The sequence below is a fragment of the Micromonospora sp. NPDC051006 genome (assembly GCF_044456245.1).
Taxonomy (GTDB): Bacteria; Actinomycetota; Actinomycetes; order Mycobacteriales; family Micromonosporaceae; genus Micromonospora.
In genome coordinates this window covers 1-55,974 of the sequence record NZ_JBITFP010000018.1, presented here as the reverse complement: position 1 = coordinate 55,974, position 55,974 = coordinate 1, and the positions used below count along the sequence as shown (strand labels likewise).

The window sequence follows — 55,974 nt, the reverse complement described above, 5'->3', positions numbered from 1 at the left end:
GCCAGACCGACCGAGACGAAGTAGTCGGCGATGTTCTCGCGCTCGCCGAGCACGGCGCCGGCGATCACCGCGACGAGCACGACCACGGACAGGATCCGCACCGGGCGGTTCAGGCGTTCGGCGACGCGGGGCGCCCTGGCCCGGACCAGCATGCCGATCGCGACCGGGATGAGCACGATGGCGAAGACCTGCAGCACCTTGTCGAACTGCAGGCCGATGCTCGTCGCGTCGGCGAGGAAGTGGGCCGCCGACAGGTTGACCACGATCGGCAGGACGAACACGGCGATCACCGAGTTGATGGCGGTCAGGGTGATGTTCAGGGCGACGTGCCCGCCGAACAGATGGCTGTAGAGGTTGGCCGTGGTGCCGCCGGGCGAGGCGGCCAGCAGCATCATCCCGACGGCCAGCTCCGGTGCCAGGTCGAAGGCGAGCACCAGGCCGAAACAGATCACCGGCAGCACCACCACCTGGCACACCAGCGCGATGACGGCGGCCCTCGGATGCTGGGCCACCCGACGGAAGTCCTCGGTGGTCAGCCCGAGACCCAGGCCGAGCATGATGATGCCGAGGGCGATGGGCAGACCGATCAGGGTCAGGGCCGAGTCCATGACACCACATCGTTACCACCGGGTAACGCCCCCACAATCCCCCATCCGGCTCGGCACGACCGCCGGCCGCCGACCCCGTGGGCGGCGACCGTGCCGGCGGCTGAGACGATCCGGCGGGCGCGCCGCTACCGGGCGGCGGGCGCCGACTGTGTCTACCCGATCCTGCTGCGCGACGAGACCGAGATCGCCGAGCTCGTCGCGTCCGCCGGCGTGCCGGTCAACATCCTCGCCGGCAAGGGGTTCACCGTCGCCCGGCTGGCCGGGCTCGGCGTGGCCCGGATCAGCTTCGGCGCCCAGCTCTACCAGAGCACCCGAGCCCACCTCGCCGGCCTGATCGGCGATCTCGCCAACCCTCGCTGAACCGCTGCCGGAGCCGTCGCGGGCGACTTCGGCAGCGGTCCACGCTCACCGCCATCGTTCTTCCAACGGAGCGAAGGTGTGGACCGCCGGCCTCGGCACTGAGAAGATACTTGCGCTCTCAGTGCAGAAACTGGGTCCACACCTGGAGGATCGATGCGTTCTCGTCGCCGAAGAGTGCTCGCCCTGATGGCCGGGGCCGCGCTCGCAGCCGGCCTCGCCGTCGCCGCCGTCCCGTCCGCCGCCGAGGCCGGCACCGCCGGGTACCGCCCGGTGATCTTCGTGCACGGCAGCGCCGGATCGGCGTCGCAGTTCCAGACCCAGGCCAAGCGCCTGGCCAGCAACGGCTACCTGATCGACATCATCGAGGCGCACGAGTACGACTCGCCGAACATCGCCACGATCCTGCCCCAGGTGTACGCGGGGCTGGACGCGCGCATCTCCCGCCTGCTGACGGCGACCGGCGCCGACAAGGTCGACCTGCTCGCGCACTCCCTCGGCACCTTCGTCCTGCAGGGCTACCTCACCAGCTCGCCGGCCCGGGCCGCCCGGGTCGCGCACTACGTGAACCTGGACGGGCGTGTCGCGGCGGCACCACCGGGTGGCGTGCCGACGCTCGCGATCTGGGGCGAGGGCGACCCGGCCCGGGCCATCGTGGGCGCGACGAACGTGCGCTTCCCGGAGCAGTCCCACACGCAGATCGTGTCGTCAGCGGAGTCGTTCGGCGAGGTCTTCCGGTTCTTCCGGGGCCGGGCACCACACACGACGCGGATCGTGCCCCAGCTCTTCGGCACCGCCCGGGTGTCCGGCCGCGCGGCGCTCTTTCCGAGCAACGCCGGCGTCACCGACGCGACGCTCGAGGTCTACCCGGTCAGCCCGCTGACGGGCGCTCGGCTCTCGAGCCGGCCCACGCACCGGGCGACACTGACCGGCGACGGCTCGTTCGGACCGTTCCCGGTACTCGCCACCGCCCGCTACGAGTTCGCGATCGTGCGTACCGGTGCGGCGACGCACCACTTCTACTTCCAACCGTTCCTGCGGTCCGACTCGTTCGTACGCCTGGCGACCAGCCGGCCGGGCGAGGGCCTCAGCGGCCTGGTCGACACCAGCGACCGGCACACCGCGCTGACGATCCAACGTCAGAAGGAGTGGTGGGGTGACCAGGGTGACGCCGGCGACGACCTCTGGATCAACGGTCGGTCCGTCCTGAACCCCGCGAACACACCACGCGTCAAGCGGACGATAGCGCTCTTCGCGTTCGACGACGGCAGCGACGGTGTCACCGACCTGTCCGCTCCCCTGCCGGAGTTCTTCAGCCAGACCTTCATCACCGGCATGGACGTGTTCATCCCGGCCACGCCGGCCCACCTCGGCCTCGTCTCGGTCGCGGTGGGCCATCGCGGCGGCGGTTACGACGTGGTCAACGTTCCCAACTGGAAGGCCAGCGGGCATCGGGTGACGGTGAACGTCGACGACTTCTGATCGGGAGCCGCGGGCCGGGCGCGCAGCTGGAGGAAGGTCGACTGGCGTCGTCCGCCGTCGGGGCGGAGCCGTTGACATCAGTCACTTGACTGCGACGGCAATCATGGCGGTGCGCCCTGGCGATGCGCGGGGAGCGCTACTCGTGATCCGGCGATCGCGCCTAGAGGGGACGGCATGCAGCAATCGGACTTGCTGAACGACGCCGAGCGTAAGCTTTGGGAGGCTTTCCCGCGGGGAGCGCGAGTCAACCTGGGCCACGGTGACCCGACGGCGGAGGGATTTGATCCCGACTGGTGGCACGAGGGTCGTCAAGTACGTGGCGAACTCATCGCACACCTGCTCCTAGGGCTACGTGAGGCGGAGCCTGGTTACGTGGCCCAGGTTGCACTGACAGGCGCGCGCATCATCGGCCGGCTGGACCTGTGCGCCGGTCAGACGGAGTATCAGCTTGTCCTCACGCGGTGCTGGCTTGACAAGCCCCCAAACTTGGCCAACGCGTCCACGGGACCTACCGCGTTCCGCAACACACGTCTGCCTGGGCTGATCGGATTCGAGTGGCAGACTCGTGGCTCGGTGTCGTTTGGTCAAAGTCAGAGCGGGGCTTCGGTCAGTCTCCGAGGTGCACACATCGGCGGACATTTATCATTCGAAGGCGCCACCCTGAGTAACGCCGACGGCGAGGCTCTCAGCGCCGACGGGCTGAGAGTCGATCAAGATCTAATTTGCACCAATGGGTTCGTCGCCACGGGCGAGGTCCAACTCATCGGAGCGCACATCGGGGGTCAGCTCAGGCTTAGCGGAGCCAACTTAGACAACCCCGGCGGCAACGCATTCAACGCTGACGGGCTCACGGTCGACCAAGACTTCTTCTGCAGCAATGGATTTGCTGCCACCGGCGAGGTGCGCTTCCTCGGAGCGCGCGTGGGTGGAGTGCTCTCCCTCATCGGCGCCACCCTGACCAACCCCGGCGGCGATGCCCTCAGCGCCGACCAGGTCACTGTCGACCAAGGAATGTTCTGCACCGGCGGATTTACTGCAGTCGGCGAGGTACGCCTTATCGGCGCGCACATCGGCGGGGAGGTCTTCTTCGACGGCGCCACCCTGACCAACCCCGGCGGCAACACGTTGTACGCCGACCGGCTCACCGTGGACCAGGGTATGTCCTGCACCAATTTGACCGCTGCCGGTGAGCTACGCCTCATCGGCGCGCACATCGCCGGGAGGCTTTCCTTCGATGGCGCAACCCTGACCAACCCCGACGGCAACGCGCTCATCGCCGACGGCTTGACAGTCACGCAAGGAATGTCCTGCACCGACCGGTTCACCACCGTCGGCGGCGTACGTCTCATCGGTGCGCACATCGCCGGACAGCTTTCCTTCGCCAGCGCCAGCCTGGCTCATCCGAATGAACTCGCGTTGGAATTAGAAAGCGTTGAGTGCCCATATCTGCGTCTGCCCTCACGAGTAGACGGTCACATCGACCTAAGCCGCGCCCGCTTGGGCACCCTGCACCTGCCGGCGGTAGCTAGTCAGCCGCCGACCCGATTGGCAGGGCTGAACTACACAGACCTGGACCCCGATCCCGAACCACCTGTACGGCAGCGCATCGCCTGGCTACGCCACGACCCTGCGGGCTTCCACCCTCAACCCTACGAACACCTGGCCGCCTACTACCGCAGCATCGGCCACGACCGCGATGCCCGCCGGGTCCTACTCGCCAAGCAACGCACACGCCGCCGTACGACACCCAATACCTGGCGGGCCGGGCGCTACCTTCGTCCCCTGCTAGCCATGGCTTGGCGTATCCCCGGTTGGCTCAGCGACGGTCTCTCCGGCTACGGATACGTTCCCTGGCGGGCCTTTTGCTGGCTGGTTATCGCCGTCGTCGCAGGAGCGGCGCTTCTGCGCGACACCGCCCCCGCCGTACCCGCCGACGACGGCAACGTCAACGCGCTACTACTCGCCTTGGACGCCACCGTGCCGACCGCACCCTTCGGCATTCGGAGAGATCTCGCCCTCACCGGCATTCACTACGCCGTAGCGTTCAGCCTGCAGATCCTCGGCTACGCCCTCGTGCTAGCGGTGCTTCCGGCTGTCAGCCGTACCCTGAGCCGCACAGATAAGTAGCCCTGGCTGGAACCCCAGCCGCTCTGCTCACCTTCAACAAACACCGCCAGCAGGCCGGGCGTCCGGCGCTGAAAATTGGTAGGCGGCTGTCGTGAACTCCGACCTCGATCCGAGCATCACACCTGACACCTGCGATATGACTGCGGTGGAGGGAGTTCTCATGCGCCTCAAGTTGCTGACGGCCGTGCTCGGCTTCTCGATGGTCGGCGGTTGCGCGTCCGGCGTGGATCGGGTCGGCGGAGACGCCGGACCGGCCGGCAGCCCGGCGACAACCTCGACCGCCGGCTCGACCCCGGCGGCGACGTCGACGTCCACGCCTGCGTCGCCTTCCAGGACTCCGGCAGGCGTCAGGACTCCGGCAAGCGCGTCGAAGAGCCCTACCCGGCCGGCTACCGGGGGACGGGGTGAGATCCGCCGAACCGACTGGTCGAACGTCTCACTCGCCGACATGAACTTCCTCGATCTCGGCGATGCGGAATTCCACAACGGCGAAGCCTCGTTCGGCTACAACAGCTGCACGATGCTGCCCGGCGGCGCACGTCCGTTCTACGCGGATTTCATCGCCGAGGAACCGGCGAACAGCCTCGCCACCGAGGACGCGCTCGTCCTCGTCGAGTGCGGGGGTGACGGCATGCACCAGGCCCTCCTCGTGGTCCAGCTCGAATACGACCGGAAGACCCGCTACGAGCATTCCTTCATCGAGGCCGACATCCCGCCGGGGCCCGGCAGGAGAATGACCTTCACCAGCTACTCCGTGGAACGGGGCGTCATCGTGACCACCGTCAAGAAGGCCGACGGCGGCACCGAGAAGCGTCGCTACCGGTACGACGGCGGATCGAGATGGGTCAGGATGTAGCTGGGCTCATACCTCCGGCGCCAACGAGTTCCCGGTCCGGAGACTGCGAATGATCTCCTCGGTGTGATCGACTCCATCGACCTGTCGGACCTGGACGTAGAGGGCGTATCCGACCGTGGTGGCCGACATGATGGCCTCGCTGAAGGAGATCGAGGTGCCACCGCAGCCGCTCCAGCGCCGCACGTGGGCCGTCCAGGAGCCGATGGTGAACCGCCGGTCAGGCTCCTGGACGCACCCGGAATGGTCGGGCAGGGCGGGAACGCCGGTGCGCAACGCCCTGCTGGCACCGACGAAGACGCCCGGAACGGCGCTGGCCGGATCGGAATAGGTGGTCAGGTTGCTGCCGACGAGCAGGCCGGGCGCGTGGCCGGCAGGAAGGCGAATCGCCTGCGGGTTCCAGCCCGAGGCTCTGAGCTGCTTGGCCCAGGTCACCGGCACCGACACCGACAGGCCACCGGTGTCGTCGGCTACCCGTACCCACCTGAGACCGGTCGGAGGCGCGGAGGCGGCGGCGGTGCCGGCTGACCCGACCGCCGCGACCAGCGCGGGCACGAGCAGGAGTCGACGAATGCGGACGCGCGGCCGGACGGGCGCCGCCGCCGCGGTGTCCAGCGCATCGGCGAAGGCGAGGGCGGACGGCCACCGTTTCCCCGGGCTGGGCTGGAGGGCCCGCAACACCACGGGGTCGACTCGGGGCGGCACGCCGGCGCGCACCTTCGACGGTCGTGCCACCGGCATGGCGGCCGCCGATGCCACGTCCCGCACGGATGCCGGCAGGGTGGGTGGCCGCCCGGTGAGCATGTGGTACGTCAGCGCGCCGAGGGCGTACACGTCGGCCCGGGCGTCGATGCCACCACCGACGCGGGCCTGCTCCGGCGCCATGTATCCGGGCGATCCGGCGACGACGGTGAACCCGGACGCATGCGCGAGCGCCTTGGCCAACCCGAGATCGCCCACCAGTACGCGCTCCGCGGGTCCGGCCCCCGCGAAGAGTACGTTCGACGGTGTGAGGTCGCGATGAACGACGCCGAGCTCGTGCAGCATCGCCACCCCCCTCGCGAGTTCGGCGGCGATCCGCATCGCCTCTGGCGGTGGCAGCGGTCCGGCGCTCAGCCGCTCCGCGAGGGTGCCGCCGGAGGCATACGTCATCACCAGGTAGGGGCGCCCGTCGGGCAGCTCGCCCACGTCGAGCACGCGGACCAGCCGATCCGACTCGGCCCGCCGCATGATGCGGGCCTCCTCGGTGAACCGGGCCCGGATGTCCGACTGGTGCGCCCAGTTGTCGGCCAGCACCTTCACCGCGACCGGCGTACGCAGGACATCGTCGTCCGCGAGCCACACGGTGGCGAAGGCACCGGATCCGAGGCGCCTCCGGACCCGATAGCGGCCGATGAGCTCAGGCATCAACACCCACCGCAGTGTAGGCCCGCGCCACATCGCCAACCGCGAGATGACGGCTCGACGACACAGTTCATGAGATGGCAGACGCATGGCGCGTAACACCGAGATCGAGGAACTGGCCCGCGAGGCCGCAGCGGGTGACACTCACGCGCTCGACACCTTGCTCACCCGGATCAGGCCGGACGTACTCCGGCAGTGCGGGCGGCTTCTGCTCTGTCGCCAGGACGCCGAGGAGGCCTGCCAGGACGCGCTGCTTCAGGTGGCGCAGGGCATCACCCGATTCGAGGGGCGGTCACGATTCTCGACCTGGCTGTACATCGTGGTCGCCAACTGCGCTCGGCAAACCTATCGATCGCTGAAGCGGCGCGCGGCCGAGCAGGCCGGTTCGGAGCTGCTGATGGACAGCCCCGACCCGCGCACCACCAGCGTCATCGCCGGCTCCCGGCTCGATCTGCTGGACGCGCTGGATCGCCTGGAGTCGCAGCGGCCCGACCTGGTCACCGCGTTCGTGCTGCGGGACCTGTGCCAGCTCGACTACGCCGAGATCGCCCAGCAACTCGACGTACCCGTCGGCACCGTGAAGTCACGGGTCCACCACGCCCGCCAACACGTACGCCGCTCGCTGGAGGGCGAGTGACCCGCGAGTGGCTGCGTCAGGCACGACCCGCGGCGTGCCCGCGCGCCAGGCGCGGCACCAGCGTCGTGCCGCCCACGAACAGCAGTCCGGCGACCGACAGCAGCGCGCCGACCCACGCCGTTGCCAGGTACCCGTGGCCGCCCGCGATCACGACGCCGCCCAGCCACGCCCCGATCGCGTTGGCCAGGTTGAGCGCGGAGTGGTTCGACGAGGCCGCCAGCGCGGGCGCGTCCGGCGAGGCTTCCATGAGCCGGATCGTGAGGCCCGCGCCGAGCACCTGACACACCAGCCCGATCGCGAAGATGAGCAGCACGGCGGCGACCGGTGACGAGGCGGTGAGCGCGTAGAGCGCGAGGACCGCGGTCATCGCGACGAGCGAGCCGATGAGCGTGCCCAGCGCCGACCGGTCCGCCAGCCGCCCGCCGAGCAGCGCGCCGACGGTCATCCCCAGGCCGAAGACGGCGAGGACCCACGGCACCGCCCGGGTCGGTAGCCCCGCGACATCGGTGAGGGTCGGCGCGACGTAGCTGTAGACCGCGAACATGCCACCGAAGCCCACGGTGCCGGTGAGCAGCGCGATCCACACGTGTACCCGGCGGAACGCACCCAACTCCCGGGCGATGCTGGCGCCGGGCACGGCGGCCACGGGCGGCACCCACCGCCGGACGGCAAGGATCGTCACGACGCCGATGGCGGCAACCAGCGCGTACGAGGCGCGCCAGCCGAACACCTGCCCGGCGAGCGTGACGAACGGTACGCCGACGATGTTGGCCACGGTCAGCCCGACCATCACGCGACCCACTCCCCGGCCCTTGCGGTCCGGCGGGACGAGCCCGGCCGCCACGACGGAGGCGATGCCGAAGTACGCGCCGTGCGGCAGACCGGTCAGGAACCGGGCGCCGACCAGCGTCCAGACGCCCGGCGCGAGAGCGGTCAGCGCGTTGCCCACCACGAAGGCGAGCATGAGCACGAGCAACAGTCCGCGCCGCGGCACCCGGGCCGCGAGGGCCGCGATGACCGGCGCGCCGACGACGACCCCCAGGGCGTACGCGGTGATGCCGTGCCCCATCACCGGGATGGAGACGTGCATCTCGTCGGCCATCTGGGGCAGCAGGCCCATGGTGGCGAACTCGGTGGTGCCGATGCCGAAGCCGCCGATCGCCAGCGCGAACAGCGCCGCCCCGGCCGGACCGCGTGCGTCGGGCGCGTCCTGCCGCGTGGGTCGGACCTGGGTGGTGCTCACGATGATGATGTCTCCGCTCGTCATGGCGTTGCCGCCCCGCGTAGGGACCGAATTTCCACGACGGTATGGAGGCGGGGCTCGGGCCATGGTGCCCCTCGGTTGTTACCGATCACTCAACGAGAGGTGGCCGGGTGACGCGAATTACCTGCGGAACCGGCAGTCGCCGGGCCCGCAATATGTAGCGCAACTTAACGGAGATGCAGAATCTGTCGCTTGTCCTACCAATGTCGGGAGCGGCACCGTTCAGGTGGACTGATCAAGGAGATTCACGGTGAACGGTGTCAGTGGCAGGACGTGGGCGTCGGCGCGGATCGGCGTGCTCGCGCTGTTGTGGGGATCGACCTTCCTCTGGATCGAGCTGGCACTGGACGCGCTGACCCCGGTGCAGGTGACCCTCAGTCGGTGCGTGCTCGGGTCGGCCGCGCTGCTGGTCGCCTGCCTCGCTTCCGGTCGGCGGCTGCCCCGGGACCGGGCGACCTGGGGTCACCTCGTCGTGGCCGCCTTCCTCTGCAACGCCCTGCCCTTCGCCATGTTCAGCATCGGCCAACAGAGCATCGACTCCGGTCTGGCCGGCGTGCTGAACGCGACCACCCCGCTGTGGGCGCTGCTGATCGGCGTCCTGATCGGCGCCGAGCGCGGGCTGCGGCCGGTCCGGTTGGTCGGGCTCCTCCTCGGATTCGCCGGGGTCGTGCTGATCTTCGCGCCGTGGCGGACGACGGGGCCGGTCGGCTGGGGCGCGCTCGCCGTCCTCACGGCCGCGGCCAGCTATGCCGCCGGCTTCGCGTTCATGGCCCGCAACTTGGTCGGCAGGGGCATCCCCACCATCTCACTGTCCGCGGCGCAGCTCGTCGCGGCGACCGGTCTGACCGCGCTGACCCTGCCGGCCGGCGGCCTGCCCGTGCCCGAGATCGGCCCGAAGACCCTGATCGCGGTGGTGATCCTGGGCGTCGTCGCCACCGGAATCACCTTCCACCTCACCTATCGGACCATCGCCGCCGAGGGCGCCACCAACACGGCGACGGTCGGCTATCTGCTGCCGGTCGTCTCGGTGGCGCTCGGAGTCGTCGTCCTCGACGAGGCATTCAGCCTGCGGACGGCGGCGGGGATGGCGGTCGTACTCGTCGGGGTCGGCCTCACCCGTTGGCGGCATCGGTCGCCGGCACCGGCGGTGAACCCCGGGTCGGGTCGCCGAGAGCGTCCCACTCCTCAGCAGTGGCCGGAAACGGCTGCCAGTACGGCAGGTAGAACGGCCGCCACGCCGGAGTGACCATCGAGAAGGACGCCAACTCCGGGTCCGCGAGCATGCGGTAGACGAACTCCGTCATCGACATGTCGAACCGGTGCCACGGATGAGGAGGGTCGTGCCGAGCCACCACCGGCCACCGCTCGGGCTGCACGGAGCGATCCGCGAGCCAGTAGTACTGACCGCCGGACGAGTCGTGACCCCACTCGATCAGCCCAGGGCGCACGCCGGGCTCGTACAGCTCGTAGGGGGCGTACCAGTCCGCCCGGGAGTCGTCATGCTCGCTCAACCAGTGCCGCATGGAATTCCACCACCGGAGCATCGACGTCGAGTCGTGATCGGTGGTCGGTCGCAGCAGGTCAAGGTGCGCCATGAAGAGGCCCGGCACGAACCGCCGGCACAACTCCTTGAAGTCCCCGGGCAGCGTGACGCCGAGTTCGGCCTCCACCCGCTCCCAGCCGGCACCACCCGCAGCCTCGTGGCGCCATCCGGTGACGTCGACGATCCGGTCGATCCACGTCAACTGATCGTTCACGCCGGCAAGGTAACAGCACGGGCGGACAGACCGCGCCCGCCGGCCGAGGACATCGTTCGGCCTGGGCCAACCAGCACCGTTGGTGAGGGCACGCCCTACCCCGGTGGCGCACGCGTTGAGCGCTCACGACGGGCAGCATGAGGAGTAACAGCCGCTTCGACCCGGGTTATCTCACCTACTGTGAGCGAGGGAGCCCGGAGCGTGAGGGAGAGCGCATGCGATCGAGGTGGGGTCGATATCTTCTGCTCTGCAGTGCCGCGGGGATGACGGTGGCGCCGTGGCTGGCCGACTGGAATCGACGCCACACCTTCGGGCCAGGTTACGGGCCGCACGCCCGCTGGCACGGCACCGCGGAGGTGGTCGGAGTGAGCGCCTCGGGCCTGGTGATGCTCTGGCTGCTCACCCGGGCGGTACGCCACGATCGGAGGCTGGCGACCGGGATGGCCGCGCTGCTGCCGCTGCTGCGTTACGGCGCCTTCAACCTGACCCTCGCTGTGCCGGGCACGTCCCCCGACGAGGAGGGCGGTCCCCCGATCCGGCTTCTCGGACTGCCCGCCTCACTGGTCACCCAGGACGCCCTGATCGCGCTCGCGCTCGGCGGATACCTACTCGAACGGCACGCCGAACGGCTCTGAGCCCCCTTTCATGGGGCGTCACAGCGGCCCTCAGCGGGCCGTGCCGGCCCGGCGCTTGTTGTAGACGTCGAAGGCCACGGCGACGAGCAGGACGAGCCCCTTCACCACCGACTGCGTCGACTGGTCGACCCCCATCAGCTGCATGCCGTTGCTCATCACCGCCATGATCAGACCGCCCACCATCGCGCCCACCACGGTGCCCACCCCGCCGGTGACCGCTGCGCCACCGATGAAGGCGGCGGCGATCGCGTCGAGCTCGAACATGTTGCCGGCTGCCGGCTGCGCCCCGTTGGACCGCGAGGAGTAGATGACGCCGGCCACCGCTGCCAGGAAGCCCATGTTGACGAACATCCAGAAGTTGACCGTGCGGACCTTCACCCCCGACAGCGCCGCGGCCGAGAGATTGCCGCCGATCGCGTAGACCTGCCGACCGAAGACGGTACGCCGGGTGAGCAGGCCGTAGACCAGCACCAGGACCGCCAGCACGATCAGCACGATCGGAAGCCCACGGGCGTGCGCCAACTGCCACGCGAAGTACATGATCACCGCGCCGACCACGGCGACCCGGGCGACGAACAGCGGGAACGACTCGACGGGCTGCTGGTACCGGATCCGCGCGACGCGGGTGCGGAAGCCGCTCACCGCGTACCCGGCCACGGCCACGGCGCCGATGAGCAGCGTGAACGCGTCGTAGCCCTGCCCGCCGAGCAGGCCGTTGAGGAATCCCGCCGCGACGCGCTGGTACTCGGCCGGGAACGGCGACAGCGAGATGTTGTCGAGCACGCGCAGGGTGAGACCGCGGAACAGCAGCATCCCGGCGAGGGTCACGATGAAGGCCGGGATGCCGACGTACGCCACCCAGAAGCCGTGCCACGCGCCGACCGCGACGCCGACGACCAGCGCGGCCAGGATGCCGACCCACCACGGGTAGCCCTGCTGGATCACCAGGACGGCGGAGACCGCGCCGGTCAGCGCCACCACCGACCCCACCGACAGGTCGATGTGCCCGCCGATGATCAGGATGACCATGCCGATCGCGAGCACCAGGATGTACGAGTACTGCAGGACGACGTTGGTGATGTTCCCGGGGCTCAGCGACACCCCGTCGGTCAGGATCGCGAAGAGGGCGACGATGACGACCAGGGCGACGTAGATCCCGCTCTGCCGCAGGTTGTTCAGCACCAGCGCCCGCAGGTCGCTCGTCCCGGTGTGCAGGGCGGCGGCCGACGTGCCGTCGGGGGGCGTCGGGCGCTCCGTCGAGGGAGTCGTGGTGCTGGTCATCCGATGAGCTCCTTGTCCTTGGTCATCAGCTCCATGAGGCTCTCCTGGGTCGCCTCGCTCGCCGGCAGCTCACCGGTGATCCGGCCGGCCGCCAGGGTGTAGATGCGGTCGCACATCCCGAGCAGCTCCGGCAGTTCGGAGGAGATGATGATCACCGCCTTACCGTCGGCCACCAGCCGATTGATGATCGTGTAGATCTCGTACTTCGCCCCGACGTCGATCCCGCGTGTCGGTTCATCCAGGATCAACACGTCCGGGTCGGTGAACAGCCACTTCGACAGCACGACCTTCTGCTGGTTGCCCCCGGAGAGCTTGCCGACCACCGCCATGACGCTGGGCGCCTTGATGTTCATCTCCCGCCGGCTCTGCTCGGCGACCTTGATCTCCTCATTGCCGTTGACCCAGCCCAGCCGAGCCAGCCTGGCCAACGCGGCGGCGGAGACGTTGCGGCGGACGTCGTCGATGAGGTTCAGGCCGAACCGCTTGCGGTCCTCGGTCACGTAGGCGATGCCGTGGTCGATCGCCTCGCTGACGGTACGGGCGTGGACCTCCCGCCCGTGCATGAGCAGCCGCCCGCTGACGTCGCGGCCGTACGACCGGCCGAACACGCTCATCGCCAGCTCGGTCCGGCCAGCCCCCATCAGCCCCGCGATGCCGACGACCTCACCGGCCCGCACGGACAGGCCGACGCCCTCGACGACCATCCGGTCCTGGACCGGATGTCGCACCGTCCAGTCCTCGATCCGTAGCACTTCCGCGCCCGGCGACGACTCCCGGTCGGGGTAGAAGCTGTCCAGGTCACGCCCGACCATGCCTCGGATGATCCGTCCCTGGGTCACCTCGTCGGCGCGCATGTCGAGGGTCTCGACGGTACGTCCGTCGCGGATGACGGTGGTCGAGTCGGCGATGGCGGTGATCTCGTTGAGCTTGTGGGAGATCATGATGCAGGTGATCCCCTGGTCCCTGAGCTGCCGCAACAGGTCGAGCAGGTGAGCCGAGTCGACCTCGTTGAGGGCGGCGGTCGGCTCGTCCAGGATGAGCAGGCGCACCTTCTTCGACAGCGCCTTGGCGATCTCCACCAGTTGCTGCTTGCCCACCCCGAGCTGGATGACCGGGGTGACCGGATTCTCGTGCAACCCGACGGACGCCAGCAGCTCCGCCGCATCGGCGTTGGCCCGGTTCCAGTCGATGAGCCCGCCGCGGCCGCGCCGCTCGTTGCCGAGGAAGAGGTTCTCGGCGATCGACAGGTACGGCACCAGGGCGAGTTCCTGGTGGATGATGACGATGCCGTTGGCCTCGCTGTCCCGGATACCCCGGAACTGCATGGGCTTGCCGTCGAAGAGGATCTCGCCGTCGTACGTGCCGGTCGGGTGGACGCCCGACAGCACCTTCATCAGGGTGGACTTGCCGGCACCGTTCTCGCCGCAGATGGCGTGGATCTCCCCCCGGCGCACCGCGAGGTTCACGTCCTCGAGCGCGGTCACCCCGGGGAAGGTCTTCGTGATGCGACGCATCTCGAGAATGGTGTCGTCCATGGTCACTGTCCTCATCGTCAGATCCGGACGCGGTACGTCGTGACACCGGGCCCGGCGGTGACCGCCGGGCCCGGTGGACGGCTCAGCCCTTGGCCTGGCCGGCGGCGACCTCTTCCGCCGTCCAGTAGCCGGAGTCGATCAACGTAGCCTTGATGTCGTCCTTGTAGACGGTCGCGATCGGCAGCAGGTAGGCCGGGACGACCTTGACGCCGTTGTTGTACGTCTGCGAGTCGTTGGCCTGCGGCTGCTTGTCCTGCAGGAACGCCTCGGCGGCATTCACGGCCTGGTCGGCCAGCAGTCGGGTGTCCTTGAAGACCGTCGAGCTCTGCACGCCGTCGTTGATCAGCTTGATCGAGGCGATCTCCGCGTCCTGGCCGGTGACCACGGGCATCTTCTTGCCCGCGGCGCCGTAGCCGGCGTTCTGCAGCGCCGTGATGATGCCGCGGGAGATGCCGTCGTACGGCGACAGGACCCCGTTGACCAGAGCGCCGTCGTTGTAGCTGGAGGTGAGCAGGTCCTCCATCCGCTTCTGCGCGGTCTCCTGCTGCCACCGCAGGATGGCCACCTGCTCGATGGCGGTCTGGCGCGACTTCACCCGCAGCGTGCCGGCGTCGACGAACGGCTTCAACGTCTCCATCGCCCCGCCGAAGAAGTACTGGGTGTTGTTGTCGTCGAGCGACCCGGCGAACAGCTCGACGTTGAACGGACCCGTCGCCGTGCCCTTCGAGCCGTCCTTGTTCTGCAGGCCGAGACCGACGAGCAGTGCGGTGGCCTGAGCGACGCCGACCTTGAAGTTGTCGAAGCTGACATAGAAGTCGACGTTCTTGCTGCCGCGGATCAACCGGTCGTACGCGATGACCGGGATCTTCGCGTCGGCGGCGGCCTGTAGCTGACCGCTGAGCGCTGTACCGTCGATCGCCGCGATGACCAGGACGTCCGCGCCCTGGGTGATCATCTGGTCGACCTGCTGCGACTGGGTGGGGATGTCGTCACCCGCGTACTGGAGGTCGACCTTGTAGCCCTTCGCCTCGAGCTTCTGCTTCACCGCGTTGCCGTCGGCGATCCACCGCTCGGAGGTCTGGGTCGGCATCGAGACGCCGATGGTCAGGTCGCCGGGCTTCTCACCGCCGGTGTCACCGCCGCCGCCGGCACCCTCACCGCTGCACGCCGCCAGACTGAGCGCCAACACCGCACCGCCGAGAGCAACCAGGAATTTCCTGCCCACGGGCGTCTCCTCTCTGGACTCCCCGCCGATCACCGGGGCTACCTGTCACCTTTCCGGGTAGTGTTAGCGCTCACATGCCGCACGTCAACACTTACTCCGAAATACCGGCGTCACGGTCTCGTAACGGAAGGGCCCGCCGGCGAAGCCCCACCCACGCCCGTCCACAACGGACATAGGTGGCAGCGGCCGACCGGCGTCGCCGGCAATCAGGGCGAGGTTACTGCCCAACCCGTACGCCAGCTAGCCCCGGTTGCGGCGATGGCCGGCGTACCCGTGCGCCGTCAGTGGCGCGGTGGGGCGACGCTACCGCGGGCGACCAGGGTCGGGGCGATGGTCTGCCGTGGCGCCCCGCCGGTGCCCGATTCGATCTGGGCCAGCAGCAGCTGAAGACTCGCCCGCGCCACCGCGTCGAAGTCCGGCCGGACGGTGGTCAGCGGCGGAATGAAGTACGCGGCCTCCGGCACGTCGTCGAAGCCGACCACGCTGATCTCGTCCGGCACCCGCCGACCGGACTCGTGCAGTGCCCGCAGCACGCCGAGCGCGAGATGATCGTTGGCGGTGAAGATCGCGGTGACCTCGGGCATCCGTGCCAACAACCGCCCACACCGGTAACCCGAGGCGGCGGACCAGTCCCCCGGCATCAACGGTGGCGGTTCCACCCCCGCGGCCAGCAGCGCCGCCCGCCAGCCTTCGATCCGACCGGCACCGTCGAACCAGTCGGCCGGCCCCGACACGTGCCAGACGGTGCGGTGCCCGGCGTCGAGCAGATGCTGGGTCGCCGCCCGGGCGCCCGCCACCTGATCCACCGTCACCAGCGGCACCGGCCGGCGCGGGTCACCGTCGACGGTGACCAGCGGGACGTCCTTGGGCAGGCGCTCCAGCGCCTCACCGGCCGACTCCACCGGCGCGATGACCACGATGCCGGCGACCCGGTGCGACAGGTGCCGCTCGACCGCCGCCGAGATGGAATGGTGGTCCAGGTTCCGCACGCTGCCCACACTGACCGCGAAACCCTCTTCCGCAGCGGTCTGGTCCAGAGCGGCCAACAGCGACGCCGGACCATAGAGGGTGGTGTTCTGTGCCACCACGCCGATGACCTGCGATCGGCCGGTCACCAACGCGCGCGCGGCGCCGTTCGGGCGGTAGCCGAGCTCGGCGATCGCCGCCCGTACCCGTAACCGGGTCTGCTCGCGGACGTTGGGGTGCCCGTTGAGCACCCGCGACACCGTCTGGTGGGAGACACCGGCCAGCCGAGCAACGTCGGTCATCGCCGGACTGCGCACGGCCATTGCATTCCTCCGCCCACGTCCGATCCGCGACCCGTCGACGTCGACTGGAGCGGCCCGGCCCGATCCCCTCGCTCAGCCCACCACACCGGTGCCGAGTGCAAGGTGATCATCGCTGAACCGCCTGCAGTCTACGTCAGCCACGGGCGGGGGCCGGGCTAGAGCGACGCGACCGTGGGGAGGGCGGCGGGGACGGCGCCCGCAGCACCGGACAGGGCCCCGATCAGGGCGGGCTCAGCATGTGATCGCTAACATCATTTCCGTCGGGGAACGGCGGTCCGATGACTGCCGACCCTGCGGGCGGCCGATCCGGCCAGGCCTGACCGCTGACATGACCGGCGGCGAGGCGCCGTACGGATCGTCGCGTCAGCGTCGGTCGTCGGCGAAGGCCGTACGTGGGTCGAGGAGCTGCCCTCGCGCGTACTCCTCGCCGAAGGCATCCGGGCCGAGCGCCTCGATCGCGGCGGCGCGCGCCTTGGCGAGGTCGGCCGCGTCGTCCGGGTCCGGGACCTGACCGAGCGACGCGAACGCGGCATCCGCGACGCCGATCATCCGCGCCGCCCGGGTGTGATCGCCCTCGGCCGAGCCGAGCGCGGCACCCGCCACGCAGACGTACGGCACGAAGTCGGCCCAGCCGTTGCGGAACACCCGCTCGCGGCCTTCGGCGAACAGCTTCCTCGCCGCGTCGAGATTGCCCAGGCCCAGCTCGCAGAACGCGAGGTTGTGATATTCCGAGTTGACCATCTTGGACTGGCCGAGCGACTCGTTGAGCGCGATGCTGTCCAGATACAGACCCCGAGCGCGGAGCAGGTCGCCGGACATCCGCGCCACGGCGGCCAGCACGTGCCGCGGCCGTTCCTCGAGGCTGCGGTCGCCGGAGCGCAGCGCGACCTCGAGAGCCTCCCGGGCCCGGGCCTCCCCGCCCGGCAGGTCCCCGCCGCGGATGGCGACCCGGGCCAGGCTGTAGCGAGCCTCCACCTCGCCCGCCGGGTCGCCGGCCGACCGGGCCCGCTCGATCTCGGCCTCGCTCATGCGCACCACGGCGTCGGTCTCACCACGGCGAAATGCCGAGCGCACGTCGTCACTGAAGTTCACGGGTCCTCTTTCACAGGGGTGCCGGTCAGGCCAGGTGCTCGACGAACGTCTAGCCGTCACCGCGCGTGGAACACGGTCCAATTCTCCACGAGACGGAAGCCCATCGACTCGTAGAGCGGGCGGCCCATCGTGCTGGCCTGCAGGTAGGCCGCGTCCGCGCCGGCGGCGAGGGCGTCGCGCAGCACGGTCTCGGTGATCGCCCGGCCCAGGCCATTGCCCCGCACGGACGGCACGACGGCGATGTTGAACACGCCGATGACGCCGGCGGTCCGCATCCCGAGCCCGGTGCCGGCGGGCAGGTCGCACTCCTCGGCCAGATAGCCGGTGATCCGGTCGGCGTCGAGCACTCCCCCGCCCATCAGCGAGCCGAAGACGCCCTCGGGAGCTTCGAAGCCCCGCGTGAGAGCCTCGGTGTAGAGGTCGCTCTCGACCCCGCCGACCTGTCGCACCAGACTCCGCTGCGCCTCGGTGGCCCGGAACACGATCTCCTCCGCGGCGCAGGCCAGCAACGGCAGGTCGCTGCGTTCGACCAGCCCGTGCCGGGCCGCGAGAGCCGCGACCTCGTCGCCCGCCTCGCCACGCACCATGATCGACCAGTGGGCGGCCTGCCGGCCGACCTCGATCGCCATCGCGTCGAGCGACCCGAGATCCGGTTCCGGCGTCGTGTCGTACGCCACGTTGAGCGTCGCGACGCCGGCCTGGGTCACCGCCGCGCGGGCGGTGCCCTGCTCGGCGTACCAGCCCTTCGGGGTCACCCCGCAGAGGAACTCGATGGCGTCGAAGTACGCCGCCGCCATCCGATCAGCGGTGGTGTTCATGGCTGTCTCCCTCGGGTTGCCGCGGCCCGCAGCAACCTAGCGGGGGCGACCCGGCACGCTCCAGGCGCGAACCCGTTCGGTGGGTGATCTCACGGCCGCCTGCGCCCGGTCGTACGTCAGGTGCTCGGCGGCTGGTCAAGGCCGACGGGCGCCTGCCGCGCGGCGATGTCGACGAACTCGTGCACCAGGGGTGACCGGTTGCTCTCGGCCCAGGCCAGGCAGACCTGGTTGGGCCGGAGGTCCTCGACGAGCAGGTGGACGACGTCGGGCCGGGTGTAGAACGTCGCCGTCGACAGGGGCAGGATCACCACCCCGCCGTACGCGGCGACGTGCTCCAGCTTCTCCTCGACCGAGTTGAGCACGGGCCGGGGGCGGGGATCGGGGTCGGCCGGCCGGTTCGGCAGGTCCCGCCACTCCGGCACCGCGTCCGGGTCCTGGAGCAGACGTTCCTCCACCAGTTCGGCGAGGCCGATCGCCCCCTTGCCGGCCAGGCGGTGATCGCTGGGCAGCACCACGACGCGGGGCTCGGTGAACAACGGGCGCAGGCGCAGGCCGCGCTGGTCGACCGGGAGCCGTACGTAGCTGACGTCGGCCCGCCCCTCGTGCACCACCTCGACCTGGTCGTTCCAGGAGGTGCGCACGACGCCGACGGACAGGTCGGGGTGCCGCTGGGCGATGGCGCGGGCCTCGGCGGTGACGATGATGCCGGGCATGAAGGCGATGGTGAACGTCGGCCTGCCGTGCGCGGCCCGGTGCACCCGCCGATGCAGTGCCTCGGCCGAGGCGAGCAGCGGGTAGGCGTCGGCCAGCAGTTGGCGGCCGGCCTCGGTCAGCACCGTGGAGCGGCGGTCCCGGACGAAGAGCTCGGCCCCCAGTTCGTGCTCGAAGGCCCGGATCTGACGCGACAGGACCGGCTGGGCGATGTGCAGCCGCGTCGCGGCCCGGCCGAAGTGCAACTCCTCGGCGACCGCCACGAAGTAGCGGAGCTTACGCAGATCGACGTCCATCCGCTCCCCCGTCCCGGTCTGCCCGTGTTCGCTCCCGAGGTTTCCCCGATACCCGCCGGGTATGACCGGGACGATACCCAACGAGCATCACAGGAGGTGAAAGAGGTCTTGGACGCGGGTGTGGTGGCCGGCGCAGGGTGGAAACCGTCTCCACCACCATCGGACAGGATCAGGAAGGACAGGACCATGGCCCTCACCGACCAGCGCGTCGTCGTACTCGGCGGAACCTCCGGGATCGGGCTCGCCACCGCCACCCTGGCCGCCCGCGAGGGCGCCCAGGTCGTGGTCGCCTCCAGCAACCAGAGCAGCGTGGATCGCGCCCTGTCGGCCCTGCCGAGGGGCAACGCGGGGTACGTCGCCAACCTCACCGACCCGGGCGACGTGTCCCGGCTCTTCGAGGGCCTCGGCCCGTTCGACCATCTGATCTACACCGCCGGCGAGCCGCTCGCGCTGATGTCCGTGGACGCCCTCGACCTGACCGCCGCCCGCGCCGCGTTCGAACTGCGCTACTTCGGCTCCCTGTCGGCCGTCAACGCGGCAGTCCCGTACCTGCGACCCGGTGGGTCGGTCACCCTCATGACCGGCACCGCCAACTACCGGCCGAGCGCGGGCTGGTCGGTGGCGGCCAGCATCACCGGGGCGATCGACGCGCTGGTCCGCGCACTCGCCGTCGAGCTCGCCCCGATCCGGGTCAACGCCGTCTCCGCCGGCGTGATCCGCTCGCCGCTCTGGGACTCGCTGCCCGACGACACCCGCGAGCAGATGTACGCCCAGCTCAGCGAAACGCTTCCGCTCGGTCGGGTGGGCGAGCCCGAGGAGGTCGCCGAGGCGTTCGTCTACCTGCTGCGGGCGACCTACGCCACCGGCACGGTGGTGACCGTCGACGGCGGCACCCTGATCGCCTGAGTCCGCAGCCGGGGCGCGGACGTCGCTGGCACGTTGCTGTGGCGCCCTCCCCGGCTCAGCCGGATCCTCCGACCAAGGCTGCGATGATCGCGGCTGGCTCGATGGTGATTGGCCGGTCGCTGACCTGCCCGTCGCCCACTTCGACGAGCCGCCACACCCCGTCGGCCCGCAGCGCAAGATCCGCCGTCACGAACGGCAGGTCGAGTTCGCCGATCAACGGTCTGAGCCAGCCCAGGTCGAGCTCGCCCGGTGGTTGGTCGTGCGGAGTGTCCGGGTGCGGGCCGATCAGGACGCAACGGCCATCCACCCACCAGGTCCGCACCTCCGCGGAGGTGAATGACTCGAATTCGCGCAGCACGAACCCGCCGACGAAGTCGTCGTCCCGCAGCTGCCGCAACCGGCTGGCAACCTTCCACGCGGCGTCCCTGTCCCCGAGGTCTGCGATGAACGCAGCCTCGTCCCAGTAGTGCTTCATCGACTTCACGTGGTCACGCACGACGGCCGGACCCGCACCGAGGGTCAGCCGGGCCTGGTCGAAGTCGGCCCGATCCGCGCTCGTGGTCCACGCCGAGCGTGGCGTCACCCCCGCCAGCGCCGGATACCACTCGGGCAACTCGTGTGCCCGTCGATACTGCTCGGCTGTCGTGCGGACCGTGACGCCTCGCTGGGCGAGCACGTGCGTGAGACGGGCATACCGTCCGCTGCCTAACATCCAGCCTCGATAAATGGCTGTGCCACCGCTGGGCACGGACGCCACCGCCCGCTCTGCGCCATCGCCGCGTTCCAGGGCGTCGTGGTCGACCACAGCAACAACCCAACCGGCTTCCCGCGCCGCCTGCGCCTCGGGCGCAAAATGCTCATCCGGACGGCGCGGCCGCAGCGGGTCGCCGGGAACGAGAAGCATCACCCGCCCGATGCTGCCCGAACCAACGCCGTGACCTCCAACGGTTATCGGCCCTGGCGCCGTCGGCGGCACGGCGACATCCGCGTCCATTCGGGCGGTCACCTGTGGTTGGCAGATCAGGCGAATTGCGGCGCGTGAGGCTCGTGGTGCGGTTCGAGCGTGAGGTACGCGGACAGCGCGCGGAGGAAGTCGGGCGCGTCGAAGATCTCGCCGGCGGAGGCGACGCCGCTCGTCCTCGTCCGACCGTCGAGAAGGCGATGGACCGCCTCGACCGCCAGCGGTGCGCTGATGGCGTAGATGTCCTGGCCACTGGCGACGACGCGTCGTTGCCTGTCGCCGGAGCGCACGATGACGTCGACGGTGAACGTCTGCGCGGACCGGCCGCGCTCGTCGACCGCGGTCGGCGCGGGTGCGTCGGGGGCGGCCAGGTCCCGGGCCGCGTCGGTGGTCATGTACGTACGCACCTCGGGGATGGACAGGTGGCTGGGGACGGTGACGATGTCGGCCATCGAGAACTCGCCGAGGACGCTCCGCCGACCCAGCGGGGCGGGAAAGTCCCAGTCCAGGGTCGGCAGGCCACGCTCGTCGACGTGGTACTCCAGCTGGCCACCGGTGTAGCGGACACGTTGGCCGCCGCGCCGCTCCCGGGAGACGGTGCCGGAGACGAGGGTCCCGGGCGTGGGGTGCCAGCTGCTCAGTCCGTACGCCACGTGCGCCTCGTCGGCCGCGGTCCAATCGCCCATCGCCGTCGTGACCAGCAGGTCGCCGAGTCCGCCGAAGAAGGCCATCGCCGGGACCACCGCGACGCCGGCGGTCCGGGCGCGCTCGGCGAAGTGCGTGAACGTGTCGAGGTTGGCCTCGATCTCGGCCGCCACATCCACGTACGGGATCCGGGCCCGCAGGGCGGCCTCGATCACGGGGGCCGCGGTCGAGGCGAACGGTCCGGCGCAGTTGATGGCGGCAGCCGCGCCCTTCAGTGCCTGGTCGAGCGAGGCCGGGTCGTCGACCGACGCGACCCGGTGATCGAGCCCTGGATGGTCCGCCGCCAGTGCCTGGAGCTTGACCGCGTCGCGCCCGAGGAGGAGGGGGACGAACCCGCAACCGCGCAACTCCGTCACCACGAACCGCCCGGTGTGCCCGTACGCACCGAACACCGCCACGGTCTGATTCGAACCCATCGCAGTTCCTCCCCTTGAAAGATCGACCAAGAAGATCCTCTCCGCACGACCGGTCCTGGACTAGTGTCTGGAACGCCATTGCCCGTACAGTTTCGGACATGGCCACGATCGCGCTCGCCGCCACCGACGGGATGCTGCACTTCGAGCTCGCCATGGCCTGTGAGGTCTTCGTCCGCGACCCCTCGGGCCTGGCGGACCCGTGGTACGACCTCGTGGTCTGCGGTCCGGGCCCGGTCCAGATCGGCAGGTTCCGGATGGAACCTGACGCCGGGCTTGACCGACTCGCCCGCGCCGACACCGTGATCGTCCCTTCCGTCGAGGACATCGACGCGGAGGTGCCAGCCGACCTGCTCGACGCCGTCCGGGCGGCCCACCAGGCGGGCGCTCGGATGGTCTCGCTGTGCACCGGCGCGTTCGTGCTGGCCGCCGCCGGGGTGCTGGACGGGCTGCACGCGACCACGCACTGGGCCCACACCGAGGCGCTGGCCGCGCGCTATCCCCGGGTGAAGGTCGACCCGGACGTGCTCTACGTCGACAACGGCAACGTGCTCGCCTCCGCCGGCAAGGCCGCCGCGATCGACCTGTGCCTGCACCTGATCCGCCGCGACCACGGCTCGACGGTCGCCAACGCCGTCGCCCGCCGCCTGGTCGTACCTCCGCATCGCGCCGGCGGCCAGGCCCAGTTCGTCACCACCCCGGTGCCCTCCCGCGAGGACCATCCCCTCGCCCACCTGCTTCCCTGGGCGATGGAACGGCTGGACCGTCCGCTGACCGTGGAGGACCTGGCTCGCCAGGCGAACATGAGCTCGCGCAACCTGGCCCGCCACTTCAAGTCGGTGACGGGCACCAGCCCACTGCACTGGCTGTCGACGCAGCGGATCCGCCGGGCGCAGGAGCTGCTGGAGAACACCGACAACAGCATCGACGCCATCGCGCAGGCGGCCGGCATGGGGACCGCCACGACGCTGCGCCGACACTTCCATCGCACCGTCGGCGTACCTCCGGACGCCTACCGTCGCACCTTCCGCAGCGCCGGGCCCTCGTCAGGGTCGTGATCGCCGTACGGTCGACGGCCTGACAGCTCCGCGGCCCACCAGCTCGCCCGACTCCATCGCGCACACCCTGCCAGGCGGTTTCAGCCGCCCAGGCCAAGCTGGGGATACAGGGCGTCGGGAGCGGCCACCGCTCCTTCCGGTCGAATGACCTCGACGGCGGCACCGAATTCGCTGTAGCGCACGGACGCGTTCGGGAAGCCGTTGGCCCCTGGGATCAGGAAACTCACCAGCCGACCCTGGTCGTCCAGAGTTGCCCGAAAGGGCTGGTCGTGTGCGCTGTCGGGAAACGTGCCAGTTCGACCGGGGCGGAAGCTGATCCCGTTGCCGGCGCCGACCCGGGTCGCATCGAGCGTCCCGGTGACGTGCAAGCCCTCTGCCTGTGCGGTGACGACCGCGTTGATGAGGCGAGCCGAGCCGCCGGGGTCGTTCTTGCCCGCCGCGAAGCTCAGGGCGAAATCTGACGGCACGCGGGCCGGGTCGAGGCTCATCCATTCGTGACCGACGCCGGGAAGGTCCAGGTCGGTCTTCATGTAGACCACATCGTCGATCATCCGGATCTCGATGCCCCGACCGGACACCGAAACCGTGGCGACGGCCCGCTTGTTCACGTTGTCCGTGTACGACACCGTCGTGGCCTGGCTGGCGATGTCGACGTCGACGCGGAAGCTGGTCTGATCGACGAACCTCGTACCCGACCGCAGCAGGTCTGCCGGGTTGGCCGTGGCAGCGTCCGCGCTGACGGTCGCCACGGGGGCCGGCTCGTCCCCACTCCGCGCGCCAGCCGCGAACCCAAGTAGCAGAATCGTTCCTGCGGCAATGCCCGCCAGCGCGGCTCGTCTCATGGCCGCACACTAGGCCGCTTCGGCAAGGGTCAAGCGACGCTCGGTGCTGGTGGGGGCGAGGACGGCGGGACCCGAGCGGGTCTCAGCAGCACCCGAACAACGCGACGGCGGGCGACACCCCCGGCGCCCGAGACACCCACGCCCGCGTCCCTCGATGCCGGCAGGGCGAAGTCGTAGGCTGCATCGCACGTGACGGACAGGAGGCCGAGGTGGCCGAAACGACACTCACCGAGTCGACGGTGGCCGAGGTGATGGCCGAGCTGGCAGCGCTCGAGGACCCCAGGGCACGCGAGGTGAACGAGAAACACGGTGACGATCACGGCGTGAACCTCGGCAAGCTGCGCGCGCTCGCGAAACGGCTGAAGACACAGCAGGAACTCGCGCGCCGGCTCTGGGCGACGGAGGACACCGCGGCGAGACTGCTGGCGATCCTGATCTGCCGCCCGAAGGCGTTCGAGCGTGACGAGTTGGACGCCATGTTGCGCGAGGCGCGCAAACCCAAGGTGCACGACTGGCTCGTGAACTACGTGGTGAAGAAGAACCCGCACTCCGAAGAGCTGCGCCTGACCTGGTCCGCCGATCCAGATCCGGTGGTCGCGAGTGCCGGCTGGGCGCTGACCACCGAACGCGTGGCGAAGAAGCCCGAGGGCCTCGACCTCGCCGGGCTGCTCGACGTCATCGAGGCGAAGATGAAGGACGCCCCCGATCGCCTGCAGTGGGCGATGAACCACTGCCTGGCTCAGATCGGGATCGAGCACGCCGAGCACCGCGTCCGCGCGATCGACATCGGCGAGCGCCTGCAGGTGCTCAAGGACTACCCGACGTCCCCGGGCTGCACGTCTCCGTTCGCGCCCACCTGGATCAACGAGATGGTGCGCCGGCAGCACGATATGTAGGGCGTCGCCGCATCACTGGGTCAACCACAGCGGTGCCGGGGACGCGACCCATGCGGAGTTTGTCCGAGCCAGGAGCTTCCGGCTCAATCATCCTTCTCGACTGGTGACGGCACGCACAGACTGCACGCCCCACCATGCCGGAACGATCCCGTGGGACAAAATCGATCCATGGTCCATGATCCAGTCTCGGTGGTCCGGGAGTTTCTGCAGGTCGTCCGCTCGGGAGTCGATCCCACACAAGCCGACCGGCTGATGGCGACCGCGGTGGTCGCTCACCAGGTGCAGGCTGAGGACCCGGCGACCATCACGCGCACTCCGCAGGAGTACGCCGAGCATGTCGAGGAGATGCTCGCGGCCTACGGGCCGTTCCGCCTGGAGATCGACGAGTTGTTCGGCTCTGGCGACAAGGTGTACGCGCGTTGGACCCAGAACGGAGTGCACGTCGGGAACGTCGACGGACTGGAGCCCACAGGCCGGCCGACCATTCAGGTGACCAGCTGTGTGTACCGGGTCGCCGACGGCAAGATCGCGGAGTACTGGATCCAGATCGACCGGTGGGGACTGCGAGCGCAACTCGCTGCCTGACGCTGACGACTAACCGGCGCTGGAGACGATGCCTCCCGGCCGATGAGCCGCGGTGTCCTCCTTGCTGCCGACCGGTCAGGAATCGTGCGACAAGAAGTCGAGACGCCCGCGATCGTCGATGACAATTCCCTGTCCGGTCAGCCGGACAGCGCCCGCAGCGGTGAGCCGAGCCAGAGCCCGGTTGATGGTGACCCGGCTCAGCCCGAGCATGCGCGCCAACTGCTCCTGCGATCCCCGCCAGGCGACCCGATCCGCCGGATCCTGCGCGTTCAGCCAGGCAGCCACTTGAGCGACCGCCGGTAGCGTGACGGCCTGCGCGAGCCGCCGTCGACTGGCCATGGCGTCCCGCGCGAGCTGTCCGAGCACATGCCTACGCACCGACTGTTCGTCGTCGAGCAGGCGCAGGAACCGGATGCGAGGCAGCAGGCGCGCGATGACCCCGGTGATCGCCACCAACCCGGTTGACGGTGTGCCGCCATCCAGAACGGCGGACTTGTCCACGATCGCGGGGCCCGTCCACTGCTCGGGCCACACCTCACCGCCGGTGGGTGCGGTGTGCGTGGCGACCACGGTGCCGGACAGCAGCAGGACCACGGCGTTCGCCTGCTCACCGGCCGGCCGGATCATCGCCCCGGCGCCGAACCGTACCGCGCGACTGTCCCGGGCAACCGCCTCCAGCTCGACCGTCGACAGGCCTCGTAGCGCGGGGATGAGATCCAACGAAGTCATGTATCAAGTGATACAGCGCCGCAGGGCGCCGACGTCCTAGCGTGCCCGTGTGTGGATCGTAGAGCTGACCTTCACCAGTGACCCCGAACGCCTGGCCGCACGGGCCGCCCATCGCAGCCGGCTCGCCGCCCTCCATGGCAGTGGAACCGTCCGGATGGCCGGGCCCTTCGCCGACGACAGCGGAGCGGTGATCGTCATTGACGCGCCCGACCGGCAGTCCGTCGACGCGCTGATCGCCGCCGACCCCTATTTCACCACCCCGGGCGTCGCGATCGCACAGATCCGGAACTGGCATCCGTTCCTGCAATAGCAGTTCTCCGGCCCCCGGCGCCGGGGTGCGGATCGGATGGCAGGTTGCGCGGACTCCGACTCCGCCAGCGATGGCTGGAGCACTAAACTCCCGATGACGGTGGGTGACGGACCGAGCACTTGACGCGACCACCGCAGATCCTTGAGTGCAGACGTCCTCACAGCAGGCGCGGAGGGAAAGAACGACGTGGCCCACAACGTTCACGCGGGAGAAGTCGACGGACTGAAGTTCATCAACCCAAAGGGTCTCTACGATCCTCGGCCGAACGCCTACTCACACCTTGCGGTATTCCCGGCCGGCTGGCGGATGATCCTCCCGGCAGGGCAGGGCGGCGAGACCGAGGACGGCGTTCTGGCGGAGGACTTCGGGACGCAGCTCAGGCAAGCGCTGGCGAACACGGCGACTGTGCTTGCGGCCGCCGGCGCCACGATGTCGGACGTAGCGAAGTTCAATCTCCTCGTCGTCGACCACGACGAGGAGAAGTTCGGGGTGGTGAGACAGGAGTTCGATCGTGTGTGGGGGGACCGGAAGCCGGCCTGGACTCTGATCCCGGTGCCCGCGCTGGCGCTGGCCGGGATGCTGATCGAGATTGACGTCATCGCTGTGGTGCCGCAGTGAGGCCGTGGACGGGACCGCCATAGAGCGCCCCCGCGGCTATGATCCACCGACATCGCGGCCCTGACGGAGGAACGCAGTGATCGAGGCGGTCTTCTTCGATGTCGGCGGGACGGTTCTCGACGAGTCCCGCGAGTTCGAGGCCTGGGCGGACTGGCTCGGCGTTCCACGGCACACGTTTTCGGCGGTCTTCGGTGCGGTCATCGCCCGAGGTCTGGACTATCAGGAGACGTTCCGGGCCTTCCGGCCCGATTTCGATCTCGCGGCCGAACTCGAGCGGCGAGCAGCTGCCGACAAGCCGGAGACGTTCGGCGAAGAGGATCTCTACCCCGACGCGCGACCGTGCCTGACCTCCCTGAAGGAACAGGGCCTGTTCGTGGGCCTGGCCGGCAACCAGCCAGCTCACGCTGAGCGGATCCTCCGCGCCCTCGACCTCCCCGTGGACGTGATCGGCACGTCGCACGGTTGGGGCGTGGAGAAGCCGTCACCGGCCTTCTTCGAGCGGGTCGTCCGCGAAGGCGGCGGCGATGCGTCGTCGATCCTGTACGTCGGCGATCGGCCCGACAACGACGCGCGTCCAGCCAACGAGGCCGGTATGAAGACGTGCCTGATCCGGCGTTCCCCGTGGGGCCACATCCTCGACATGCCCGCCGTGTCCGAGCAGTGCCTGTTCCGCATCGACTCGCTGGACGAACTCCCGAGCCTGGTCGCGAAGCACAACGCGGCAGGCGGCTAGTACTCCAGCCGGGGATCGTGATCACGGCTGGGCGAGGGCGTGCCGCGGCGTATCGGCTGTCATGGGCGAGGCTTGGTGACAGCGTCGACCGCGTATTCAGAAAAGATCTCGCCGAGGACGCGCTGCGCGCTCGCGAACTCCTCCGCGTCCTCGGGATCTTCGAACGTGTAGGAGCAGGTAGCGAGCGTTTTCCAGAGGGCCCAGCCACGTCCGCGCGCCCACGTCGAATCATCCACCGACAGCCGCTTGCGGAATGCCTGCCGGCCGTCAGCGGTCAGCAACGTCCAGGCAATCGCCAGATCGCAGGCTGGGTCACCGACGCCGCATGTCCCGAAGTCAATGACGGCCACCAACTGCCCGTCAGCAAGCAGGAGGTTTCCCTCGGCGATGTCCCCATGGAACCAGCGGTCTACACCGTCCCAGCAGGCGTCGAGCGCCCTCGCCCAGATCTCGCGCACCAGCTCGGCATCGACGTGGCCGTCCAACTCCGCGAGCGCACGCTCAACCTTCTTGTCGTAGGTGCGCAGGGTGCCGCCCCGGAACCAGTTGTGGACACCCGGCTGCGGGCCCTCAGCAGCGTCGACACTCTGCAAGGCCGCCAGGAACTCGGCCAGGTCGATCGCGAATCGCACCGGGTCGGCGACGCGGTCCACGCTTGCAGGTTCGCCGTCGAGCCACCGGTAGATCGACCACGGATAGGGGTAGGCCGCTTCTGGCCTGCCTTTCGCCACCGGGGCGGGGATGGGCAGCGGCAGCCGAGCGGCGAGGGCCGGAAGCCACCGATGCTCCTTGTCGACCGCCAAGGCGTACTCTGCCGCGCTGGGCAGACGCACCAACCTTTCGGGGCCGAGGTGGAAGGTCCAGTTGTCCCAGCCGCCGTTGGCTACCGGCTCGATCGGGAGGTCGGCCAGATGCGGGAACTGATCGGCGATGAGCCGACGCACCTGCTCCGCGTCGACGGTGATGCGCTGCGGCAGGGGACCGAGATCCGGAATATCACTCACTGAACCGTCCTCGATTGACCATCGAAGTTGAGCGCGATGTGATGCGCGAGCGAAGGCAGCCACCGTCAATTGTGGACGGCGCGGCCGCAACCTGGTCGGCCCGGGAGGTGTGTACCTGGATATCGCAACCCGCGCTTGATCGGAGGAACGATGTTCTCGACAGCTCTACGCGCCCTCGTGCCCGTCACCGTACTGGCGGGGCTGACGGCCTGCACCACTACCTCGCCCTCTTCCGTAGCAGGGTCCGGCACACCGTCGCCCTCACCCAGCGCCATTCCCGCCTCCAGCGGGACACCATCCGTCCCCAGCAACGCACTGCCTACCCGCACCGCGACGTCCGCCACGCCGACCACCACCGAGGCCGCCTGTCCGGTCAGCGCCGCGACCTTGCAGCGGGCATCGGGGCTGGGAGACACCCACCGGATCGACTCGGCTCACATCAAATGCGCGCGCCGATGGGCCACGGCCGGTGTGATCGCCATCGACCCAGGGATGCAGGGCGACGGCGTGCTGCTGTTCGAGTATTCGGCCGGCAGGTGGAAGAAGCTGGGCGAGGGCAGCGCGCTCGAATGCAGCCCATTCGGCATCCCGCAGGAGATCGGCGAGCAGGTCGGCTGCCACGACAACCGCTGATCAGTCACGGGCAGGGCGTCCGCGCGCAGACGTCGATGACCTTGCCGGTGAGCAGGAACACCGCCTTCTGTCTCTGGGCGCCGGCCTGGGCGCGCGGGAACTCGTGCGAATCGTCGCCGTACTCCGGCCCGGCCGGGGCGAGGTTGGTCGGCGGTGGCGCGTACGCCGCACGGCTGTTCCAGATCACGATCGCCGACCCGGTGTACGGATAGCGGCGGATCGGCGCGATGCCCCAGTACGGCTGCACGTCCAGCGACCAGCCGTCGGCGAGCGCGGGGGTGTGCAGGCGGGCGCCGATGGTCCGCGCCTGCACCTCCGCTGCGGCCGGCGAGACCTGATGGTCGCCGAAGGCCACGTGCATCAGCACCTGGTGCGCCGGGGTGCCCGGCAACGGCCGGTCGGTCATGTGCTGGGCGTACCCGTTGGCCTCGGACCGGTCCCACAACATCTGCAGCAGCGCGAGAATCAGCTGCTGGTCGACCTTGTCCGGGTAGTAGCCGTCCATGACCGTCTGGAACGGGGCGAAGTCCACGCTGCGTTGCAGCAGGGTGGAGTAATTCATCGCCGGCACGCCGAGCACCGACCGGGTCCAGTCCTGGGCGATGGCGGTGAGGGCGCCGCCGTTGATGCCACCCTGGCTGTTGCCGTCGTAGTGCAGCCCGCCCGCCACGTCGATCAGCGGTTGCCCGTCGGCGCCCTGGAACGCCGGGTCGGCGGCGAACCCGCCCGGATGGATCATCGCCCGGCCCAGGAACAGGAAGTTCAGGAAGCTCTGCTGCAACCGGTCCACCACCGCGGGGAAGGCACTGAGGTCGGTGAAGGCGCCGGCAACGTACGGGACGTCGGCGGCGGCCATGCCGATCCAACTGGTCGCGCAGAAGGTGAAGTCGTACGTGTTCGACATCGTCTTGACGTTGCCGGCGTTGATCTCGGTCGGCCTGCCGAGCAGGCCGTGGCCGTAGAGCGAGAGGTGCGCCGGCTTGGCGGCGGAGGCGCTGCGCGGGATGTTGCAGACGAAGTCCGCCCGCAGCGTCGCGCCGGACGGCGTGGGCAGAGCGTTCGGCGTCGGTGCTGTCCCGTCGCCGCCGGCCGGCCCGTAGTGCAGCCGGGAGCCGGGTCCGCCGTCGCCGGTCAGATAGGACGGTACGCCGATGGTGCCGGTCACCTGCCGGGCGATCAGTGGCTCCTGCTCCGGTGGATAGTCGGTCACCTGAGTGACGGTGAACGACGGTGCGGCCCGGCGCAGGGTGGCGAACGCACCGTCCCGGACCGCCAGCATCCGCCCGGTCAGACCGTGGCGGCTGGCCACGGTGAAGTCCCAGGCCAGGTAGAGGCTGTGCCGTTTGACGCCGGCCCTGGTCAGGTCGGCGAGGATCCGCTTCATCTGCGGCACGCGACGATCGCGATGGCCGAGACCGGCACCGGTCACGTACGCCGTGAACGCCTTCGGCGCCGGGATCAACGCCCCGTTGCCGTCGCGCAGGCCGCGCAGGCCGACGACGTACCGGGTGCCTTCGGTCAGCGCCACCGCGGGCCGGATGATCAGCAGTTGCCGGTCGGGCTGGCCGGCGGCGTGCGCGTCCAGCTCGGCCCAGTACGGCGTGCGCTTGCCGGTGCGAGCGTTGAGCAGCACGATCGGCGCGTCCGGCGCCATTGAGCGGCCGATATCGGTGACCGGCGCGATCCCGGTCGCGGCGGCGTCGAGGTCGGGCACCCGCACCAGGATCGGCGAGCCGGGACTGAACCCGTCCTGCCGGTTCCATTCCGTCGGGTCGATCGGGGTCCCCTGCGCGTTGGCGGGCATCGCGGAGGTCGCGAACCGCACCCGCTTGCCGGTGGGGCTGGTCCGATCCGGCACGGTGAAGTAGTCGTTGGGGAACGGCAGCAGGCAGGCCGTCGGGTCGATCGGGTCGCAGGCCCGGTCCCCAACCGGTCCGGGAGTCGCAGGCGGTGCCGCGGTGGCGGCCGCGCCGAGCAGGACGACGCCTGCGGTCACCAGCACGGACACGGCGAGACGGAGCCGTTTGGGTGTGGCCACGCGCATCTCCTTCGACGCGGGAAGGTGGATCGCTGCAGGGTCGACCGTGGTGGATGGACCGTGGTGTTCTTCCTACGCTCGTGAAGGGATCTCAGCAAGGGGCCGGCACGTCCCCTCTCACCCGGCCGGGACCCCTCGGAGCGGGCCAAAGGGCCGGCTTCCCACAACGGGAAACCGGCCCTTCAACCTGCCGGGCGGCCTCCGCCCCGAAGGCGGCCCGACAGCAGCGGGGCTTGTCAGGCGTTGAGCTTGCTGGCGATCTTGACGACCCGCTGAGCCATGTGGTCGAGGGCGTTGAGCTGGGCGTCGCCCAGCGGAGCGTCGTTGCTTCCGCCGGTGACGTGCGAGACGCCGTACGGGTTGCCGTCGCCGAACTTCACCGGGTCGGTGTAGCCGGGAGCGACGACCAGTCCGCCGAAGTGGTGGATCGTGTTGTAGAGCGCCAGGAGCGTCGACTCCTGGCCGCCGTGGGCGGTCATGGATGCGGTGAAGCCGGCGTACACCTTGTCGGCCAGCAGCCCCTGCCCCCACTGCGGGCCGAGAGTGTCGATGAACTGCTTCAGCTGGCTGGAGACGTTGCCGTAGCGGGTGGGGGTGCCGAACAGCACCGCGTCGGCCCAGACGATGTCGTCGGCGGTCGCCTTCGCCTCGCTCTTCGTGGCGTCGAAGTGCTGGCTCCAGGCGGCGTTGGAGGCGATGGCCTCCGCGGGGGCAAGCTCCGGAACCTGACGCAGGCGCACCTCGGCGCCGGCCTTCTCGCCAGCCTCGGCGAGCCGCTTGGCCATGGCGTGGACCGTACCGGTCGAGGAGTAGTAGATGACGGAGAGCTTGGTCATCGGGGGCACCCTTTCGAAGTAGTTGCCGTTGATAATTTTGCTTCAGCAACAACATGACCCTAGCAACGGCAGCGCGGCGGTCGCCACCGGGCCTGACCTGGCGCCGGCACCCGACCTCCCGGCGCCGGCCGCGTGGCAGGTGAGGCTCGGGCGCAGCAGGGAAAGCGGCCGGATGGCCGACGATGCGCTGACCCTCTTCCTCGCGGGCGACGTGATGACCGGCCGTGGGGTGGATCGGATCCTGCCCCGGCCCGGCCCGTCCGACTTGCGCGAAGGCGTGGTCCGCGACGCGGGGACCTACGTCGGGCTGGCCGAGTCGGTCAACGGGCCGGTCCCCCGGCCGGCGCCGCCGCAATGGCCTTGGGGCGTCGCCCTGTCACTGCTGGACCAGCTGCGGCCGGACGCGCGGATCGTGAACCTGGAAACCGCGGTGACCGGCCGGGGCGAGCACGCGCCGGCCAAGTCGGTGCACTACCGGATGCACCCGGACAACGTGTCCTGCCTGGCCGCCGCCCGGCTCGACGTCTGCGCGTTGGCCAACAACCACGTGCTCGACTTCGGCCCGGTGGGCCTCACCGACACCCTCGACACGCTGGGCGGGGCCGGGATCGCCACCGCCGGTGCCGGCCGGGACGCCGCGGCGGCGTGGGAGCCGGCCCGGGTGGACCTCGGCCGAGGTCGCCGGGTGCTGGTCTTCTCGGTGGCCGCGCCGTCCAGCGGGGTGCCCCCGTACTGGGCGGCCACCGCCGACGGGCCGGGAGTGGCGTACCTGCCGGAGACCTCCGGCGCCACCGCCGAGCAGCTGGCGCGCCGGATCGCCGCCGAGGCCGAGCCCGCCGACCGGGTGCTGGTCTCCGTGCACTGGGGCACCAACTGGGGGTACGAGGTGCCGGCCGAGCACATCGAGTTCGCACACCGCCTGCTCGACGCCGGCGTGGACGTGGTGCACGGGCACTCGTCGCACCACCTCCGACCGGTCGAGGTCTACCGGGACCGGCTGATCCTCTACGGCTGCGGGGACCTGGTCGACGACTACGAGGGCATCAGCGGGCAGGAGGTGTACCGGCCTGAGCTGCGGCTGCTCTGGCTGCCCACCCTCGACTGGGACACCGGCCGGCTGCGCGGACTGCGGGCCGCCCCGCTGCGGATCCGCCGGATGCGTCTGGAGACCGCCGGCCCCGAGGAGGCGCGCTGGCTCGCCGATCTGCTCGGCCGCCTCGGCACCCGTTTCGACGTCGCCGCCGACGGGCTGCTCACTCTGGCCGGCGACTGACCCGGCTGGTCCGCGCCACCTACCGGACGCTTGCGGACCGGGTCACCGTGGCGGGATCTGCCCGAGCGCTACGGGCCGTGGCAGACGCCGACCGGCCGGTAGGGTCGTCCGCGTGGATCTGGACGACATCGCCACCCGACTCGGGGTACCCGTCGAAGAGGTCGACCGCGTGCACCGGCTCGCCGGCGACCGGCCGTCGGCTCCGCTGCCCGCCAAGGCCGACGCGCCGGCGATCCTCGACCGGCTCGCGGTGCGGCCGGACGACGTTGCCGAGATCATGGCGGGCTGGCCCGACCCCGATTCTCCGCTGTGGACTCCGGAGCTGCGCTGGCTGCTCGACCGCTCGATCGCCCTGGTCCGCGCCGATCTCGGGGGCCACGGCTGGCTGTCGCCCGGTCCGGAGCTGCCGCGCGAACGGGGCCCCGCCTGGCGGCACCTCTACGTGTACGCGTACCTGGCCCTGGTCGACGTCGTCAGGGGGTACCACCGCGACCACGGCATCGCCGACGCCGTGTCGTGGGTGACCCTCGCGGACCTGGGCCGCAACCTCGCGATCGACCGGCGGATGCATCGCGAGGGCTGGCCGGTCATGCAGAGCTGGCTGACGCTGCACGCGCGCGGCGGCCTCTACGAGCTGGGCCGGCTGCAGTACCAGCGCGGCGCCAGCGCCATCGACCTGCACATCCCCGAGTCGGGGCCGATGACCCCGGAAGCGGTCGCGGCGTCGCTCGACCAGGCCCGCGCGTTCTTCCCGCGCCACTTTCCCGACGAGCGCTACACGGCGTTCTCCTGCGGCTCGTGGCTGCTCGACCCGCAGCTGCTGGAGTACCTGCCCGAGAACTCCAACATCGTCCGGTTCCAGCGGAGGTTCGAGCTGGAGCCGTACAAGGAGCCGGAGGGGCTGGACGCCGACGTCGAGGTGCTGCGGTTCGTGTTCCGCACCCTGACCACGCCGCTCGACCAGCTGCCGCGCCGCACCGTGCTCCAGCGCGCGATCGTCGACCACCTGAAGGCCGGCCGCCACTGGCAGGTCCGCCGCGGGCGCTTCCCGATCTAACCCCACCCGAGGGGTTCCGTCTCGCGCTGGGCGGTCGGGGACAGCGGGCGGCCGGTCGCCTCGGCAGGTCCCTCCGGCGAGGGAGTGACTTCCCCTGTCGGTGGGGGTCGCCCGCGCCGGGGCGCCGCAAGGATCGGATGCATGACGGCATCGGCATCGATCGCCAGCAAGACCGGCCACGGCCTGACGTACGCGGTGCTCGGCTGGGCCGTGACGTACGGGGGCGTGCGTCTGGCGTGGACCGTCGGCGAGGCTCCGGAGTTCCGGCAGTTCGGGTCGGACCTGCTCGGCTTCACCGGCTGGCGGTCGGTGGCGTTGTGCGTCGCCGCGGGTGTTCTGGCGGTTGCTCTGGACCGGGCGGCGACCTGGCGGCCGGCGCTGGCAGGAGCCGCCTGGACGCTCACCGGGGCCCTGATCGCGGCGGCTGCGATCCTGCTGCCGGAATTGGTGGGCTTCCTGCTGTTCACGGTCGGCCCGTACTTCGACCCGGTCGCGTTCGCCAGTCGGCTCGGTTGTGTCACCGGCGCCGTCCTGCTCGGTCTGGCCACCGCCCGCTATCAGCGGCGCACCCGGGGCGACTGTCCGGGCTGTTGCCGGACGGTCCGACCGGGTGCGCGGCGCTCAGCACCCGCGCGGTGGGCGCGCTGGGCCGCGTACGCCGCGGTAGCCGGCCTCGTCACCCGCTTCGCCGCCCAGGTCGTGGTGGGATTCGACGGCCTGACGCACGACGCCTCCGTGATCGGGCTGGAGATCGGCCTGTTGCTGGCTGGAGTGCTGTTGCCGCTGGCGCTCGTACACCGGTGGGGCGAGATCTGGCCGGGTTGGGTGCCGCTGCTCGCCGGCCGCAGGATCCCTCGGCTGCTGTTGCTGGTGCCCGGCTTCGGGCTCGGGGCGGGCATCGTCGGCTACTTCGGCATGGGGCTGGTGCAGTTGATGTCGGGATCGGTCAGCCAGTTCTCCGACACGTTCCTCTGGGTGGCGATGTCGGCGTACTGCATCCTGGGGCTCGGCCTCCTCACGGCGTCAAGCGACTACCACCTGCGCACCCGCCACGCGTGTAGGGCCTGCGGCCGGTGACGGGCTCTACTCGGGCATCACCAGGGGACGCCTCCGGGCGAGCCTGCCGAGACGGACCACGATCAGATGCGGCGCAGTACCAGCGTGACGAAGCCCAGAACGTCGCGGTACCCGCGCAACCACTGGTCGCGGTGCTCACGGGCGGCGGTGAGCGCCTCGGTAGCGTCCGGGTGGCCGGGGTTGTCCAGCGCCCACTCGGTGAGCGAGCCGATCCACGACCATTCGTAGTCGTCCCACTCTGCGGCGTCGCTGACGTGGGCGTAGATCGGCGTCCAGCCGGCCTGCTCGGCAGCGTCGACGAGGGCGGCGAGGTCGGTGAACTCCTCGGGCTTCGCATCGAGTGCGGCGAGCGCCTCCGGAGTCGGCGGGACCTGCCAGAATCCCTCACCGACCATGAGGATGCCGTCGGCATTCACATGCTTGCCGGCCAGCTTGAGCGTCTCGCCGAATCCGCCGAACGCGTGCGTCGACCCGACGCACAGCACCAGGTCGTAATCGCCGTCCGGCACGTACGTGCGGGCGTCGCGCTCGTGCAGTGTGAGCCGGTCGGCGAGGCCGCGTTCGGCGGCGGCGCTGGCGGCGCGTTCGAGGGCGTACGGGCTGACGTCCACGCCGTCCGCGTGCCCGTCGGGATAGTGGGCGAGGGCCTGCAGCGCCCAGGATCCCGCTCCGCAGCCGAGGTCGAGGATACGAGCCGCCGGTTGGCGGCCCGCTCGGCGCAGGAGCCGGTTGAGGTTGACACCGAAGATCGGGGCCGCGATCGGGTGGTGCGAGTGCGCGATGCTGCTGAGTCGTTGACGATCCACCGCCAGAGTCAACACGAGTCCGGTCGATGCCGCACTCGGGTTGTTCCGCCACGCGCGGTCCACGGCAGCTCCGGATGCCGGGCGTTGATGGAGGATGGATAGGTGATCGGTGACCGGTGGGGCGTGACCGACAGCGAGAAATCCCGCTGCTATCCGTGCGACGACTTTGTCGTCTCACCCGCGCTACAGGCGTGGCGGGGTGTGCGCGTCGAGGCATCTGCCGAAATGGTGTGGCCGTGGATCGCACAAGTGCGGCTGGCACCCTATTCCTATGACTGGATCGACAACCGTGGCCGCCGTTCACCTCAACAACTGGTAGGCCTTCCCGAACCGCAGGTCGGAGAGCGATTCACTACCGCCGGCGGGCGGGAATTGGGCAGGATCGTCTCGGTCGATCCAGGGAAACAGCTGACGGGCACCATCATGGGCGCCTTCATGTCCTACGTTCTCGTGCCCCAGGGGCACGACACGCGCCTGCTGCTCAAGGTCGTCATGCAGACCGCCCGCTGGGCCGCCCCCGGACTGTCCGTCGGCGATCTGATCATGGCTCGACGTCAGCTACTGAACCTGAAGCAACTCGCCGAGCACCAGGCCAAGGTCGGGCCTGAGCGGTGAGATCGCCAACGCGTCCCCGTACCTCGTTCGACGCCGGAGGGGGGCACGCTGCCTCACCTTCCCTGGGGCCAGCGCTGGGTGGCTCCTTCGGGGCTGCTGACGGACCGGACGGCATCGCCGGCATGACCGGCCTGGCCGACGTCACCGGTCGCCCCGGCTCCGCTGGGTTTGTTGCGCTTGGCGCCTTTGAGGCGCCGTAGCACCTCGGCTCCGGCCGCTCCCGCCGCACCTCCCGCCGCGAGCAGTCCCGCCATGAGTGGCCATGGAGTATGACGACGAGCCGCGGCTTGTTGCCTCTTCGGAGCACGACGACGAGTCACGATCGGTTGCCTCTTCAGATACCTCTGCGCTGTCATTTCCTCATTGTCGGCACCCGCGCCGCCTCAGGTGCCGAAATGGATGCTTGAGAATGGTCCGCCTGACCCTGCCTGCGGAACCGGCGGAAAACGGACTCTACGGCCGAATATCCCTAAAGATCGTGCCGCACGCCTTTCTCATGGGCGCGTTCGGCAAACGCCGGGAGATCCTGTGATGCCAAAGCTCGATCCTTGACCAGTACGCCCACAGCCAGGTCATCGCGTCCCTGCCGGCCGCCGGAAGGCCGAGCAGGTGCGGCCGGCGTACGCCCGCGTCGCCACCCGACCGCGTCCCGGGCCAGCAGGCGGCGCCGCACCCCGGCCACAGCGACCAGCGGACGGGCGGGTTCTTCCATGGTCGTCCCGGCCGTTGACCGTGTCGCGGGGGCGGGCGCCGACCGGGGTCGGGGGGCGACCAGCAGGATCGCGCCGAGCAGGGCGAGGGCCGCCGCGGCGTCGAGCCAGTAGTGGTTTCCGGTGATCACCACGACGGCGAGGGTCAGCAGCGGGTGCAGCAACCAGAGCCAGCGCCACCGGGTACGGCCGGCCGCGATCAGAACGACGGCGACCACCGTCGCCCAGCCGACGTGGAGCGAGGGCATGGCCGCGTACTGGTTGGAGAGGGTGTCGGTGGCGGGGTCGCCGTAGGCGCTCGGCCCCACCACGCGTCCCGTGTCCAGCACGCCGGTCGCGGACAGCAGCCGCGGTGGGGCCAGGGGGATGAGGGCCTGGATGGCGAATCCCACGCCGGACAGCGCCGCCAGAAGCGTGCGGGCCCACCGGTACAGGGCCGGACGACTCAGGTACGTGAACAGCAGCAGTGCCCCGGTGGCCGGGAAGTGCACCGAGGCGTAGTACCTGTTCGCGGCCCGGACCAGGCCGTCGTGCGACAGGACGCTGCGCTGCAACGTCGCCTCGTCGGGCAGTCCCCACGCGCGCTCCAGCGCCCAGACGTGCGTGGCATGGGCGTACGCCGTGGGCAGGTCCCCGACCACGAGCAGCCGCCCGATCTTGTACGCCAGGAAGAGGGCGGCCACGATCAGCAGTTCGCGGACGGGGTGCGGGCGCTTCCCGCGGTCGTCGGCAGCCACGGCGTTCCTTTCGCGGCGGCGAGGGATGAGCAGGCGCAGGGCCGCTGACGTCGTCTGCGAACGGCGGCGGCTCCGTGCAAGGGGAGGCTGGTCAGACGGGTACGTGCTCCTCCTCATGGACGGGAGGCTTCTCCGGCTCGCGGCCGGGCAGTTGGCGGGGCGGGCGAGGCCTCGCGTGGCGGGTGACCGAGGGGAAGGCCCTCGCGCAGCTGGGCGACGCTGGTCCGGACCAGGTCGGGAAGGGTGGCGTCGGTGGCGCCGTCGGCCCAGAACGTGACCACCGCCCGCATCGTGGCTCCGGGGACGGCAGCCAGCAGGTGGGGAGCAAGGTCACGCTCGACGTCGGCCCCGGTCCGCTCCGCGATGACATCGGCGATGAGCCGCTCGACGCGAGCGAACGCCGTCAGTTGCTGCGCCAGCATCGCCGGGTTCTCGGCGGAGACGCGTACCAGGGCGACGATGTCGTCCTCGCGCTCGCCGAGCACTTTCATGATCGCGTCGGGCAGAACCTGGGCGAAGGAGTCCCACACGGGCTCGCCGGCGGGGCGAGCGCGCAGCGCCTCCACGAGCCAGCTCGAGCGCTGCACGATCCCGTCGAGGATCGCCTCTTCCCGGCTCGCGAAGTAGTTGCGAAAGGTCCGGGGCGAGACGTCCACCGTCGCGGCGACCGACTCGGCGGTCACCGCGTCGATCCCGTGCTCGACCATCAGCGACCATGCCGCGCGGCTCAACGCCGCGCGGGTCGCCCGCTTCTTCCGCTCGCGAAGGCCAACGTCCGAGGTCACGGCACAACTATCCGCGCGACCTTCCCGACCGGCAAAGTTTCCATATCGGAAAAATCGTGGAGTGGGTCACACGAGGCTGCCGAACTGTCAGTGCAGGGTGAGCGGGGTCTCGGACTCGATGCGGGAGAGTTTCTCCGGGTTACGGACGTAGTAGATGCCGGTGACACGGGCGTCCTCGATCCGCAGCGCGGCGACGCCGTCGATCTCCCCGTCGAGGCGAAACAGCAGTGCCGGGCTGCCGTTGATCACGGTCGGTTCGGTGGTGAGCGTGCCTCCGACCTTCTGCATGCTGCCGATGAACATGCGGATCGCCTTCTCCGCGCCGACGATCGGCCGCAGCGCGGCCAGTTTGAGGCCGCCGCCGTCGCTGACCACGACCACCTCGGGCGCGAGCACGTCGAGCAGGGCCCGCAGATCGTTGGTCTGGACCGCGCGCTGGAACGCCTCCAGCGCCGCCCGCCTCTCGCTCGCGGAGACCACCTTGCGGGGGCGGCGGGCGTCGACGTGCCGCCGGGCGCGGTGCGCGATCTGGCGTACGGCCGCCGGGCTCTTGTCGACGGCCGCCGCGATCTCGTCGTAGCTGACCTCGAACGCCTCGCGCAGCACGAAGACGGCGCGCTCCGTCGGCGAGAGCGTCTCGAGGACGAGCATCATCGCCATCGACACGCTCTCGGCCAGCTCGACATTCTCGGCCGTGTCCGGCGCGGTGAGCAGCGGCTCGGGCAGCCAGGGGCCGACGTATGCCTCCTTGCGCCGCTGCATGGTGCGCAGGCGGTTGAGCGACTGCCGGGTCGTGATCCGGATCAGGTAGGCGCGCTGGTCGCGTACCTGATCCAGATCGACCTTGATCCACCGCAGCCAGGTCTCCTGCAGCACGTCCTCCGCGTCGGCCGCCGATCCGAGGATCTCGTAGGCGACGGTGAAGAGCAGGTTCCGGTGGGCAACGAAGGTCTCGGTCGCCGGGTCACCGGCGTGGTCGCTCATCTCGGCGCCTCCGTTCAGGCCGGCCTACCGGCGACCGCGGCTGCCTCGCCGGTCCTGGCGCGCAGCAACTTCTGGCGTTGACGATCCTTGAACCAGAGATTGAGCGAGCCGGGTTTACGCGCCTCGTGCGCCAACTGCCAGACGGTGCTCTTGCACACGGCCTCCTTGAGCGACGCCATGGGCCGGCCGCCGAGGTGGAACATCCCCGTCGCGGTGTCGTTCTTCCGCGCGAACTGGACGACTCCGGCGCGGCGGCCCAGGCTGATGCACTGGCCGCCGGACCCGAAGTTGAAGTTGACGGGCTGCTTGCCGGCGATTCGGCTCAGCACCGTCTCGGCGGCCTGCGGGCCGAGCTGCACCGCGGACTGACAGCTCATCCGCACCGGCAGGTCCGATGGTGCCGCCGAATCTCCGGCCGCGACGACGCGTGCGTCGTCCACGCTCGTGAGCGTCTCGTCGGTGAGCAGGCGCCCCAGGGCATCGGTGCTCAGCCCACTGCGGGCGGCCAGATCGGGTACGCCGAATCCGGCGGTCCAGATGGTCACGGCGCTGGCCAACTCGCGGCCGTCGGCGAGCTGGATTGCCTCACCTGTCACGCTGGTCACCGTCGCACCGGGGCCTTCGAGCACGGTCACACCGAGCTTGGCGAGGTGCCCGGCCACCGAGCGCCGGGCACGCGGATGCAGGTAGGGCCCGAGCACCCTTCCGCACACGAGGGTCACCTTCCGGCCCAGCTCAGCCAGCTCGGAGGCGGTCTCGATGCCGGTCGACCCGGCTCCCACCACCGTCAGCGCGGCCGATGCCGGCGCGGCGTCGACGACCGGCTGCAGCCGCCGCGCCTCCTCCAGGGTGGAGATCGGGTAGGCGTGCTCCGCCGCGCCGGGCACGCTCGGGTCGGCGCTGCCGCTGCCCACGGCGTAGATCAGGTAGTCGTAGTCGAGGGTGCCGCCGCTCGCCAGGGTCACGCGACGCCCGGCCGCGTCGATCCGGGTCACGGTGTCGACCACCAGCGCAACGCGGCCGGCCAGAATCTCCTGGTAGTCCACAACCGCGTCGTCCGACCCGCCGACGAGCTGGTGCAGGCGGATCCGCTCGACGAACGCCGGACGTGGGTTGATCAGGGTCACTGTCACGCCCTCGCGCCGTGTCAGGCGGTTGGCCGCCATCACGCCGGCGTATCCGCCGCCGACCACGATGACACCGGTGTTCTCAGCCATGGCCTCTCCTTCGTCTCCAAGGTCGGCCTCAAGACACCGCGCGTCCGGCGGTTTGTGACATCAGTGAGTCGGATCACTCCGACCCTCCCGTGAACTCCCGGCGAGCGGGTCTGAACAAGCGTTGTGTAAGCCATCCGGCCCCGCCGTGGGTCCGATCTGGTTGATCGAGACTCGGGCGGGGCCGGATGTCCTGGTTGCTGATGGTGACTGCCGTCAGCTCTGTCATCTGGGGTGGCTGAGGTCAGCCGAAGCAGTTGGGCGGCCAGGTAGAGAGCCGGCGACACCGGGGCCCTGTCGTACTCCGCTCGCAGCTCCCGGCGGCGGGCCTGCGACCTTGGGCGACTGTCCACACGCTTCTGCCCGCGGGCCTCTTTCCGCCGACCCGGCAGCACACGGGCTCAGTACGGCTGGCCGCACACCTTCCAGGCGCCATCCTCCTTCACCAGCGTGAACATGTGCTGGTCGGTAAAGCCGCTGTCCAGCGTCAGGGCCATGTTCACCGTCGCGGACGTGCGGCCGTTCACGCTCGACACGTTGACGCCGTTGACCTTGTGGCCGCGGATCTTCGGCTGCTTGGCGAAGCCCTGGACGAACGCGTCCCTCGTGTATGTGCCGCGTGTGCCGCTGCACAACAGCCCGTACGCCGCGTCCGCATCGCCCCCCTCCAGGTCGCTCACGAACGACTCGGCGGCCTGCCGCGCCGGATCTGTCGCGCCCTTGACCCCCTTGTACAGGAAGAAGCCACCGATACCGGCGCCACCGCAGCACAGCACGACGACCACGCCGACGACGATCAACACGGTTCGCAGCGTCCGCCGCTTCGGCGGTTGGGGCACCTGGTACGGGTGGGTCATGGGTAGTGACGGTAGGGGATGCGAGAGATCCTCGATGTCCCTTCGAAGTGGTCTCCATCTGCGCCCTGGCACCGTGCGCCGGCCGACGTCACGGACGACCAAGCTGCACCTGGCCTGAAACAGGCCCTGGACGCGCCTCCGACACGGGTCACGTGGGGGATACCGAACCCGGCCGGGTGCCGATAGTGTCCACGGATCGCACCGCCCGTTCATCCGGAGGGCTCCGTCATGAGGTTCGGACTTCCGTGGCTGCCCCGAACGGTGGCCACCATACTGCTTGTTCTCGGAGGGGTCGGCGTGCCCGCCGCGTCCGCCTCGGCGGCGCCGGCGGGTCCGGACCTCACCGTCGACCTGGCTGGCGGGACGATTCCGCTGGGGGTCACGAAGAAGACGCTTCACCTGAAGCTCAGCAACCGGGGCGACGCGACCCCGACCCGGGTCGTCGTCCGGGTCGACGCGTCGGATCTGGACCGGTTCGATTTCAGGATTTCGCTCTGGCCGACCGGCGGGCTGGCTGAGTGCGACGGCGATTTCTCCGGCTGGTACTGCGACCTGCTGCCGGATCAGCTTCCGGGGCCAGGCGAGACGGTGGAGCTTCCCGTCATCGCCACCATCCAGACCGATGAGCCTCTCGCGGGCCGGATCAAGGCGACGGTCGAAGTCAAACCGGTCGACACGAATCCGGCCGACAACACGAAGTGGTTCCCGATCGAAGTAGTGGATCACCCCGAGGCCGACCTTTCGGTGGTCGCGCCGGACGTGACGCAGTCGGTGCGCGTCGCTGCCAACGGCAGCCTCGAATCCACCGGCACGCTGAATCCGGGCGAGACGGGCGCGGTGCGCTACACGATCGCCAACCAGGGGCGGAAGCCGGTCGATGGCGTCAAGGTCGAATTGCGCGCGCCCGCGGGCGCGACGTTCACCAGGCCGCCGGGTGAATGCGTCCTCGGTGACGCCGGGCGTGCGGCGGTCTGCACCTACGACCGGCTGGCCCTCGTTCCTGTCGACCAGGACACCGACCCGAACGACCAGCTCCACTCCGCCGTCGAGCTGTACCACCTGGTGACGGTGTCGGCCGACACGAAGGCGCCGGTCACGTTGCGGAACGGGACCATCCGGGTCGAGGGCCTGAACCACCCGCAGTCGGACCGTTCCGGCCCGGCGCGGAGCGACCTTCCCACGAACGCGGTCGCCGTACGGGCGGTCGACGTGGACGACAGCGACAACCAGGACGGGTTCGCGGTCGTGGTGGCCGCGAACAGCAGCGGTGGAGGTAGTGGCGGCGACCCCGGTGACGGTGGTGGCGCTGGTGGTGGCGGCAGCTTGCCGATCACCGGGTCCCAGGTCGGGCTGACCGCCGGGACCGGCCTCGCCATGCTGGTGGGTGGCGGCGTGCTGCTGCTCCTGACCCGACGGCGCCGGGCCATCCGGTGACCCTCGACGGGTGACCGTTGTTGGCGGTGCGCAATCGGCCCTTCAGGACCGCGACCGCCGGGCCAACAAACCGCAGGAACCGGAAGGCACCACCGAGCAGTCCACAGGGCACAGCCGTCAGTGGCCTCTGGCCATTGCGGACATCCCATCGCGCCAACGAAGACGATCGCGGCGGGGATCACGACCAGGTCCCGACCGGCGAGGCCGAACCCTCGTACGTAGGGCCATAGCCGCGCATTCCCGTCGAGAAGCCGCAGGCGCGTAAGACGATGATCGAGAGACCACGTCCCGCGCCGACCGACCGCCGACAGCAGTTGGGTCCGGTCGAAATCGGCTGCGCCCGGGCGCCTTTCGCTGTGCGTCGTCGCGGACGTTGAGTGCCTGAGCTATCTGACGACAAGGTGCGGCCCCTCCCGGTCGGGGAGAGGCCGCACCGCTCTGCCGGGTTGGTCAGGGCGTTGGCAGGCTGGTGAACACCAGCGGCCCGGACGGTGCCGGAGTGCCGTTGGGGTAGCCCCACCCCGCGCTGTTCCCCGCCGAGGTGCTGAGCATGAAGCCCACCGTGTACGTCCCCGGTGGCAAATCGCGGAAGTGCACCGACAGCGAGACGTCTTCGGGTTCACCGCCGCGACGGCCGGTGCCGTCGCCGCCACCAGAAGTGCCGTAGCCGCAGTGGCGGTCACCAGGATGCGTGAGACTGCGCGAAGGCGCGCAGCAGCCATCTGTTTTCCCCGTTGAGGTGCGACCGGACCGAGATGGTCCGGTCGGCGCAGCCTGCCGTACAGCGGACTGCGCGCGCAGCGTATTAGATGCGCACCCGGACGGGGAACGCGAATTCAGCCAGACAGGCCACGATCGAGCGGTAAGGCAGCAGGCAGTCGCCTCCCGTCCGAGAGGGCAGGGTGGCCTTCATGCCGTCGTGGGGCATCGCGGAGTGGCCGACACACCGACCCTGCGTCGCCTGAGGCGCCGGGTACCGACCCGTGAATGGCATACCAGCATGCCTTGTTCGTTATGGTGGCGATATGGCCCACCAGCCGCCCAATGGACTGCCTCGCTACCGCGTCCTGACCGGACCCGACGACGAAGCGTTCTGCCGTCGCGTCAGCGAAGCCCTCGACCTCGGCTTCAGTCTCCACGGCGGTCCGGCAATCACTTTCAACGGTGAGCGAGTGATCGTCGCGCAGGCCCTTACTTGGCCAGACAGCGAAGAATGACCTGCCCGCCTCACCACATCTTGTAGGCATCGCGGAACCCGGCCCGGCCACCTTCCCAATACCCGCTGGGGCCCAGTGCGGGGATGTGAAGCCTGAAAATCTCGTCAGCATGGGCCCGGCTGAGACGCCGGCATTTCGGCGTGCGGAAGGCGGCAGATCCGCGCACCTGATGTGTCGCCCAATCGAGCAGGTGGTTTCGTTGCGGACGCCGTCGCGAGGGGCAGGCCATCGCCTAGGCGGTGGCCTGCCGCGCCGTGAACGGGTGTGGTCAGGGTCGGCGCAGTGGTGCGAGCGCGTCGACGTACTGGCGCGGGTCGGCGACAAGTGGACGCTGCTGACCATCACGGTCCTGCGGTCTCCTCGTACCTCTCGGCGCGTCGCCGTTGCGGTTACCAGGGCTGGGCGCCGGCGTCGCTGAAGCAGCCACCGCTCGGGCCGTCGGCGGCCAGCGTCGCCAGGCTCACGATGATCCGGGCGCCCTCGGCGGGGGTCCGCGAACTGCCGTGGTGGGTGAGGTCGGTGGCGACGTGACCGGGTGACGCCGAGTTGATTTTGATCTGCTCGTAGCCGACGGTGCGCTGAAACGCCTGCGCATAGCGCACGGTGATCATGTTCAGTGCCGCCTTGGACGAGGAGTACGGCAGGATGTGCTCCGCTGCGGCATAGGGCGAGTCGATCTCGCCGGTCAACGCGAACGATGCGGTGGTGCTGGCCACGTTGACGACGCGGCCCGCCGTCGAGGCGCGCAGCAGCGGCAGCATCGCGTGGGTCACCTCGACGACGGCGAAGACGTTGGTGTCGTACGTGCGGCGCATCTGCTCCGCCGTGACGTCCAGGATCGTTGTCTCGTCGATGCTGCCCGCGTTGTTGACCAGGACGTCGAGTCGTCCGTACTCGGCGCGCAGCCGATCGGCCAGCGCGTGAACCGCGGCCGCGTCGGTGACGTCGAGGGCGACCCCGGTCACGTCGAGCCCCTCCTGGCGAAGGAGCGAGGCGGCTGCCTCGCCCCGGCCGGGATCGCGGCTGCCGAGCAGCACGGTCGCCCCACGCCGGCCGAGTTGCCGTGCCGTCTCGAAGCCGAGTCCCTTGTTCGCGCCGGTCACCAGCGCGATGGTGGTGCTGGTCACGAGTCCGCCCTCTCGTCGGTTGGCGTGCGCACGACGGCGAAGCCGGTCGTGGTGCGTACGGTGAAGCCCAGGGCGAGATACAGCCGGAGCGCGTCGGCGTTGCTCGCCGAAACGTGCAGGAACGCCGCTTCGCGGCGGCGACGGATCTCCGCCACGTGGGCCCTGACCAGGCGGCTGGCCAATCCTTGGCCGCGATACGCCGGATCGGTACAGACGGTGCTGATCTCGGTCCAGCCGGGCACCCGCATCCGCTGTCCGGCCATCGCGACGAGGGAGCCGTTCCGGCGGATCCCCAGATGCCTCCCAAGTTCGGTCGCTCGCGGCGTGAACGGCCCCGGTTCGGTACGGGCGACCAGTTCGAGCATCTCCGGCACGTCGTCGGTGGTGAGGGTCACGGCTTCGGCGTCGTCGGCGGCGGCGACGCCCACGTCGACCAGTTGCAGCCCGTCGCCCCGCCCTAGGGTCTCCCAGCCGTCCGGTACCGCCAGGCCCCCTCCCGCGACGGTCACCGGGGTTTTCGCTCCGACCAGTTCCCGCAGGTCATGCCAGGCTCGATCATCGGCCCAGTCGGCTACGGCGGCCAGCGGCGCGAACCCCGTCCGGTAGCGGGCCGCCCGACCGAGGGTCTCGGCGACGTTCGCCTGGGGGCCGGTCAGGGCAGACCAGGCCAGGTTGTCCGGTATATCCGTTGCGGCGATTCCTGCGGCCATCGCTGCTATCCTTCCTGCTCAGCCTGTTGTCCACTGGACAACCTTGTCCGGCGGACAACAGTACCCCGGGGTCCGCGACGCCCGGTGGCGCGGGGCCGGGGCGGCATCAAAGCCCGTACAGTTCATCGCCGGGCGGGGACAGCTGAGCCGAGGGGGTGGCAGTGAGCACCACACGGGGCGAGGTCGTTTCGGCCGCCTTGCAGATCCTCGACGAGCGTGGGCTGGACGGGCTCACCATGCGCGCCGTCGCCGAGCGGCTCGGGGTGCAGCACAACACCGTACGGTGGCACGCCGCCAGCAAGGGCCGCCTGCTTGAGTTGGCCTCCGACGAGATGCTCGCGCACTGCGCTGACGGGCCGCTGCCGCAGGCGTGGGACGAGCGGATCTGGACGCTGAGCCAGCGGCTGCGCAACGCGCTGCTCGGGCACCGCGACGGCGCCAGAATGATCACCATCGCCTGCGGTCCGGACCCGCACTCGCTACGCTACGCCGAGGCAGTGGTGTCGACCTTGACCGAGGCTGGCTTCGACGGCCGTACCGCCTCCTGGGCGCACTGGACGATCTTCTATCTCATCCTCGGCATCGCCCAGGAGCAGCAAGTGGCGAGAGACTCCGCCGCCATCACCGCCGAACAGGTGCCGGCCGATCGGTATCCGGCGCTGGCGGCCACACTGTCCCACGTCGGCCCCGGAGATTTCGACCAGCGCTTCGCGTTCGGCCTCGGTCTGATCCTCGACTCCCTCCGGACGCGACTGGCCACGCAAGCCGAAGGGCTCTGAAAGGATCGCGGCCGCGAGCGACTCACGCTGCCGCCGGCCGCCACGATATCGATGTCTCGCCAGCCCCCCGGTCGGGCGGATGACGAAGCCGGTCAGGGGTGAACCAGCTGACGATGACGGCGAAGGCGGTTCGTAGAGCACCATCGCGCCGGTGATGCCGATGCCGATCAAGACGGCGTACAGCTGCCAGGTGGTGTGAACCTGGGACCAGTCGATGACAAGTGCGGTGGCGGTGATCAAGCCGGTGGTCATGAGGGCTCGTCCGCCGTGGCGGTCGAGCCACCGTCCGCCGGGGATGGCCATGAGGGCACCGGCGAGGACGGCGGCCGTGAGCGCACCGGTGACCACTGTGGTGGAGGCGCAGATGGTGGGCGAAACCGGGATCGAGCCAGTGACCTTTTCGGTGTGAACTATCGGCGAGCGGGTCGGATCGGGCTTGACGCGAGGTCAAACGGGCTGCTGAGGCGCATCTCGGCTCGGTTCGGCTGGCGCGGTTGCTGTACTTCACTGCTGTACTGCTGGCATCGGCCGCTCAGCCGCCCTGACCCATCCAAGGAAGCGGCGGTGCAGCACACCGGCCGGCGTCCAGGGCATGTCCTCGGCGGCCTGGACGAGGTAGGAGCCGAGGTAAATGGCCAGCGACACCGGAGCGTCCGCGTACTCTGCCCGCAGCTCCCGCTTCCGCGTCGGGCAGGGCCATGGCAGGCCGCAGCCTCCGCAGCTCCAGACCGGCATGACCGGGCCGTGGGTGCTCACCGCACACCGCCCAGGAACCGGGCCGTGCTCGTCCGGGCCTGCCGACTGGTCGCCCAATCCACCTGCCAGCACGGGTACGGAGCCAGCCGCGACCACGACGCGCGGCAGCCGGTGCACATGCCATCGAGCCCTCGGACATGCACCGCGAAAATCGCCTGCTCCCGCCCGTCGTTCACTGCTCACCCTCCCGTGGCCAGTGGCCACGCCTGATCGGAATGCGGTGCCGCGCGCGGCAGGGCAAGTCGGCTCCGCAGCGGCAGACCTGCCGCCACCTCCGCCAGGACCAGACCGGCTGGTGCCGCCGGGCGAGAGTCAGTGCGGTAGCCGAGAGGTATTCGTCGTACAAGACGCGCCGCACGTACCCTCCCTCGTCGATCACGAGGGCGGCCTCTTCGCCCCCGAAGCTGAGAGGGACGCGGCGGCCAGGCGATACTCGCACCGCCCACCGCATCCCGTGAGGGAGACGCTACGTACGGTCGCGGGGTGGAAGGGGTAAGGTTCGTACCCCTAGATCAAGAGACGAGGCCGACTTTCACCGCGAGGTCGCGGGCGTCGTCGCGGGTGGACCGCGGACCGTGGAGCAGGTCCAGAGTGATCTGTCGGGCGTAGCCGTTGAAGCGGATCGTCTCCGGAGCCGACTCGTACGCCCGCCGGAGCGTGGCCATGGCGGCCTCCTTGTCGTCCTTGCCGTAGTGCGCCCGAGCGACCTCGATGAGGTGGCGTGCCCGGCGCGGCCTCGACGGGATCGCCGCCGCGTCGTGGCGACGTGCCTGCCGCGCCGCTTCGCCGGACTTCTGCAACTCCACGGCCACGGTAACCGCGTGGGCGCCCATGATGACCTGGGAGAACGACGTCTGCGGCTGATAGAAGCCGTGCGGCAGGCGCTGCGCCACCCGGTCCGCACGATCCCAATACCGCCAGGCACGGCCCTCCTCACCCGCACGAGCGGCGGTGTAGGCAGCCTCGAAGTTCAGCGCACCCCAGAGCGCGAGCAGGTTTGTGCTCCCATCGGCCGTACGCGATTCCAGCGTCGACAGGACGTCGAGCGTCACGGCCATCGCGGTGTCCCAGTCGCCGGCGTCCCGATGCACCTGGCACAGGAACCACCCCGCGCATGCCAACGCCTCTGGGTCTCCGGACTCCTGCGCCGCCACCATCGCACGGTCGGCGACCCGCCACAGCAGTTCGGCGGCGGGCTGGTAGGCAACGAACATTTGCGCGAGCCCGAGCGTCTCGGCCAACAGGGCCTGCGCGTGCCGACGCTCGTCACCCTCGTACGCCAACGCGGCACGCTGCACGTCCCGCAGTAGATCCGGCAACAGACTGCCCAGCACTGTACGGTGGTCCGACGCCTGATGACGTGCCCGCCACGCCGCCGCAAGTCGCCCCCTGAGGCTGTACAACGACTCGGCGGGGACGTCGCCAGCGAGCGTGAAGCGGTTCACGGCCTCCCGGACCGAGGCCAGCGCCGGATGCTCCGGCCCGTTGACTGCGGCAGACCGGTCGCTCAACTCCCCGACCAGGGCAGACACGTCGATCTTGAGGGCACGCGCGATCCGATCCAGCATGTGCACACGCGGCGGCAGAATCCGATCGGTCTCCACCGCCTTGACCCACTCGGCGCTCCGACCCACCAGCCCACCGAGCACCGCACGGGTCTTCCCGGACCGCTCGCGGTAGACCTTCAAACGCTGCCCGAAAGTCAACTCCGGCATGGAATCCATCCCGAACCTCCTCGTAGCGCGGGATGCACCACCGGCCCATCGGCCGCCGTCACGCCCAACGCTACCGACCAGCCCGCCGCCTGATAACCCTCATACGCCACCCACCCAGTCCCGTGGTGGCCTCGACGTCATTTGCCTTGGCTCCCAGCGTCTGCCTGTCTCTATCGGACGAGCACTCGAACCAGCACCCGGGGTAGGAGCGGCAGGAGGGCTTTCGACCTCTCGCTTGTAAGTTCTGGGCGCATCGTCCGGCCCCGTCCGCGCACGTCTCTGACGTCGGGCGTTGATCCGCCGCCGGCTGGCTTCGGCTCTCGCTGGTCGGCCCTGTTGCTGTCACCGTTGCTGTCGACAGCAGTAGGGCTGACTGCTTCGGTGTGAACGCGGGCACCAAGCACCAATGGTTGTCGTCGGATGCTGTCCTACGAGGCAGAGCGAAGCTCCGGTGCCGACCCGTATCGTCTCCAACTGCCGGATGCTGGCCTTTTCGCTGCCTCCTGGCTGCCTTCCTGCACTGCCGCGCGCTAGCTCCCCGAGCCCGGGCGCCCAGGCACCGACTCAGCTCCGGTTTCCGTCGTGGCGTCGTCAATCCACCGCGCCAACACGCTCATAGTGGCCAGGTATTCAAGAGCGGTCTGTGAGGGAAGCTCCAGAGCCTCGTGTGCTAGGACGTTTCGAATCCCTGCGGCACAGGCTTGGGCAAGTGCGTGCATCCCGCGCTGCTTGCTCGTCCATGACGGCGACGACTGGTCGCCCCGGGCTCGCAGCTTAGTCTTTCCTCCAGCCGGCGCGGAGAGGCTCATGGTCTCGTTGACCAACGCGTCATCCGAGACGTCGAGCCGCTGCGTCTTCTGCTGGAGGTGGGCGTTGATCGACTTCCACGCCTGCTCGACAGCCTGGGCAAAGTGCTTGGAGTCCCAAAAGGTTTGCGCGGCTTGCCATACCCACGGGTGAAGAGATCCAGCATTCAGGGAGGGACCAGCCGGGCCAAGCTGCTCCACAGCTCCAAGAAGGTCGAGGACACCAAGTCCTTCTAGAGTCCGATCCCGCTGGAGCCAATAGTCCATCTCACCGAGGCGCTTCCCCGGGTCCACTCCGGGCAACCGCTCCAGGATGGCATGAGTCAAGGGAGCAGCCTGCTTGATGAGCGTCAAGACCGCGTCCGCGGCCTCTTCCTCCCTCATCTCCTGGGCGCGCCAGTAGTCGTCCACCAAGCTTACGTACGCTACGAGCTTTCCGCGTGCCCACTCATAGTCCACGAGAAGACACTACGGCCTCTCTAGCATTGCGACTGAGCCGGTTCCAGTCGGGGGGCAAGCCTAATCTCCAACGACTCCGGCGTACAGGTCGACTCGTCCGTCGCCCACCAGGTCAACTCCCGTCACATGGCGGCTGACCTGCTGTTTCTTCGGGTGCTGCTGGTCGTTACTGGTCGACGTTCGACGGGTGATCCGTGTAGCGCTGGCGTTCTGCTACTACGGTCCTGGCCATGGAACTTGCTGCGGTGGTCATCTCGGCGGTCGCGCTCGTCGTGTCGATTTGGGGTGTGTGGCACTCCAAACGGTCGGCCGATGCTTCGGAACGGTCCGCGAGTGCGGCAGAGCGCCAGGCCAAGGCGGCAGAGGCTGCGGTTCCTCCTCCTCCCCCTTCCATTGCCTGGAGGGTCGAGCAGCGAGGTAAGAGCTACTACTTGCTACGCAACGTCGGCACCGAGCCGGCAGAGCGCGTGTATGTGCATAAGCAGGGCGGCTTCGTCAGGGTCGACGACAACGGGCGCAGCCTGCGGCCGGGGGAGTCTATGTCCTTTTTAGTCATCCGGGCGGCAGAGATGATCGATCTCCAGGAAATTCGAGTCACCTGGGATGGACAGCTTGAGCCCGTCCTGGTGCCGCTTCCCTGATTGCTACGTGCCGACGGACTCCTTGACCCCCAGGCAACAATCAGCACCCACTGACCTCCGGCAACTAGCGGGCTACGCCGGTTCTCCTGTCCGCCACAGTCCACCAACGTCCAGCCACGTGCGCGTCGGTCGTCACCCAGATAGTCACCCAGCGAGCTTCCCACCAGTTGCTACCGTCCAGCCATGCGACTGGGCAGGCGTTGGTTAGTGGGTGGGCTGGCGGTCGGGCTTGGCTTGCTCTCAGGCTGGGCTACGGCTAGCGCAGGCGGCTTGATCGAACGGGCTCCGGTGGCTCTCCTCATCATGGCTGCCGGCCTCGCTGGTGCGGGACTCGCAGTCGGCTCGCTGAGCATCCGCAAACAGGCGACCTGGTGCGCAGCACTTGTACTACTCGGTAGCTTCTACGCCGGCACCTGGCTGAACACGGCCGATCACAGTCCCGTCGGGGACGCCATCATCCTGGTCCTGGCTGGCGTTCTTAGTGCCGTCGGCACCGCACTCGGCTTCGCAGCCGGCCAGCACCTCGCGACCCCACGGCCTTCGATCGAAAAGTCGCAGCAATCGGAGGATGGGCCTCCGCGTTGGCCATGGTTGCTGTCGGACATCGGCATACTCTCGGCCGCCTTGGTTGTGGCAATTGTTGGAATCGCAGCGCTCATTGCAATGTTGCACATCGCTGGCGCAGCACCCGCCCCGGAGCGCTCGAAACTGCAGATTGACGCATTGAAGTACGGTCTAGGCATCTTCGCTGCAGCAGGAGCGCTTGCGGCCCTACTTCTGGCGCTCCGACGGCAACGGCTATCTGAACATTCACATACTCTCGAACTCCGCCGCCAGCAGCACGTCGAGTCGAGTGCCGAGCAAACTCGACAGCTAGAATTACACAGACAGCAGCATAGCGAAAACGACGCCACAGAGCGGCGAATCACGGAGTTGTACACAAAGGCGGTTGAGCAGCTTGGTCACGCGGAGGCCGCTGTGCGCCTCGGTGGCTTGTACGCCCTCGAACGTCTAGCCCAAAACACTCTCAGTCAGAGGCAGACCATTGTCAACGTACTTTGCGCCTATCTTCGCATGCCGTATGCGCCGCCAGAATTACTGGACTCAACCAACTTCACAGACTCGTTGGAGCCCGCCGCCGCTTCTGACTTAACAGGGGTCACCGGGAACGTCCGGCAACCCCATCAGGAGCTCCAGGTGAGGCTGACCGCGCAACGGATACTTCAGGCACACCTGACACGCCCCTTCGACAACGATCCCGACGGAGAGGCGCTTGAGCCGGACCCATCGACGACATTCTGGCCGAAGATCGATCTCGACCTTGCGGGAGCAACTCTGGTCGACTGGAACCTCTGGTATGGCGAGGTCGGCGCATGCTCCTTCAGTCGTGCCACCTTTGTCGGTAGCACCGAGTTCATGGGTACAACCTTTTCAGATACAGCATGGTTCGACGGAGCATCATTTCTTGGTGATGCATCGTTTGACGACGCCACCTTCTTGGGTATTGCACGCTTCGATAAGGCGCTGTTCAGCAAAAAGGCCCGCTTCGGCCGAGCCCTCTTCGCAGGTGCGGCGGGATTCGACGGTAACGCCGTCTTCACAGAAGTAAGATTCCTCGATGAAGTCGATTTCGAAGGTGCCGACTTCCAGAAGGTCGGTCGATTTGACCACGCATTGTTCACAGGCCAAGCGAACTTCCGTCACACAAAACATCATTACCCTCCCTCATTCAAGCAGTCCTCTGTATCGCTAGGCACTCCACGACATGATGCGTGGCCCATACCCCTGCGGGTGGAACCGGACGGAGTGGTTGGATGCCTCGTGCAGGAGTGACCGCCGTATCGGGCACGGAACGGGCACGGGCTCAGGTCGACGGTTTCCCACCATGCCAGTCGACTATGAATCCTGCTGTCTCGTACAACGGGAATCGGAACATGTGCAAAGGGCTAGCCTTGTCGACCGCCGGTCCGTAGAAAAAGCTCCGGGTCTCTTGGCCCTGCAACTCGACAGCAATCGTCGCCAAGTCGAGATCGTAGCAGGTGCTGATATGAACATGCTTGGGATCGGGGTAGTTGTTTCGGAATTTCTCGTTGTACTGTGGCTGAAAGTATCGGATCAGTCCAGCCTCGCCGATTGCAACCGCCTCCCGTTCGGCAAATCCGACAGAGTGGATGCGACGCAACACTCGGTTCCTATGCTGCTCGTCTTCTTCGTCAGTGGTCCGACTCGGAACCTGTGGATTAAATTCCATGAATAGAGTGATGTCGCTAACTCTGCACAGATGAAGCCATATCTCTTTGTCAGGAGGGCACTCTGCATATATTCGCTGCAACGTGGAGTGGCTTTTCAGGCGATCGAAGGCAGTCCGTTCACCCGCCTTGCCAAACGCCTGCCCTACATACAGGACTTCATGAGGGACACGTCGAGCCAGGATCATGCCGAACTCGACAGCCGCAAGCGCAACGATCCCTCCGCTAACCTCACCATCTGCGTCATATACACGATACTCTTCGTGAGGCCACTCGGACTCGTACCGGAATGGGCCGCGCCCCAGGTCCTTGGTAGAGACCGAAAAGGGAACTTCGTCGAACTGGGACTGTCGCTGGATACGAAGAATCCCGGTCATTCTGCCGGCATGGAACCCGACGCTGCCAGGATCTATGCTCATTCGCGGCCTGCGCGTCACCATATACAGGTTGCACGTGACGGGGAATGACTTCTCATTCTGCAATTCACGCTGGCGCCCCATGTACTGATCTAGCACCGTAACGTTGATGCCAAGCTCAGTAAAGAATTTGCGAGTCGTCACGATTCCCCAAGTCGAAGCCGGCCTATTAGGCTTAAGGAGTAGGAGTTTAGCTGCTACATCTGCCATGCCGTATGCCGCCGACCCCCCTTCGCTGGGAGCCGACCGCCGTTCGGTCCGCCATGTCAGGCGGACCTTCGCGCACGGACGCTGCCGGAACGGCCTGAGTCGGTGTCGGCTTTTGTGTCACGGACCGCGCACCCGGCGGGCACCGCCACAGTGGCGCAGTTGACCCAACCTCGCCCGGCACGGACCCGGCTCCCGGGGTCGGAGCTCGCCCCCGGCGGCCACCCCTCCCCCTCCCAGGTGAGCGGTTGACCTGACCTTGAGCGGCTGTGGAGCCGGCTCCTGGACGACCGGCCTGCCTCCGCGCGGACACCGCCCCCATGCTTGGGGCTTGCCGCGCGGACCCGGGGCGCGCCCCCTACGCCGCGCGGGCTCGTGGCCGCGCGGCCCGGCCGGCTGCCGGCCTCACCACTCACCGTTCAACCGCCTGTCGTTCTGCGGCGGCCCCCCGGGCTCTCCGCCTTCCGCGCCAGCCGCCGGGCATCAGGCGTGACGGCCGCAGAGCGACAGCGGCAGCGGCCGGCGCGCGCCCAGGCGGCGGCGCGTGCGGCCCGTCAAGGGCCGCCTTGATAGATGTACAGAAAGTTCTCCCACATCGGCTGGCAGCCGGTCTAAAACTGACGGACATCGTTGACACCTGGGTCTCCGGCGACTACGGAGACCATCTATGTCTACCCCTCACCCTCCGCTCGATCGGGAGGCCAA

53 protein-coding genes and 1 pseudogene (1 of these 54 only partly in view) are annotated in these 55,974 nt (G+C 69.1%); 24 read left to right on the top strand and 30 right to left on the bottom strand.

Annotation, left to right across the window (positions count from 1 at the left end; translation table 11 throughout):
* On the bottom strand, window positions 1–608 hold the 5' portion of the coding sequence (locus ACIBBA_RS23890) for a bile acid:sodium symporter family protein (RefSeq protein WP_396700185.1). 322 nt of this gene lie to the left of the window's left edge; only the first 608 of its 930 coding nucleotides appear in the window; its start codon is at window positions 606–608; its stop codon lies beyond the left edge, outside the window.
* Window positions 609–698: 90 nt separating this feature from the next.
* On the opposite strand from ACIBBA_RS23890, the gene ACIBBA_RS23885 reads away from it, so the two are divergent.
* From ACIBBA_RS23885 to ACIBBA_RS23870, 4 genes are all read left to right on the top strand, one after another.
* Complete coding sequence (locus ACIBBA_RS23885; RefSeq protein ID WP_396700184.1) at window positions 699–968, top strand: isocitrate lyase/phosphoenolpyruvate mutase family protein; 270 nt, start codon at window positions 699–701, stop codon at window positions 966–968.
* Between the two features lie 174 nt (window positions 969–1,142).
* The gene (locus ACIBBA_RS23880; RefSeq protein ID WP_396700183.1) at window positions 1,143–2,447 is read left to right on the top strand and encodes an alpha/beta hydrolase; all 1,305 of its coding nucleotides are present in this window, start codon (window positions 1,143–1,145) and stop codon (window positions 2,445–2,447) included.
* A 174-nt stretch (window positions 2,448–2,621) separates the two neighbouring features.
* Window positions 2,622–4,574 carry a hypothetical protein gene (locus ACIBBA_RS23875; RefSeq protein ID WP_396700182.1) on the top strand — a complete coding sequence of 651 codons (1,953 nt, stop codon included), beginning with the start codon at window positions 2,622–2,624 and terminating at the stop codon, window positions 4,572–4,574.
* A gap of 91 nt (window positions 4,575–4,665) precedes the next feature.
* A complete protein-coding gene (locus ACIBBA_RS23870; protein ID WP_396700180.1) occupies window positions 4,666–5,430 on the top strand; it encodes a hypothetical protein in 765 nt (254 codons plus the stop codon).
* A 6-nt stretch (window positions 5,431–5,436) separates the two neighbouring features.
* Here the strand turns inward: ACIBBA_RS23870 and ACIBBA_RS23865 are convergent, their stop codons facing one another.
* Complete coding sequence (locus tag ACIBBA_RS23865; RefSeq protein ID WP_396700267.1) at window positions 5,437–6,834, bottom strand: serine/threonine-protein kinase; 1,398 nt, start codon at window positions 6,832–6,834, stop codon at window positions 5,437–5,439.
* Between the two features lie 85 nt (window positions 6,835–6,919).
* Between ACIBBA_RS23865 and ACIBBA_RS23860 the strand changes: the two genes are divergently transcribed.
* Window positions 6,920–7,468: an RNA polymerase sigma factor gene (locus tag ACIBBA_RS23860; protein ID WP_396700179.1), complete on the top strand. Its 549-nt coding sequence runs from the start codon at window positions 6,920–6,922 to the stop codon at window positions 7,466–7,468.
* A gap of 16 nt (window positions 7,469–7,484) precedes the next feature.
* Here ACIBBA_RS23860 and ACIBBA_RS23855 read toward each other — a convergent pair whose 3' ends face one another.
* Entirely contained in the window at window positions 7,485–8,735 is a 1,251-nt protein-coding gene (locus ACIBBA_RS23855; protein WP_396700178.1) for an MFS transporter, read from the bottom strand.
* A 247-nt stretch (window positions 8,736–8,982) separates the two neighbouring features.
* Between ACIBBA_RS23855 and ACIBBA_RS23850 the strand changes: the two genes are divergently transcribed.
* Window positions 8,983–9,978: a DMT family transporter gene (locus ACIBBA_RS23850; RefSeq protein ID WP_396700177.1), complete on the top strand. Its 996-nt coding sequence runs from the start codon at window positions 8,983–8,985 to the stop codon at window positions 9,976–9,978.
* A 726-nt stretch (window positions 9,979–10,704) separates the two neighbouring features.
* Complete coding sequence (locus ACIBBA_RS23845; protein WP_396700176.1) at window positions 10,705–11,124, top strand: hypothetical protein; 420 nt, start codon at window positions 10,705–10,707, stop codon at window positions 11,122–11,124.
* A 30-nt stretch (window positions 11,125–11,154) separates the two neighbouring features.
* Here the strand turns inward: ACIBBA_RS23845 and mmsB are convergent, their stop codons facing one another.
* From mmsB to ACIBBA_RS23810, 7 genes are all read right to left on the bottom strand, one after another.
* Complete coding sequence (gene mmsB / locus ACIBBA_RS23840; RefSeq protein ID WP_396700175.1) at window positions 11,155–12,405, bottom strand: multiple monosaccharide ABC transporter permease; 1,251 nt, start codon at window positions 12,403–12,405, stop codon at window positions 11,155–11,157.
* Window positions 12,402–13,940, bottom strand: a complete 1,539-nt coding sequence (gene mmsA, locus ACIBBA_RS23835) for a multiple monosaccharide ABC transporter ATP-binding protein (RefSeq protein WP_396700174.1) — start codon at window positions 13,938–13,940, stop codon at window positions 12,402–12,404. The genes mmsB and mmsA overlap by 4 nt, the downstream gene beginning before the upstream one ends.
* 82 nt (window positions 13,941–14,022) lie before the next feature.
* A complete protein-coding gene (chvE, locus tag ACIBBA_RS23830; protein WP_396700173.1) occupies window positions 14,023–15,165 on the bottom strand; it encodes a multiple monosaccharide ABC transporter substrate-binding protein in 1,143 nt (380 codons plus the stop codon).
* Between the two features lie 281 nt (window positions 15,166–15,446).
* The gene (locus ACIBBA_RS23825) at window positions 15,447–16,454 is read right to left on the bottom strand and encodes a LacI family DNA-binding transcriptional regulator (protein ID WP_396700172.1); all 1,008 of its coding nucleotides are present in this window, start codon (window positions 16,452–16,454) and stop codon (window positions 15,447–15,449) included.
* Between the two features lie 363 nt (window positions 16,455–16,817).
* Window positions 16,818–17,546: a tetratricopeptide repeat protein gene (locus tag ACIBBA_RS23820; RefSeq protein ID WP_396700171.1), complete on the bottom strand. Its 729-nt coding sequence runs from the start codon at window positions 17,544–17,546 to the stop codon at window positions 16,818–16,820.
* A 56-nt stretch (window positions 17,547–17,602) separates the two neighbouring features.
* The gene (locus ACIBBA_RS23815) at window positions 17,603–18,364 is read right to left on the bottom strand and encodes a GNAT family N-acetyltransferase (protein ID WP_396700170.1); all 762 of its coding nucleotides are present in this window, start codon (window positions 18,362–18,364) and stop codon (window positions 17,603–17,605) included.
* 116 nt (window positions 18,365–18,480) lie between these two features.
* Window positions 18,481–19,371 carry a LysR family transcriptional regulator gene (locus tag ACIBBA_RS23810; protein ID WP_396700169.1) on the bottom strand — a complete coding sequence of 297 codons (891 nt, stop codon included), beginning with the start codon at window positions 19,369–19,371 and terminating at the stop codon, window positions 18,481–18,483.
* 186 nt (window positions 19,372–19,557) lie between these two features.
* Here ACIBBA_RS23810 and ACIBBA_RS23805 point away from each other — a divergent pair, with 186 nt between their 5' ends.
* Window positions 19,558–20,277: an SDR family oxidoreductase gene (locus ACIBBA_RS23805; RefSeq protein WP_396700168.1), complete on the top strand. Its 720-nt coding sequence runs from the start codon at window positions 19,558–19,560 to the stop codon at window positions 20,275–20,277.
* Between the two features lie 55 nt (window positions 20,278–20,332).
* Here the strand turns inward: ACIBBA_RS23805 and ACIBBA_RS23800 are convergent, their stop codons facing one another.
* Both ACIBBA_RS23800 and ACIBBA_RS23795 read right to left on the bottom strand, forming a co-directional pair.
* The gene (locus ACIBBA_RS23800; RefSeq protein ID WP_396700265.1) at window positions 20,333–21,181 is read right to left on the bottom strand and encodes an ATP-grasp domain-containing protein; all 849 of its coding nucleotides are present in this window, start codon (window positions 21,179–21,181) and stop codon (window positions 20,333–20,335) included.
* A 116-nt stretch (window positions 21,182–21,297) separates the two neighbouring features.
* Complete coding sequence (locus ACIBBA_RS23795; RefSeq protein ID WP_396700167.1) at window positions 21,298–22,359, bottom strand: saccharopine dehydrogenase family protein; 1,062 nt, start codon at window positions 22,357–22,359, stop codon at window positions 21,298–21,300.
* A gap of 98 nt (window positions 22,360–22,457) precedes the next feature.
* On the opposite strand from ACIBBA_RS23795, the gene ACIBBA_RS23790 reads away from it, so the two are divergent.
* Window positions 22,458–23,414, top strand: a complete 957-nt coding sequence (locus ACIBBA_RS23790; protein ID WP_396700166.1) for a helix-turn-helix domain-containing protein — start codon at window positions 22,458–22,460, stop codon at window positions 23,412–23,414.
* 80 nt (window positions 23,415–23,494) lie between these two features.
* On the opposite strand, the gene ACIBBA_RS23785 is transcribed toward ACIBBA_RS23790, so the two are convergent.
* Window positions 23,495–24,256: a hypothetical protein gene (locus tag ACIBBA_RS23785; RefSeq protein ID WP_396700165.1), complete on the bottom strand. Its 762-nt coding sequence runs from the start codon at window positions 24,254–24,256 to the stop codon at window positions 23,495–23,497.
* A gap of 209 nt (window positions 24,257–24,465) precedes the next feature.
* On the opposite strand from ACIBBA_RS23785, the gene ACIBBA_RS23780 reads away from it, so the two are divergent.
* Window positions 24,466–25,152: a DNA alkylation repair protein gene (locus ACIBBA_RS23780; protein ID WP_396700164.1), complete on the top strand. Its 687-nt coding sequence runs from the start codon at window positions 24,466–24,468 to the stop codon at window positions 25,150–25,152.
* 168 nt (window positions 25,153–25,320) lie between these two features.
* Window positions 25,321–25,737 (top strand): ester cyclase, encoded by a 417-nt coding sequence (locus tag ACIBBA_RS23775; protein ID WP_396700163.1) that lies wholly within the window; start codon window positions 25,321–25,323, stop codon window positions 25,735–25,737.
* Window positions 25,738–25,812: 75 nt separating this feature from the next.
* Here ACIBBA_RS23775 and ACIBBA_RS23770 read toward each other — a convergent pair whose 3' ends face one another.
* A complete protein-coding gene (locus tag ACIBBA_RS23770) occupies window positions 25,813–26,457 on the bottom strand; it encodes a Crp/Fnr family transcriptional regulator (protein WP_396700162.1) in 645 nt (214 codons plus the stop codon).
* Window positions 26,458–26,515: 58 nt separating this feature from the next.
* Here ACIBBA_RS23770 and ACIBBA_RS23765 point away from each other — a divergent pair, with 58 nt between their 5' ends.
* The 3 genes from ACIBBA_RS23765 (at window position 26,516) to ACIBBA_RS23755 (ending at window position 28,127) form a co-directional block, all read left to right on the top strand.
* Window positions 26,516–26,776 (top strand): YciI family protein, encoded by a 261-nt coding sequence (locus ACIBBA_RS23765; RefSeq protein WP_396700161.1) that lies wholly within the window; start codon window positions 26,516–26,518, stop codon window positions 26,774–26,776.
* 141 nt (window positions 26,777–26,917) lie between these two features.
* Window positions 26,918–27,394: a RidA family protein gene (locus tag ACIBBA_RS23760; protein ID WP_396700160.1), complete on the top strand. Its 477-nt coding sequence runs from the start codon at window positions 26,918–26,920 to the stop codon at window positions 27,392–27,394.
* A gap of 76 nt (window positions 27,395–27,470) precedes the next feature.
* A complete protein-coding gene (locus ACIBBA_RS23755) occupies window positions 27,471–28,127 on the top strand; it encodes an HAD family hydrolase (RefSeq protein ID WP_396700159.1) in 657 nt (218 codons plus the stop codon).
* A gap of 59 nt (window positions 28,128–28,186) precedes the next feature.
* On the opposite strand, the gene ACIBBA_RS23750 is transcribed toward ACIBBA_RS23755, so the two are convergent.
* Window positions 28,187–29,131, bottom strand: a complete 945-nt coding sequence (locus ACIBBA_RS23750) for an aminoglycoside phosphotransferase family protein (protein ID WP_396700158.1) — start codon at window positions 29,129–29,131, stop codon at window positions 28,187–28,189.
* Window positions 29,132–29,281: 150 nt separating this feature from the next.
* On the opposite strand from ACIBBA_RS23750, the gene ACIBBA_RS23745 reads away from it, so the two are divergent.
* Complete coding sequence (locus ACIBBA_RS23745) at window positions 29,282–29,764, top strand: hypothetical protein (RefSeq protein WP_396700157.1); 483 nt, start codon at window positions 29,282–29,284, stop codon at window positions 29,762–29,764.
* 4 nt (window positions 29,765–29,768) lie between these two features.
* Here the strand turns inward: ACIBBA_RS23745 and ACIBBA_RS23740 are convergent, their stop codons facing one another.
* Both ACIBBA_RS23740 and wrbA read right to left on the bottom strand, forming a co-directional pair.
* The gene (locus tag ACIBBA_RS23740) at window positions 29,769–31,808 is read right to left on the bottom strand and encodes a hypothetical protein (protein ID WP_396700156.1); all 2,040 of its coding nucleotides are present in this window, start codon (window positions 31,806–31,808) and stop codon (window positions 29,769–29,771) included.
* 230 nt (window positions 31,809–32,038) lie between these two features.
* Complete coding sequence (gene wrbA, locus ACIBBA_RS23735; protein WP_396700155.1) at window positions 32,039–32,638, bottom strand: NAD(P)H:quinone oxidoreductase; 600 nt, start codon at window positions 32,636–32,638, stop codon at window positions 32,039–32,041.
* A gap of 172 nt (window positions 32,639–32,810) precedes the next feature.
* Here wrbA and ACIBBA_RS23730 point away from each other — a divergent pair, with 172 nt between their 5' ends.
* The 3 genes from ACIBBA_RS23730 (at window position 32,811) to ACIBBA_RS23720 (ending at window position 36,045) form a co-directional block, all read left to right on the top strand.
* The gene (locus ACIBBA_RS23730) at window positions 32,811–33,911 is read left to right on the top strand and encodes a CapA family protein (RefSeq protein ID WP_396700154.1); all 1,101 of its coding nucleotides are present in this window, start codon (window positions 32,811–32,813) and stop codon (window positions 33,909–33,911) included.
* Between the two features lie 112 nt (window positions 33,912–34,023).
* On the top strand, window positions 34,024–34,968 hold the full coding sequence (locus ACIBBA_RS23725; RefSeq protein ID WP_396700153.1) for an acyltransferase domain-containing protein: 945 nt from the start codon (window positions 34,024–34,026) through the stop codon (window positions 34,966–34,968).
* Between the two features lie 141 nt (window positions 34,969–35,109).
* Window positions 35,110–36,045, top strand: a complete 936-nt coding sequence (locus ACIBBA_RS23720) for a hypothetical protein (RefSeq protein ID WP_396700152.1) — start codon at window positions 35,110–35,112, stop codon at window positions 36,043–36,045.
* Between the two features lie 62 nt (window positions 36,046–36,107).
* On the opposite strand, the gene ACIBBA_RS23715 is transcribed toward ACIBBA_RS23720, so the two are convergent.
* Window positions 36,108–36,851, bottom strand: a complete 744-nt coding sequence (locus tag ACIBBA_RS23715; protein ID WP_396700151.1) for an SAM-dependent methyltransferase — start codon at window positions 36,849–36,851, stop codon at window positions 36,108–36,110.
* A gap of 102 nt (window positions 36,852–36,953) precedes the next feature.
* On the opposite strand from ACIBBA_RS23715, the gene ACIBBA_RS23710 reads away from it, so the two are divergent.
* Window positions 36,954–37,466, top strand: coding sequence for a polyketide cyclase (locus ACIBBA_RS23710; RefSeq protein ID WP_396700150.1), 513 nt, complete (start codon window positions 36,954–36,956; stop codon window positions 37,464–37,466).
* Window positions 37,467–37,935: 469 nt separating this feature from the next.
* Here the strand turns inward: ACIBBA_RS23710 and ACIBBA_RS23705 are convergent, their stop codons facing one another.
* The 5 genes from ACIBBA_RS23705 to ACIBBA_RS23685 all read right to left on the bottom strand — a co-directional run bounded on the left by ACIBBA_RS23705 (window position 37,936) and on the right by ACIBBA_RS23685 (window position 42,753).
* A complete protein-coding gene (locus tag ACIBBA_RS23705) occupies window positions 37,936–38,913 on the bottom strand; it encodes a phosphatase PAP2 family protein (RefSeq protein ID WP_396700149.1) in 978 nt (325 codons plus the stop codon).
* 113 nt (window positions 38,914–39,026) lie between these two features.
* Window positions 39,027–39,698: a TetR/AcrR family transcriptional regulator gene (locus tag ACIBBA_RS23700; protein WP_396700148.1), complete on the bottom strand. Its 672-nt coding sequence runs from the start codon at window positions 39,696–39,698 to the stop codon at window positions 39,027–39,029.
* Window positions 39,699–39,785: 87 nt separating this feature from the next.
* Window positions 39,786–40,682, bottom strand: a complete 897-nt coding sequence (locus tag ACIBBA_RS23695) for an RNA polymerase sigma-70 factor (RefSeq protein ID WP_396700147.1) — start codon at window positions 40,680–40,682, stop codon at window positions 39,786–39,788.
* A gap of 14 nt (window positions 40,683–40,696) precedes the next feature.
* Window positions 40,697–41,899 carry an NAD(P)/FAD-dependent oxidoreductase gene (locus ACIBBA_RS23690; protein ID WP_396700146.1) on the bottom strand — a complete coding sequence of 401 codons (1,203 nt, stop codon included), beginning with the start codon at window positions 41,897–41,899 and terminating at the stop codon, window positions 40,697–40,699.
* Between the two features lie 398 nt (window positions 41,900–42,297).
* A complete protein-coding gene (locus ACIBBA_RS23685) occupies window positions 42,298–42,753 on the bottom strand; it encodes a hypothetical protein (protein WP_396700145.1) in 456 nt (151 codons plus the stop codon).
* Between the two features lie 297 nt (window positions 42,754–43,050).
* Here ACIBBA_RS23685 and ACIBBA_RS23680 point away from each other — a divergent pair, with 297 nt between their 5' ends.
* Both ACIBBA_RS23680 and ACIBBA_RS23675 read left to right on the top strand, forming a co-directional pair.
* Window positions 43,051–44,187 (top strand): hypothetical protein, encoded by a 1,137-nt coding sequence (locus ACIBBA_RS23680; RefSeq protein WP_396700144.1) that lies wholly within the window; start codon window positions 43,051–43,053, stop codon window positions 44,185–44,187.
* Window positions 44,188–45,212: 1,025 nt separating this feature from the next.
* On the top strand, window positions 45,213–45,404 hold the full coding sequence (locus ACIBBA_RS23675; protein WP_396700143.1) for a DUF1737 domain-containing protein: 192 nt from the start codon (window positions 45,213–45,215) through the stop codon (window positions 45,402–45,404).
* A 389-nt stretch (window positions 45,405–45,793) separates the two neighbouring features.
* Here ACIBBA_RS23675 and ACIBBA_RS23670 read toward each other — a convergent pair whose 3' ends face one another.
* Entirely contained in the window at window positions 45,794–46,531 is a 738-nt protein-coding gene (locus ACIBBA_RS23670) for an SDR family oxidoreductase (protein WP_396700142.1), read from the bottom strand.
* Window positions 46,528–47,241, bottom strand: a complete 714-nt coding sequence (locus ACIBBA_RS23665) for a GNAT family N-acetyltransferase (RefSeq protein ID WP_396700141.1) — start codon at window positions 47,239–47,241, stop codon at window positions 46,528–46,530. The genes ACIBBA_RS23670 and ACIBBA_RS23665 overlap by 4 nt, the downstream gene beginning before the upstream one ends.
* A gap of 161 nt (window positions 47,242–47,402) precedes the next feature.
* Here ACIBBA_RS23665 and ACIBBA_RS23660 point away from each other — a divergent pair, with 161 nt between their 5' ends.
* On the top strand, window positions 47,403–48,020 hold the full coding sequence (locus tag ACIBBA_RS23660; RefSeq protein ID WP_396700140.1) for a TetR/AcrR family transcriptional regulator C-terminal domain-containing protein: 618 nt from the start codon (window positions 47,403–47,405) through the stop codon (window positions 48,018–48,020).
* A 504-nt stretch (window positions 48,021–48,524) separates the two neighbouring features.
* Here ACIBBA_RS23660 and ACIBBA_RS23655 read toward each other — a convergent pair.
* The 4 genes and pseudogenes from ACIBBA_RS23655 to ACIBBA_RS23640 all read right to left on the bottom strand — a co-directional run bounded on the left by ACIBBA_RS23655 (window position 48,525) and on the right by ACIBBA_RS23640 (window position 51,756).
* Complete coding sequence (locus tag ACIBBA_RS23655; RefSeq protein WP_396700139.1) at window positions 48,525–48,776, bottom strand: hypothetical protein; 252 nt, start codon at window positions 48,774–48,776, stop codon at window positions 48,525–48,527.
* A pseudogene (locus ACIBBA_RS23650) lies at window positions 48,773–49,111 on the bottom strand (hypothetical protein). The gene ACIBBA_RS23655 and the pseudogene ACIBBA_RS23650 overlap by 4 nt, the downstream one beginning before the upstream one ends.
* 177 nt (window positions 49,112–49,288) lie before the next feature.
* Complete coding sequence (locus tag ACIBBA_RS23645; RefSeq protein WP_396700138.1) at window positions 49,289–50,500, bottom strand: helix-turn-helix domain-containing protein; 1,212 nt, start codon at window positions 50,498–50,500, stop codon at window positions 49,289–49,291.
* 521 nt (window positions 50,501–51,021) lie between these two features.
* Window positions 51,022–51,756 carry a TIGR02391 family protein gene (locus ACIBBA_RS23640; RefSeq protein WP_396700137.1) on the bottom strand — a complete coding sequence of 245 codons (735 nt, stop codon included), beginning with the start codon at window positions 51,754–51,756 and terminating at the stop codon, window positions 51,022–51,024.
* Window positions 51,757–51,986: 230 nt separating this feature from the next.
* On the opposite strand from ACIBBA_RS23640, the gene ACIBBA_RS23635 reads away from it, so the two are divergent.
* Window positions 51,987–52,397 carry a hypothetical protein gene (locus tag ACIBBA_RS23635; protein WP_396700136.1) on the top strand — a complete coding sequence of 137 codons (411 nt, stop codon included), beginning with the start codon at window positions 51,987–51,989 and terminating at the stop codon, window positions 52,395–52,397.
* Window positions 52,398–52,685: 288 nt separating this feature from the next.
* On the top strand, window positions 52,686–54,230 hold the full coding sequence (locus ACIBBA_RS23630) for a pentapeptide repeat-containing protein (RefSeq protein ID WP_396700135.1): 1,545 nt from the start codon (window positions 52,686–52,688) through the stop codon (window positions 54,228–54,230).
* Between the two features lie 31 nt (window positions 54,231–54,261).
* On the opposite strand, the gene ACIBBA_RS23625 is transcribed toward ACIBBA_RS23630, so the two are convergent.
* Entirely contained in the window at window positions 54,262–55,206 is a 945-nt protein-coding gene (locus ACIBBA_RS23625) for a hypothetical protein (RefSeq protein ID WP_396700134.1), read from the bottom strand.
* Window positions 55,207–55,974: the final 768 nt, after the last annotated feature.

What these genes read in the sequence shown, in the direction of transcription:
- ACIBBA_RS23805 (WP_396700168.1), top strand. Translation starts at nt 19,558, where the DNA reads ATGGCCCTCACCGACCAGCGCGTCGTCGTACTCGGCGGAACCTCCGGG.
- ACIBBA_RS23825 (WP_396700172.1), bottom strand. Translation starts at nt 16,454, where the DNA reads ATGGCCGTGCGCAGTCCGGCGATGACCGACGTTGCTCGGCTGGCCGGT.
- ACIBBA_RS23785 (WP_396700165.1), bottom strand. Translation starts at nt 24,256, where the DNA reads ATGAGACGAGCCGCGCTGGCGGGCATTGCCGCAGGAACGATTCTGCTA.
- wrbA (WP_396700155.1), bottom strand. Translation starts at nt 32,638, where the DNA reads ATGACCAAGCTCTCCGTCATCTACTACTCCTCGACCGGTACGGTCCAC.
- ACIBBA_RS23775 (WP_396700163.1), top strand. Translation starts at nt 25,321, where the DNA reads ATGGTCCATGATCCAGTCTCGGTGGTCCGGGAGTTTCTGCAGGTCGTC.
- ACIBBA_RS23730 (WP_396700154.1), top strand. Translation starts at nt 32,811, where the DNA reads ATGGCCGACGATGCGCTGACCCTCTTCCTCGCGGGCGACGTGATGACC.
- ACIBBA_RS23695 (WP_396700147.1), bottom strand. Translation starts at nt 40,682, where the DNA reads ATGAGCGACCACGCCGGTGACCCGGCGACCGAGACCTTCGTTGCCCAC.
- ACIBBA_RS23745 (WP_396700157.1), top strand. Translation starts at nt 29,282, where the DNA reads ATGTTCTCGACAGCTCTACGCGCCCTCGTGCCCGTCACCGTACTGGCG.
- ACIBBA_RS23800 (WP_396700265.1), bottom strand. Translation starts at nt 21,181, where the DNA reads ATGCTTCTCGTTCCCGGCGACCCGCTGCGGCCGCGCCGTCCGGATGAG.
- ACIBBA_RS23845 (WP_396700176.1), top strand. Translation starts at nt 10,705, where the DNA reads ATGCGATCGAGGTGGGGTCGATATCTTCTGCTCTGCAGTGCCGCGGGG.
- ACIBBA_RS23740 (WP_396700156.1), bottom strand. Translation starts at nt 31,808, where the DNA reads ATGCGCGTGGCCACACCCAAACGGCTCCGTCTCGCCGTGTCCGTGCTG.
- ACIBBA_RS23815 (WP_396700170.1), bottom strand. Translation starts at nt 18,364, where the DNA reads ATGAACACCACCGCTGATCGGATGGCGGCGGCGTACTTCGACGCCATC.
- ACIBBA_RS23790 (WP_396700166.1), top strand. Translation starts at nt 22,458, where the DNA reads ATGGCCACGATCGCGCTCGCCGCCACCGACGGGATGCTGCACTTCGAG.
- ACIBBA_RS23875 (WP_396700182.1), top strand. Translation starts at nt 2,622, where the DNA reads ATGCAGCAATCGGACTTGCTGAACGACGCCGAGCGTAAGCTTTGGGAG.
- mmsB (WP_396700175.1), bottom strand. Translation starts at nt 12,405, where the DNA reads ATGACCAGCACCACGACTCCCTCGACGGAGCGCCCGACGCCCCCCGAC.
- ACIBBA_RS23690 (WP_396700146.1), bottom strand. Translation starts at nt 41,899, where the DNA reads ATGGCTGAGAACACCGGTGTCATCGTGGTCGGCGGCGGATACGCCGGC.
- ACIBBA_RS23860 (WP_396700179.1), top strand. Translation starts at nt 6,920, where the DNA reads ATGGCGCGTAACACCGAGATCGAGGAACTGGCCCGCGAGGCCGCAGCG.
- ACIBBA_RS23685 (WP_396700145.1), bottom strand. Translation starts at nt 42,753, where the DNA reads ATGACCCACCCGTACCAGGTGCCCCAACCGCCGAAGCGGCGGACGCTG.
- ACIBBA_RS23795 (WP_396700167.1), bottom strand. Translation starts at nt 22,359, where the DNA reads ATGGGTTCGAATCAGACCGTGGCGGTGTTCGGTGCGTACGGGCACACC.
- ACIBBA_RS23810 (WP_396700169.1), bottom strand. Translation starts at nt 19,371, where the DNA reads ATGGACGTCGATCTGCGTAAGCTCCGCTACTTCGTGGCGGTCGCCGAG.
- ACIBBA_RS23665 (WP_396700141.1), bottom strand. Translation starts at nt 47,241, where the DNA reads ATGGCCGCAGGAATCGCCGCAACGGATATACCGGACAACCTGGCCTGG.
- ACIBBA_RS23855 (WP_396700178.1), bottom strand. Translation starts at nt 8,735, where the DNA reads ATGACGAGCGGAGACATCATCATCGTGAGCACCACCCAGGTCCGACCC.
- ACIBBA_RS23675 (WP_396700143.1), top strand. Translation starts at nt 45,213, where the DNA reads ATGGCCCACCAGCCGCCCAATGGACTGCCTCGCTACCGCGTCCTGACC.
- ACIBBA_RS23720 (WP_396700152.1), top strand. Translation starts at nt 35,110, where the DNA reads ATGACGGCATCGGCATCGATCGCCAGCAAGACCGGCCACGGCCTGACG.
- ACIBBA_RS23635 (WP_396700136.1), top strand. Translation starts at nt 51,987, where the DNA reads ATGGAACTTGCTGCGGTGGTCATCTCGGCGGTCGCGCTCGTCGTGTCG.
- ACIBBA_RS23645 (WP_396700138.1), bottom strand. Translation starts at nt 50,500, where the DNA reads ATGGATTCCATGCCGGAGTTGACTTTCGGGCAGCGTTTGAAGGTCTAC.
- ACIBBA_RS23865 (WP_396700267.1), bottom strand. Translation starts at nt 6,834, where the DNA reads ATGCCTGAGCTCATCGGCCGCTATCGGGTCCGGAGGCGCCTCGGATCC.
- mmsA (WP_396700174.1), bottom strand. Translation starts at nt 13,940, where the DNA reads ATGGACGACACCATTCTCGAGATGCGTCGCATCACGAAGACCTTCCCC.